The 54,998-nt window shown below is 64.0% G+C and carries 57 protein-coding genes and 1 pseudogene (2 of these 58 running past the window's edge); 30 read left to right on the top strand and 28 right to left on the bottom strand.

All coding sequences use genetic code 11. The features are described 5' to 3' along the window. The 4 genes in view from xylG to NKG59_RS02695 are tightly spaced (at most 47 nt apart) and all read left to right on the top strand, a layout consistent with a single transcriptional unit that may run on beyond the window. A protein-coding gene (xylG, locus tag NKG59_RS02710; RefSeq protein WP_253534996.1) for a D-xylose ABC transporter ATP-binding protein crosses the window boundary here: on the top strand, positions 1 to 825 show its 3' portion. Its footprint begins 735 nt before the window's first position; 825 of the gene's 1,560 nt are visible here — the last part of the coding sequence; its start codon lies beyond the left edge, outside the window; its stop codon occupies positions 823 to 825. Further along, complete coding sequence (locus NKG59_RS02705; RefSeq protein WP_253534993.1) at positions 822 to 2,024, top strand: sugar ABC transporter permease; 1,203 nt, start codon at positions 822 to 824, stop codon at positions 2,022 to 2,024. The genes xylG and NKG59_RS02705 overlap by 4 nt, the downstream gene beginning before the upstream one ends. A 47-nt stretch (positions 2,025 to 2,071) precedes the next feature. Continuing rightward, positions 2,072 to 2,839 carry a D-xylose 1-dehydrogenase gene (xylB, locus tag NKG59_RS02700; protein ID WP_045201906.1) on the top strand — a complete coding sequence of 256 codons (768 nt, stop codon included), beginning with the start codon at positions 2,072 to 2,074 and terminating at the stop codon, positions 2,837 to 2,839. Further along, the gene (locus tag NKG59_RS02695; protein WP_253534991.1) at positions 2,836 to 3,741 is read left to right on the top strand and encodes an SMP-30/gluconolactonase/LRE family protein; all 906 of its coding nucleotides are present in this window, start codon (positions 2,836 to 2,838) and stop codon (positions 3,739 to 3,741) included. Before xylB ends, NKG59_RS02695 begins: the two co-directional genes overlap by 4 nt. Here NKG59_RS02695 and NKG59_RS02690 read toward each other — a convergent pair. Continuing rightward, positions 3,732 to 4,916: a fumarylacetoacetate hydrolase family protein gene (locus NKG59_RS02690; protein WP_253534989.1), complete on the bottom strand. Its 1,185-nt coding sequence runs from the start codon at positions 4,914 to 4,916 to the stop codon at positions 3,732 to 3,734. The two genes, NKG59_RS02695 and NKG59_RS02690, sit on opposite strands and share 10 nt — an antisense overlap. A gap of 139 nt (positions 4,917 to 5,055) precedes the next feature. On the opposite strand from NKG59_RS02690, the gene NKG59_RS02685 reads away from it, so the two are divergent. Continuing rightward, positions 5,056 to 5,811 (top strand): IclR family transcriptional regulator, encoded by a 756-nt coding sequence (locus NKG59_RS02685; RefSeq protein WP_253535678.1) that lies wholly within the window; start codon positions 5,056 to 5,058, stop codon positions 5,809 to 5,811. 84 nt (positions 5,812 to 5,895) lie between these two features. After that, a complete protein-coding gene (locus NKG59_RS02680) occupies positions 5,896 to 6,912 on the top strand; it encodes a LacI family DNA-binding transcriptional regulator (protein WP_253534987.1) in 1,017 nt (338 codons plus the stop codon). A 16-nt stretch (positions 6,913 to 6,928) separates the two neighbouring features. Here NKG59_RS02680 and NKG59_RS02675 read toward each other — a convergent pair whose 3' ends face one another. After that, positions 6,929 to 8,713 (bottom strand): IlvD/Edd family dehydratase, encoded by a 1,785-nt coding sequence (locus NKG59_RS02675; RefSeq protein ID WP_253534985.1) that lies wholly within the window; start codon positions 8,711 to 8,713, stop codon positions 6,929 to 6,931. 352 nt (positions 8,714 to 9,065) lie between these two features. On the opposite strand from NKG59_RS02675, the gene NKG59_RS02670 reads away from it, so the two are divergent. Further along, complete coding sequence (locus NKG59_RS02670; RefSeq protein WP_253534982.1) at positions 9,066 to 9,614, top strand: hypothetical protein; 549 nt, start codon at positions 9,066 to 9,068, stop codon at positions 9,612 to 9,614. Between the two features lie 4 nt (positions 9,615 to 9,618). On the opposite strand, the gene NKG59_RS02665 is transcribed toward NKG59_RS02670, so the two are convergent. After that, positions 9,619 to 10,278 (bottom strand): cysteine hydrolase family protein, encoded by a 660-nt coding sequence (locus NKG59_RS02665; RefSeq protein ID WP_253534980.1) that lies wholly within the window; start codon positions 10,276 to 10,278, stop codon positions 9,619 to 9,621. Between the two features lie 134 nt (positions 10,279 to 10,412). On the opposite strand from NKG59_RS02665, the gene NKG59_RS02660 reads away from it, so the two are divergent. After that, entirely contained in the window at positions 10,413 to 11,390 is a 978-nt protein-coding gene (locus NKG59_RS02660; RefSeq protein WP_253534977.1) for a GlxA family transcriptional regulator, read from the top strand. A 39-nt stretch (positions 11,391 to 11,429) separates the two neighbouring features. Here NKG59_RS02660 and NKG59_RS02655 read toward each other — a convergent pair whose 3' ends face one another. Together NKG59_RS02655 and NKG59_RS02650 are read right to left on the bottom strand one after the other, a co-directional pair. Beyond that, on the bottom strand, positions 11,430 to 11,612 hold the full coding sequence (locus NKG59_RS02655; RefSeq protein WP_253534975.1) for a glycine zipper 2TM domain-containing protein: 183 nt from the start codon (positions 11,610 to 11,612) through the stop codon (positions 11,430 to 11,432). A gap of 72 nt (positions 11,613 to 11,684) precedes the next feature. Then, on the bottom strand, positions 11,685 to 12,245 hold the full coding sequence (locus tag NKG59_RS02650; RefSeq protein WP_253534972.1) for a YggT family protein: 561 nt from the start codon (positions 12,243 to 12,245) through the stop codon (positions 11,685 to 11,687). A gap of 176 nt (positions 12,246 to 12,421) precedes the next feature. On the opposite strand from NKG59_RS02650, the gene NKG59_RS02645 reads away from it, so the two are divergent. Then, on the top strand, positions 12,422 to 12,985 hold the full coding sequence (locus NKG59_RS02645; RefSeq protein ID WP_253534970.1) for a YbhB/YbcL family Raf kinase inhibitor-like protein: 564 nt from the start codon (positions 12,422 to 12,424) through the stop codon (positions 12,983 to 12,985). A gap of 24 nt (positions 12,986 to 13,009) precedes the next feature. Here NKG59_RS02645 and NKG59_RS02640 read toward each other — a convergent pair whose 3' ends face one another. From NKG59_RS02640 to NKG59_RS02610, 7 genes are all read right to left on the bottom strand, one after another. Next, positions 13,010 to 13,774: a molybdate ABC transporter substrate-binding protein gene (locus NKG59_RS02640; protein WP_253534966.1), complete on the bottom strand. Its 765-nt coding sequence runs from the start codon at positions 13,772 to 13,774 to the stop codon at positions 13,010 to 13,012. A gap of 66 nt (positions 13,775 to 13,840) precedes the next feature. After that, positions 13,841 to 14,827 (bottom strand): sulfonate ABC transporter substrate-binding protein, encoded by a 987-nt coding sequence (locus NKG59_RS02635; RefSeq protein WP_253534962.1) that lies wholly within the window; start codon positions 14,825 to 14,827, stop codon positions 13,841 to 13,843. A gap of 97 nt (positions 14,828 to 14,924) precedes the next feature. Next, positions 14,925 to 15,218, bottom strand: a complete 294-nt coding sequence (locus NKG59_RS02630; protein WP_253534959.1) for a DUF971 domain-containing protein — start codon at positions 15,216 to 15,218, stop codon at positions 14,925 to 14,927. Continuing rightward, on the bottom strand, positions 15,205 to 16,164 hold the full coding sequence (locus NKG59_RS02625) for a HEAT repeat domain-containing protein (RefSeq protein WP_253534955.1): 960 nt from the start codon (positions 16,162 to 16,164) through the stop codon (positions 15,205 to 15,207). Before NKG59_RS02625 ends, NKG59_RS02630 begins: the two co-directional genes overlap by 14 nt. 7 nt (positions 16,165 to 16,171) lie before the next feature. Next, entirely contained in the window at positions 16,172 to 16,438 is a 267-nt protein-coding gene (locus tag NKG59_RS02620) for a 4Fe-4S dicluster domain-containing protein (protein WP_004627681.1), read from the bottom strand. Positions 16,439 to 16,440: 2 nt separating this feature from the next. Continuing rightward, positions 16,441 to 18,165 (bottom strand): fumarate reductase/succinate dehydrogenase flavoprotein subunit, encoded by a 1,725-nt coding sequence (locus NKG59_RS02615; protein ID WP_253534953.1) that lies wholly within the window; start codon positions 18,163 to 18,165, stop codon positions 16,441 to 16,443. Then, positions 18,162 to 18,947 (bottom strand): GntR family transcriptional regulator, encoded by a 786-nt coding sequence (locus NKG59_RS02610; protein ID WP_253534950.1) that lies wholly within the window; start codon positions 18,945 to 18,947, stop codon positions 18,162 to 18,164. The genes NKG59_RS02615 and NKG59_RS02610 overlap by 4 nt, the downstream gene beginning before the upstream one ends. A 394-nt stretch (positions 18,948 to 19,341) precedes the next feature. Between NKG59_RS02610 and NKG59_RS02605 the strand changes: the two genes are divergently transcribed. From NKG59_RS02605 to NKG59_RS02575, 7 genes are all read left to right on the top strand, one after another. Next, a complete protein-coding gene (locus NKG59_RS02605; RefSeq protein ID WP_045201882.1) occupies positions 19,342 to 20,331 on the top strand; it encodes an ABC transporter substrate-binding protein in 990 nt (329 codons plus the stop codon). A gap of 98 nt (positions 20,332 to 20,429) precedes the next feature. Then, positions 20,430 to 22,019: a sugar ABC transporter ATP-binding protein gene (locus tag NKG59_RS02600; RefSeq protein WP_253534948.1), complete on the top strand. Its 1,590-nt coding sequence runs from the start codon at positions 20,430 to 20,432 to the stop codon at positions 22,017 to 22,019. Beyond that, the gene (locus tag NKG59_RS02595; RefSeq protein WP_253534945.1) at positions 22,016 to 23,065 is read left to right on the top strand and encodes an ABC transporter permease; all 1,050 of its coding nucleotides are present in this window, start codon (positions 22,016 to 22,018) and stop codon (positions 23,063 to 23,065) included. Before NKG59_RS02600 ends, NKG59_RS02595 begins: the two co-directional genes overlap by 4 nt. After that, a complete protein-coding gene (gene yjfF, locus NKG59_RS02590; RefSeq protein WP_253534942.1) occupies positions 23,062 to 24,135 on the top strand; it encodes a galactofuranose ABC transporter, permease protein YjfF in 1,074 nt (357 codons plus the stop codon). Before NKG59_RS02595 ends, yjfF begins: the two co-directional genes overlap by 4 nt. 225 nt (positions 24,136 to 24,360) lie before the next feature. After that, on the top strand, positions 24,361 to 25,935 hold the full coding sequence (locus NKG59_RS02585) for a methyl-accepting chemotaxis protein (RefSeq protein ID WP_253534939.1): 1,575 nt from the start codon (positions 24,361 to 24,363) through the stop codon (positions 25,933 to 25,935). A gap of 109 nt (positions 25,936 to 26,044) precedes the next feature. Beyond that, complete coding sequence (locus NKG59_RS02580) at positions 26,045 to 27,019, top strand: bifunctional helix-turn-helix transcriptional regulator/GNAT family N-acetyltransferase (protein WP_253534937.1); 975 nt, start codon at positions 26,045 to 26,047, stop codon at positions 27,017 to 27,019. 35 nt (positions 27,020 to 27,054) lie between these two features. After that, positions 27,055 to 27,864 (top strand): arylamine N-acetyltransferase family protein, encoded by an 810-nt coding sequence (locus tag NKG59_RS02575; protein WP_253534934.1) that lies wholly within the window; start codon positions 27,055 to 27,057, stop codon positions 27,862 to 27,864. 174 nt (positions 27,865 to 28,038) lie between these two features. Here the strand turns inward: NKG59_RS02575 and NKG59_RS02570 are convergent, their stop codons facing one another. Both NKG59_RS02570 and NKG59_RS02565 read right to left on the bottom strand, forming a co-directional pair. Next, positions 28,039 to 28,317 carry a hypothetical protein gene (locus tag NKG59_RS02570; protein ID WP_253534931.1) on the bottom strand — a complete coding sequence of 93 codons (279 nt, stop codon included), beginning with the start codon at positions 28,315 to 28,317 and terminating at the stop codon, positions 28,039 to 28,041. Between the two features lie 776 nt (positions 28,318 to 29,093). Continuing rightward, a complete protein-coding gene (locus NKG59_RS02565; protein WP_253534927.1) occupies positions 29,094 to 29,420 on the bottom strand; it encodes a hypothetical protein in 327 nt (108 codons plus the stop codon). Positions 29,421 to 29,592: 172 nt separating this feature from the next. On the opposite strand from NKG59_RS02565, the gene NKG59_RS02560 reads away from it, so the two are divergent. Beyond that, entirely contained in the window at positions 29,593 to 30,006 is a 414-nt protein-coding gene (locus NKG59_RS02560; protein WP_253534922.1) for a hypothetical protein, read from the top strand. A gap of 256 nt (positions 30,007 to 30,262) precedes the next feature. On the opposite strand, the gene NKG59_RS02555 is transcribed toward NKG59_RS02560, so the two are convergent. The 7 genes and pseudogenes from NKG59_RS02555 to NKG59_RS02525 all read right to left on the bottom strand — a co-directional run. Further along, positions 30,263 to 31,264 carry a transketolase family protein gene (locus tag NKG59_RS02555; RefSeq protein ID WP_253534920.1) on the bottom strand — a complete coding sequence of 334 codons (1,002 nt, stop codon included), beginning with the start codon at positions 31,262 to 31,264 and terminating at the stop codon, positions 30,263 to 30,265. After that, positions 31,261 to 32,112: a transketolase gene (locus tag NKG59_RS02550; protein WP_045201864.1), complete on the bottom strand. Its 852-nt coding sequence runs from the start codon at positions 32,110 to 32,112 to the stop codon at positions 31,261 to 31,263. Before NKG59_RS02550 ends, NKG59_RS02555 begins: the two co-directional genes overlap by 4 nt. A gap of 51 nt (positions 32,113 to 32,163) precedes the next feature. Further along, positions 32,164 to 33,489 (bottom strand): MFS transporter, encoded by a 1,326-nt coding sequence (locus NKG59_RS02545; protein WP_253534916.1) that lies wholly within the window; start codon positions 33,487 to 33,489, stop codon positions 32,164 to 32,166. 97 nt (positions 33,490 to 33,586) lie between these two features. After that, on the bottom strand, positions 33,587 to 34,336 hold the full coding sequence (locus NKG59_RS02540) for an SDR family NAD(P)-dependent oxidoreductase (protein WP_253534913.1): 750 nt from the start codon (positions 34,334 to 34,336) through the stop codon (positions 33,587 to 33,589). A 149-nt stretch (positions 34,337 to 34,485) separates the two neighbouring features. Beyond that, positions 34,486 to 35,379, bottom strand: coding sequence for a LysR substrate-binding domain-containing protein (locus NKG59_RS02535; protein WP_253534911.1), 894 nt, complete (start codon positions 35,377 to 35,379; stop codon positions 34,486 to 34,488). 99 nt (positions 35,380 to 35,478) lie between these two features. Further along, positions 35,479 to 35,802 carry a hypothetical protein gene (locus NKG59_RS02530; RefSeq protein ID WP_024978472.1) on the bottom strand — a complete coding sequence of 108 codons (324 nt, stop codon included), beginning with the start codon at positions 35,800 to 35,802 and terminating at the stop codon, positions 35,479 to 35,481. A gap of 109 nt (positions 35,803 to 35,911) precedes the next feature. Continuing rightward, positions 35,912 to 37,489: pseudogene (locus NKG59_RS02525) on the bottom strand (methyl-accepting chemotaxis protein); the annotation flags it as partial. Between the two features lie 741 nt (positions 37,490 to 38,230). Between NKG59_RS02525 and NKG59_RS02520 the strand changes: the two are divergent. After that, positions 38,231 to 39,274 (top strand): hypothetical protein, encoded by a 1,044-nt coding sequence (locus NKG59_RS02520; protein WP_253534907.1) that lies wholly within the window; start codon positions 38,231 to 38,233, stop codon positions 39,272 to 39,274. 82 nt (positions 39,275 to 39,356) lie between these two features. Here the strand turns inward: NKG59_RS02520 and NKG59_RS02515 are convergent, their stop codons facing one another. Beyond that, entirely contained in the window at positions 39,357 to 40,277 is a 921-nt protein-coding gene (locus tag NKG59_RS02515; protein WP_092972112.1) for a LysR family transcriptional regulator, read from the bottom strand. Between the two features lie 81 nt (positions 40,278 to 40,358). Here NKG59_RS02515 and NKG59_RS02510 point away from each other — a divergent pair, with 81 nt between their 5' ends. From NKG59_RS02510 to aroQ, 6 genes are read left to right on the top strand one after another with little or no spacing between them, the layout of a single operon-like run. Continuing rightward, entirely contained in the window at positions 40,359 to 41,309 is a 951-nt protein-coding gene (locus tag NKG59_RS02510; RefSeq protein WP_253534905.1) for a ketopantoate reductase family protein, read from the top strand. Then, the gene (locus NKG59_RS02505) at positions 41,306 to 41,698 is read left to right on the top strand and encodes a VOC family protein (protein ID WP_253534903.1); all 393 of its coding nucleotides are present in this window, start codon (positions 41,306 to 41,308) and stop codon (positions 41,696 to 41,698) included. Before NKG59_RS02510 ends, NKG59_RS02505 begins: the two co-directional genes overlap by 4 nt. A gap of 2 nt (positions 41,699 to 41,700) precedes the next feature. Further along, positions 41,701 to 42,159, top strand: a complete 459-nt coding sequence (locus tag NKG59_RS02500; protein WP_253534899.1) for a MaoC family dehydratase — start codon at positions 41,701 to 41,703, stop codon at positions 42,157 to 42,159. Next, complete coding sequence (locus NKG59_RS02495; RefSeq protein WP_253534897.1) at positions 42,159 to 43,379, top strand: CaiB/BaiF CoA transferase family protein; 1,221 nt, start codon at positions 42,159 to 42,161, stop codon at positions 43,377 to 43,379. Before NKG59_RS02500 ends, NKG59_RS02495 begins: the two co-directional genes overlap by 1 nt. After that, complete coding sequence (aroE, locus tag NKG59_RS02490; protein WP_253535677.1) at positions 43,379 to 44,212, top strand: shikimate dehydrogenase; 834 nt, start codon at positions 43,379 to 43,381, stop codon at positions 44,210 to 44,212. The genes NKG59_RS02495 and aroE overlap by 1 nt, the downstream gene beginning before the upstream one ends. Positions 44,213 to 44,237: 25 nt before the next feature. Next, entirely contained in the window at positions 44,238 to 44,681 is a 444-nt protein-coding gene (gene aroQ, locus NKG59_RS02485; RefSeq protein ID WP_253535676.1) for a type II 3-dehydroquinate dehydratase, read from the top strand. A gap of 14 nt (positions 44,682 to 44,695) precedes the next feature. Here the strand turns inward: aroQ and NKG59_RS02480 are convergent, their stop codons facing one another. From NKG59_RS02480 to NKG59_RS02470, 3 genes are read right to left on the bottom strand one after another with little or no spacing between them, the layout of a single operon-like run. After that, a complete protein-coding gene (locus NKG59_RS02480) occupies positions 44,696 to 45,265 on the bottom strand; it encodes a YdeI/OmpD-associated family protein (RefSeq protein ID WP_253534894.1) in 570 nt (189 codons plus the stop codon). A gap of 37 nt (positions 45,266 to 45,302) precedes the next feature. Then, positions 45,303 to 45,728: a lipocalin-like domain-containing protein gene (locus NKG59_RS02475; protein ID WP_045202234.1), complete on the bottom strand. Its 426-nt coding sequence runs from the start codon at positions 45,726 to 45,728 to the stop codon at positions 45,303 to 45,305. 22 nt (positions 45,729 to 45,750) lie between these two features. Continuing rightward, positions 45,751 to 46,413 (bottom strand): dihydrofolate reductase family protein, encoded by a 663-nt coding sequence (locus tag NKG59_RS02470; RefSeq protein WP_253534890.1) that lies wholly within the window; start codon positions 46,411 to 46,413, stop codon positions 45,751 to 45,753. A 174-nt stretch (positions 46,414 to 46,587) separates the two neighbouring features. Between NKG59_RS02470 and NKG59_RS02465 the strand changes: the two genes are divergently transcribed. Continuing rightward, positions 46,588 to 47,511, top strand: a complete 924-nt coding sequence (locus NKG59_RS02465) for a recombination-associated protein RdgC (RefSeq protein WP_253535675.1) — start codon at positions 46,588 to 46,590, stop codon at positions 47,509 to 47,511. A gap of 6 nt (positions 47,512 to 47,517) precedes the next feature. On the opposite strand, the gene NKG59_RS02460 is transcribed toward NKG59_RS02465, so the two are convergent. Next, positions 47,518 to 48,171, bottom strand: coding sequence for a glutathione S-transferase family protein (locus NKG59_RS02460; protein WP_253534886.1), 654 nt, complete (start codon positions 48,169 to 48,171; stop codon positions 47,518 to 47,520). A gap of 218 nt (positions 48,172 to 48,389) precedes the next feature. Here NKG59_RS02460 and NKG59_RS26485 point away from each other — a divergent pair, with 218 nt between their 5' ends. Then, positions 48,390 to 48,941: a YunG family protein gene (locus NKG59_RS26485; protein ID WP_420804012.1), complete on the top strand. Its 552-nt coding sequence runs from the start codon at positions 48,390 to 48,392 to the stop codon at positions 48,939 to 48,941. Between the two features lie 266 nt (positions 48,942 to 49,207). Continuing rightward, complete coding sequence (locus tag NKG59_RS02450; protein ID WP_253534881.1) at positions 49,208 to 50,392, top strand: GGDEF domain-containing protein; 1,185 nt, start codon at positions 49,208 to 49,210, stop codon at positions 50,390 to 50,392. A gap of 13 nt (positions 50,393 to 50,405) precedes the next feature. On the opposite strand, the gene NKG59_RS02445 is transcribed toward NKG59_RS02450, so the two are convergent. Continuing rightward, positions 50,406 to 51,263 (bottom strand): LysR family transcriptional regulator, encoded by an 858-nt coding sequence (locus tag NKG59_RS02445; protein ID WP_024978489.1) that lies wholly within the window; start codon positions 51,261 to 51,263, stop codon positions 50,406 to 50,408. A gap of 123 nt (positions 51,264 to 51,386) precedes the next feature. Here NKG59_RS02445 and mdtD point away from each other — a divergent pair, with 123 nt between their 5' ends. Further along, on the top strand, positions 51,387 to 52,805 hold the full coding sequence (gene mdtD, locus NKG59_RS02440; RefSeq protein WP_301288034.1) for a multidrug transporter subunit MdtD: 1,419 nt from the start codon (positions 51,387 to 51,389) through the stop codon (positions 52,803 to 52,805). 28 nt (positions 52,806 to 52,833) lie between these two features. Here the strand turns inward: mdtD and NKG59_RS02435 are convergent, their stop codons facing one another. Continuing rightward, positions 52,834 to 53,265, bottom strand: a complete 432-nt coding sequence (locus NKG59_RS02435; protein ID WP_253534877.1) for a hypothetical protein — start codon at positions 53,263 to 53,265, stop codon at positions 52,834 to 52,836. Positions 53,266 to 53,652: 387 nt separating this feature from the next. Between NKG59_RS02435 and NKG59_RS02430 the strand changes: the two genes are divergently transcribed. Together NKG59_RS02430 and NKG59_RS02425 are read left to right on the top strand one after the other, a co-directional pair. Beyond that, the gene (locus NKG59_RS02430) at positions 53,653 to 54,753 is read left to right on the top strand and encodes a branched-chain amino acid aminotransferase (protein ID WP_253534874.1); all 1,101 of its coding nucleotides are present in this window, start codon (positions 53,653 to 53,655) and stop codon (positions 54,751 to 54,753) included. Between the two features lie 7 nt (positions 54,754 to 54,760). After that, positions 54,761 to 54,998: the beginning of an alpha/beta fold hydrolase gene (locus NKG59_RS02425; protein WP_253534872.1), read on the top strand. 575 nt of this gene lie beyond the right edge of the window; the window shows 238 of its 813 coding nt (coding positions 1-238); its start codon is at positions 54,761 to 54,763; its stop codon lies beyond the right edge, outside the window.

The following is a 54,998-nucleotide window of genomic DNA, read 5'->3' as shown; positions in this document are numbered from 1 at the left end:
ATTACGCAACTGTTCCCGCGCGAACCCCATCCCATCGGGGAGGTTGTTTTCGAGGCGCGCAATGTGACGTGCTACGACGCGAACAACCCGACTCGCAAGCGGGTCGATGATGTGTCCTTCTCGGTGCGGCGGGGTGAAATTCTTGGCGTGGCGGGGCTGGTTGGGGCAGGGCGAACCGAGCTGATGCAGGCGGTTTTTGGCGCGTATGAAGGCGCCAGTGAGGTGGAACTCGTACTTGACGGAAAACCGTTGAAAGTCCGGGCGCCGCTTGACGCCATTCGTGCGGGCATTGCGATGGTGCCGGAAGACCGCAAACGTCACGGCATCGTCTCGCTGATGAGTGTCGGACACAACATCACGCTTGCCGTCCTCCAGCGTTTTTCGCGTCTCGGCCGCATTGACGGCGCGGCCGAACTCGACACGATCCGCAAGGAGATGCGCCGGCTTGCCGTACGTGCCGCGCATCCGATGCTGCCGATTGCCAGCCTGTCGGGCGGCAATCAGCAAAAGGCCGTCCTCACGCGAATGCTGCTCACCGAGCCGCGCGTCCTGATTCTGGACGAGCCGACGCGCGGCGTGGATGTCGGAGCAAAGTACGAGATCTACAAGCTCATCGGTGACCTGGCCAAACGCGGCATGGCCATCATCGTCATTTCATCGGAACTGCCCGAAGTGCTCGGCATTTCGGATCGCGTGCTGGTGATCGGCGAGGGCGAGCTGCGTGGCGACTTCGTGAACGACGGGCTGACGCAGGAACACATTCTGACCGCAGCCATTCAACCGGTGCGGCACGCATCCACTTTTCATCAGGTAGGCCACGCATGACTTCTCAGACGAGCCCACAAGCCGCCGGCGGGGTGGACCCTTCGCGTAGCACGCTCAAGGCAACCCAGCGCCTGAGGCAACTCTTCGCACGCTACAAGATCCTGGCGTTGCTGATCGCCGTGGCCGCGATCTGGCTGTTCTTTTCGATGCTGACCGACGGTGCGTTTACGTCGGCACGCAATCTCTCCAATCTGCTGCGGCAGATGTCGATCACGGGGATGCTGGCCTGTGGGATGGTGTTCGTCATCATCGCGGGCGAGATCGATCTCTCGGTCGGTTCGCTGTTGGGCTTGCTTGGCGGCGTGGCTGCCATCCTGGATCAAGGACTGGGTTGGCCAATTGTGGCGACGGTGCCTGTGGTGCTGTTGCTCGGCGTGGCCATGGGTTTGTTCAACGGATGGTGGTCAACCTACCGGGGCGTTCCGTCCTTCATCGTTGGTCTGGGCGGCATGCTCGCGTATCGCGGCATTCTGCTCGGCCTCACACATGGCTCGACGATTGCGCCGGTGTCGGACAGCTTCGTGCTGATCGGCCAGGGCTACCTGCCGCGCCGGGTGGGTGACCTGATGGCAGTGCTGATCTTCTGCCTGTTGATCTTCGTGGTGATCCGACAGCGGCGTGAGCACCGCCGCTATGAACTCGATGTCGCACCGCTATGGCAAGACGTCGCCAAGTTGATTGCGGCGGGCGCGGTCATCGTTGCGTTTGTCGCCACGCTCAACAGCTATGGCGGCATCCCGGTGCCGGTTCTCCTCGTTCTGGCGCTGCTGGGCATTTTTTCGTGGATTGCCAGCCAGACGGTATTCGGGCGCCGTATCTACTCCGTGGGTTCGAACCTGGAGGCCACGCGCCTGTCGGGCATCAATACCGATCGCGTGAAGCTGGCCATCTTCGGGCTCATGGGCCTGATGTGCGCGTTTGCCGGCATCGTCAATACGGCGCGGCTCGCTGCGGGCTCACCGTCCGCCGGGACGATGGGCGAGTTGGATGCTATCGCGGCCTGCTTTATCGGCGGCACGTCAATGCGCGGCGGCGCGGGCACGGTCTACGGTGCGCTGGTCGGCGCGCTGGTCATGGCCAGCCTCGACAACGGCATGTCCATGCTCGACGTCGACGCGTACTGGCAGATGATCGTCAAGGGCGGCATCCTCGTTCTGGCCGTCTGGGTGGACGTCATCTCGCGCTCCGGCCGTCGCTGAACCAGCGCTGCGGGCTTTATCTCTTTTTGCTGTAACTGGAATCTCCTATGTCTTATGCGATTTATCCGAGCCTTGTTAACAAGAACGTTGTGATTACCGGCGGCGGTAGCGGCATTGGTGCTGCCATCGTCGAAGGCTTTGCCAAACAGGGGGCGCGCGTTACGTTTCTGGATATTGCGCGTGCGGACTCAGAAGCGCTGGCGGCGTCGCTGGGCGAGTGCGTGCATCCGCCGGTCTTTCGCTACTGCGATCTGCGCGATGTCGATGCGCTGAACGCCACGTTCTCAGGCATTGAAGCCGAATCCGGCCCCATCGAAGTCCTGATCAACAACGCCGCAAATGATGACCGCCATCAGATCGGAACGGTGTCGCAAGCCTATTGGGACAACCGCATCGAGGTGAACCTGCGCCATCAGTTCTTCTGCGCGCAAGCCGTGCTGCCCGGCATGAAGAAGCTGGGGCGTGGTGTGATCCTGAACCTCGGGTCCATCTCGTGGCATCTTGCCCAACCGGACCTCGCTATCTACATGACGGCCAAGGCCGGCATTGAAGGCCTGACGCGTGGGCTCGCGCGCGACCTTGGCGGATTCGGCATTCGCGTCAATTGCATCGTGCCCGGCGCGGTCCGCACGCCTCGGCAGATGGCACTTTGGCAATCGCCCGAGAGCGAAGCCAAGCTGCTGGCCGAGCAATGCCTGCATGAGCGTGTCGAGCCGGAACACGTAGCCCGAATGGCGCTGTTTCTTGCATCGGACGATGCCGCGCGTTGCACGGCGCGTGAGTACTTTGTCGATGCCGGGTGGTACGGCGGATGACGGCACCGATCATTCCGGAATGCGTCTGGCGCGTAGGCGCAACGCTCGGTGAAGGCGCGGTGTGGCACGCGGCGTCGCGCTGCTTGGTCTTTGTCGATATCAAAGGCCGACGGCTCTACCGATATGACCCCGATACCGCTGTGCGCCGCAGCTGGATCGCACCCGGCCAGATCGGCTTTGCGCTGCCCAGCGTTGACGGCAATTGGATCTGTGGCGTGCAAGGTGGCCTCTACCGGTTCGCGTTTGCAACGGGCAGCTTCAGTCGCGTGTTGCCGGTCGAAACCGATCAGCCGGGAAACCGTCTGAACGACGGCTTTGTCGATCGCACCGGGGCACTGTGGTTTGGCTCGATGGACGATGGGGAATCCGAGCCCAGCGGGCAGCTCTACCGCGTCGGTCTGGATGGCCGGCTGAGCGTGCGCGACTCAGGCTACGTGATCACGAATGGCCCGACCACGAGCCCGGACGGCCGCACGTTGTATCACACCGATACCTTGCAGCGTGTGGTCTATGCCTTCGACCTTGGCGACGACGGCAGCCTGCAACGCAAGCGCGTCTTCACCTCGATTGAGGGCACCGGCCACCCGGACGGCATGGCCGTCGACGAGGAAGGGTGCGTGTGGGTCGCGCTGTTCGGCGGAGGACGGATCGAGCGGTTCTCGCCCGACGGCCGATGCATCGGGCGCGTCGACTTTCCGTGTTCCAACATCACCAAGCTCGCATTTGGCGGCGATGACTTGCAGACGGTCTATGCAACCACCGCCCGAAAGGGGCTGTCGGACGAGGCGTTGCAGAAGGAGTCGCTTGCCGGCGGATTGTTCGCGTTTCGCGCGCCGGTCAAGGGGCGGCCTTCCACGGACTCTGCCGTGAACTTTTCCGCTGCGATGACCGATCAATCCTGACGGACGAGCCCGCGTGCTGCCAGGTTGCGGTACAGGGCGCGGACACCGAACGTCCACGGCGCGATCTCTGTCGACAGGCGCACCGTGTTGACGAGCGCGCCGAGTGCAGGCGCGCTGATCGTTACGCGGTCGCCGAGGTGGTGCGTGAAGCCGGCACCCGGTGCGTCGCGATCCTTGATCGGCGAGAACATCGTGCCGAGGAACAGCATGAAGCCGTCCGGGTATTGATGATGCGGTCCGCAGGTCTGGGTGACGAGGTCGAGCGGGTCGCGGCTGATCTCGCTCATGTGGCTTAAGCCGTCGAGCGTGAAGCCGTCGTCGGCGCCTTCAACACGCAGCGATACCTGCGTCGCGCGAATCGTGTCGATCGTGAAGTGCTCGTCAAACAGGCGCACAAACGGGCCGATCGCGCAGGAGCCGTTGTTGTCCTTGCATTTGCCCAGCAGCAATGCGGAGCGCCCTTCGATGTCGCGTAGGTTCACGTCGTTGCCGAGCGCTGCCCCGACGACATGGCCGGCGCTGCTGACCGCAAGCACGATCTCCGGCTCCGGGTTGTTCCAGCGCGAGGCCGGATGCAAGCCCACGTCGGCGCCGAACCCGACTGCCGACATCGGCTGCGATTTGGAGAACACTTCCGCATCGGGGCCGATACCGACTTCAATGTATTGCGACCATGCGCCCCGTCGCTGCAGCTCTTCCTTGAGCCGCATGGCCGCTTCGGAGCCGGGCTTGATCTTGGAGAGGTCCGAGCCCACCACGCCGACGATCGACTCGCGCACGTCGCGGGCCTTGGCCGGATCCCCGCCAGCCTGTTCTTCGATCACGCGCTCGATCAGGCTGACCGCGAACGTCACACCGCAGGCCTTGATTGCCTGGAGGTCGTTCGGCGCAAGCAGGGTCGGCGCGTTGTTCGCACGATCAGCAGCCAGCGAGCGTTCGACAAGCGCTTCGACGCGGCCCAGGTTTTCCCCCGGAGCCTGCCGGGCCACGGCCAGTGCGTCAGGATGCTCGAACAGATCTGCCACCGTTGGCACGGCTTCCGTGATGTCGAACACGACACCGTTGCGCACCACCACGACAGATGGCCCCGCGCCGTTGGCGGTCGTACGCCAGACACGACCAACGAGCGTTGACTGCTCCAGATCGTGCGGCAAATAGTTGGCGATGGCGGTCATGTGCACTCCGTAAATTGGACACCCTTGTTGCCAAGGAACCCGCGTGATCGTAGAGATGGCGGTTCGGGGTGTCCAACACGGTGACGTAATTTCCAACTTGTTGGACAATCGAGCCAATCATGAGCGGAGTAGCTTTCCAGTGAAGACAGATTACGAGGTGCCAGCACTCAAGCGCATACATGACGTGCTGGAAATACTTTGCGCGGCGACGTCTCCCGTCCGGCCGGCCGCATTGGCGCAGGCGACGGGCATGTCCAGAAGCACGCTGTACCTGCTGCTGGAGTCGCTCGAAAAGCGCCGCTGGATCGAAAAGCGGGCCGATGGCTATCTGATCGGCTTGACCTTGTTTGAGCTGGGTAACGCCTATTTCCGCCATGACAGCTTGTTGGCAGCGTTCCGGCGCGAATCCGCCGCCTTCGTGGCCACACACAACGAAGTCGTCCAGCTTGCCGTGCTCGACGGCGCGGAAGTCGTGTACATCGCGCGGGAGGATGCGCCGCGGCCGGTTCGTCTGGTATCGGATGTCGGCCTGCGCTTGCCGGCGCATTGCTGCGCGCTGGGCAAGGCGCTTCTCGCCAGCCTGGATGACGAAGCGGTGCGCGCGCTCCTGCCTGCCCGTCTGGCCGCCATGACGGAGCGCACGACCACGCGCCGGGCCGATCTCCTCCACGAGCTCGAGAGCATTCGCGTGCGGGGGCTGGCGACGGAGCGTGAGGAGGTGGTGGCGGGGCTGGCCTGCTTTGCGGCGTTCGTCGGCGTCACGCCGCTGGGAAAGCACGTTGCCGTGAGTTCCAGCGTGCCCATCAGCCGGCTGGACGCGCGCAGGGAAAAGCGTCTCGTTGTTGGTGTTGCGGGGATGGCGGACCGCATCGGCCGCGCGCTGACGCAGGCGTAGCGCCCGGCTGCATCACGGCCGGTTCCGCTATGATCGCCACTCCTCTTTCTCTTTCCTCTTCCCCTTGCGCGTAGGCGTTTCCCAATGACCACCGGCACCACACCCCCTCGCATGGCCGATGTTGCGCGCGCGGCCGGCGTGTCGAAGATGACGGTATCGCGGGTGCTGGCAGGCGGAAGCGTGTCGCCCGAGACCCGCGCGCGCGTGCAGCAGGCGATCGACGCACTCGGTTACGTCGCTACGGCCGCGGCCGGGATGCTGTCGAGCGGCCGGTCGGAGTTCGTCGCCGCTCTGGTGCCTTCGCTGGCCAGTTCCAACTTTGCCGACACCGTGCGCGGGCTGACGGATGCGCTTGCGCCACATGGCCTGCAATTGCTGCTGGGTGACACCGATTACCACCTCGACCAGGAAGAGGCGCTGGTGAAGTCGCTTCTGCGCCATCAGCCGCGCGGCATTGCATTGACCGGGCGCCACCACAGTGCAGGCACGCGCGCGCTACTGGAGCGCGCCGGCATCCCCATTGTCGAGATGTGGGATCTGCCTGAGCGCCCGATCGATAGGGCGGTCGGGTTCTCGAACGCCAAGGCGTCGCTCGCGATGCTGCGCCACCTGCATGCGCGGGGCTACCGGCGCATCGGTTTCCTGTGCGGCGCAAGCGAGCTGGACCGGCGCGGTACCGACCGCATGCGTGGATACGTGAGCGGAATCAAGGCGCTTGGCCTTGGCGAGCCGCGCGTGATCCGCCTGGGCGACTCGCCCATCACCATGAGCCACGGCGGGCCCGCCATGGCCGCCTTGCTGGAAGCCTGGCCGGACACCGATGCCGTGATGTGCGTGAGCGACATGTCCGCATTCGGCGCCATCATGGAATGCCACCGGCGCGGCCTGACGGTGCCCGGCGACATCGCTGTTGCGGGCTTCGGCAATTTTGAAGTCGCGTGGTGTTGCCACCCGACCATCACGACGATCTCCGTCGATGCCTATGGCATTGGGCTGCGCACGGGCGAGGTCTTGCTCGATGCGCTCGGCGTGGGCGAGGCCACGAGCGCGCGCAAGCTCTCGCACATCGACTTCAGCGTTGTCGAGCGCGAGAGCGCATAGCCGGCAGCTTCCTGCCTCAATGCGAGTGCCGTGGATTGCCCCGCGTCTCGATGACATTCAGATACAGCGTTGCCGGCTCCAGGCATCCGCCCGTTGAAAGCTGCCCGACAAACTTCCGATAGATTTCCTGCCAAGGCGTTTGCGACTGCGGCACGCTGAACGTTGCGCTTTCACGGCGGCGTTCAAGCTCTTCCGCGTCGATCAGCACATCGACCTTGCGCGCATTGAGGTCCACACGGATGCGGTCGCCGGTGCGCAATAGTGCGAGGCCGCCACCCACAGCCGCCTCCGGAGACATGTTCAAGATGGATGGGCTTGCGGAGGTGCCGCTCTGCCGGCCATCGCCCATGCACGGCAGCGATTCGATTCCTTGCTTGACGAGCGCTGCCGGCGGCGCCATGTTGACGACCTCGGCGCTGCCCGGATAGCCGACCGTTCCGCAGCCACGGATGACGAGGATGCATCGCTCGTCAATGGCGAGGGCCGGATCGTTGATGCGGGCGTGATAGTCCTCCGGGCCATCGAAGACGATCGCTCGCGTCTCGAAGACGTTTTCCGCGCCGGGTTCGCTCAGGTAGGTCTGCCGGAATGCCTCGCCCACCACCGACATCTTCATGATGGCGCTGTCAAAGAAATTGCCCGACAGCACGATGAACCCTGCGCGGTGCTTGAGCGGTGCGTCCACAGGAAAAATCACATCGCGGTCGGCGTCGGGGGCGGCATCCGCAATCGCGCCGATCGCGCGGCCCGACACGGTGGGGCAATCGCGCCGCAGCAAGCCGCCCGCGCTGAGCTGGCGCAACACGGCCGGCACGCCGCCCGAGCGGTGGAAGCTCTCACCCAGGTATTCGCCTGCCGGCATGCAGTTCACCAGAAGCGGAACCGATTCTCCGTGGCGCTGCCAGTCTTCGAGGCTCAGTTCCAGGCCCATGTGGCGCGCAATGGCGATGAGGTGAGGCGGGCAATTGGTGGACGCGCCAAGCGCCGAGGCCACCATGATGGCGTTTTCAAACGCCGCGCGCGTCATGATCTTCGAGGGCCGGATGTCTTCGTGCACCAAGTCGACGATGCGCTTGCCGGTGGCGTAGGCCATCTGGCCACGCTCCCGATACGCCGCCGGAATGCTGGCGCACCCGGGCAGCGACATGCCCAGCGCTTCGGCCAGGCTGTTCATCGAAAGCGCGGTGCCCATCGTGTTGCAGTGGCCGATCGACGGTGACGATGCGGTGGTCAGCTCCATGAAGCCTTCGTAGTCGATGTCGCCGGCGGCCAGCCGGTTGCGCGCATGCCAGATGACGGTGCCGGAGCCGACCCGTTTGCCCTCGTGCCAGCCGTCCAGCATCGGCCCGCCAGACAGGACGATTGCCGGCAGGTCGACCGTGGCGGCGGCCATCAGGCAGGCGGGTGTGGTCTTGTCGCAACCGGTCGTCAGCACAACGCCGTCAAGCGGGAAGCCGTGCAGGATCTCGACCAGCCCGAGATAGGCGAGGTTGCGATCGAGCGCGGCGGTCGGGCGGCGGCTTTGCTCTGCAAGCGGGTGAACCGGAAACTCCATCGGGATGCCGCCCGCGTCGCGTATGCCGGCCTTCACACGCTGCGCCAGTTCCAGGTGGTGCCGGTTGCACGGCGCCAAGTCGTTACCCGTTTGGGCAATGCCGATGATCGGCCGGCCCGACTGCAGCTCTTCGCGCGTCAGGCCGTAGTTCATGAAGCGTTCGACATAGAGGGCAGTCATGTCGGCGTGGCTCGGATCGTCGAACCAAAGCTGGCTGCGCAGTCTGCGTGGAGGTTGGGCGGGCATGGTGTCTCGGTTGTTATGTGGGGCAGGGTTCCCTCTGCGGGGAATCGGCGGGGTGGTTTCCGGAAGTGTTCAGCTGGATTTTGGTACCGGTAACAACTAATAGTAGAGCTGGAAGAACGCGCAGGCAATAGCGGGCCGGCGATGCAGCGTCAGGCCATGCCGGCCCCGGCCGTATCAACGATGCGTGCGCGTTGTCAGCCCCACTTCAGGGGAGGGTGTCTGGATTTGCCGACATCCACCTGAGTGCAAGCGTTTGCCGTGTGCCATCGAGGGGAAGCCGCCCCGGTTTCACGATTCTGCAAACAAGCCGCCCTATGTTGTGCCGATCTTCGGGCGAGGATAGGGGGCTGCCATGCGGGCGTTATCTGCACGATTCGAAAAAACAGACGCGGGGCGCCGTGAAATTGCCACGCGCAACGGCGCGCTTAGTCGCTCAAGCCGAGCGCTGCTGATCATGGTGGATGGCCACGCCACGGGCGAGGACCTTGCCGTGCGTGCCGGTCAGCTAGGCCTGGAGGCGCAGGCCGTGTTCGAGCTGATGCAGGCTGGGCTCATTCAGAGCGCAACCGATGTTGCCGGCGAGCCCGTTTTCGTTCAGGTGGCCGAGCCGCAGCCCGAGGCATCTACTGCACCCAAGGCGGGTGCGCCTGCCGCACCGGCACGCAAGCGTTCGCTGGCGGCGGCGCGCATGTATCTCATGGACATTGCGGCGCGCACGTTCAGCTCGGCTGAGCACCCGATCCGCCAGCGCCTGGTCGAGGCCACCGACCGCGCCTCCGTGGAAAGCGCGTTCGATGCGTTGCTGGCGGCCCTGCGCGAAGCCACATCGGCGTCGATGGTGGAGCAGGTGGAAGTATCGTTCCGTGGGTTTTTGCCGGCCGAAGAGGGGGCGGCCGGCTGAACGGTCAGGCTGCCTGTTGCGCCACTTCATCCTTGAGCAGCCCGCGCGCCCGCTGATTCGACTTATAGATGTTGTCGCGCACCGGCACCGCGCCGGTCTTCACGCTGTGCACCCATTCCTGGGTCGACATCACCGCCGCAAAGCGCGATTGCAGCACCACGCTGAACACGCGGTGGATCTCTTCCGCACTCGCAAAGCCGGCTTGGTTCTGATACGGCACGGCGCCTGATGCATCGTGAAGGAACTCCACCGCCGTGCCGTTGTGCAGGGCATGGTTGATCGTGGACGCGTCGCAGTTGTGCGTCATGTAGCCGACCACGGCCAGCGTATCGATGCCGCGTGCTTCCAGCCATTGCGCCAGGTCCGTCTCCGGATAGGCGCTGGGCAGCAGCTTGCGCAGATAGTGATCGTGCGGGCGCGATGCCACCACCGGGTGCAGTTGCCAGCCATCGGTGTCGATGGCAAACAGCGGCGAGCTGGCCGGCGAGGTCTGCTGCACGACGATCACCGGAATGCCGGCCTCGCGTGCCGCATCCATGGCGGCGCCAACGTTGGCCACAGTCTGCTGGGGGTCCGGATACTCGATCGGCAGGCCGCCGGTGAAGTATTCGTTCTGCACATCGATGACGATCAGGGCGCGCTTCGGGGCATTGTTCGTGGACATGGCTGACTCCTCAAGGTCGGTTGGGTCACGCATTTGCGTGAGCCCGTGGACAGCATCTTCGCGAATGTCTATCCTTCCCGACAGTGGCCCGGAAGACGTTTATCGAAAGAATCGGGCCAAAGCGCGGAGCCCGTATGCAAACGCAGCAGCCTCAGGAAATCGCCGTTCTGGCCTTCAACGACATCAGCCCGTTTCACCTGTCTGTGCCGTGCCTTGTGTTTGAAGACCGCATCTGGGCGGGGCTGCCGTCTTACAACCTGCGCATCTGTGCGGGGGAGCCGGCCAGGAAGGGCGGCCTGCGCACCACAGCCGGGTTTGCCGTGCAGACCGATTTCACACTCGAAGACGCTGCCCGCGCCGACGTGCTGATCGTCCCGTCATGGCGCGATACGCAAGAGCGGCCGCCGGCGCCCATGGTGAATGCGGTGCGCGATGCCTACGCGCGCGGTGCCACGGTGGTCGGCCTGTGCCTGGGGGCGTTTGTGCTGGCTGAAGCTGGCGTGCTCGACGGCCGTGAGGCAACCACGCACTGGAGCGCCGCCGATGCGTTTTCACAGCGCTACCCGCGCGTGAAGCTTGTGCCGGATGTGCTGTATCTGGACGCTGCTGACGGCCGGCTGGTGACATCCGCAGGCACCGCCGCCGGGCTGGATTGCTGCTTGCACCTGGTGCGCCGCTGGCATGGCGCGGAGGTGGCCAACCGGATTGCACGGCGGCTGGTGGTGGCGCCTCACCGGCAGGGCGGCCAGGCGCAATACATCGAGCAACCGCTGCACGATGCGCCCGGCGGCGATCGCCTGTCGGACCTGTTGAACTGGACGGTGGCCAATCTGGCGGAGCCGCATTCGCTCGACTCGCTGGCGGAGCGCGCGGCGATGAGCCGCCGCAATTTCACGCGGCGCTTTCGTGAGTTGACGGGCACCACCGTCGGCCAATGGTTGCTGGGGCAGCGTCTGGCCTATGCGCAGCGCATGCTTGAGACCACACGCCAGCCGGTCGAAGCGATTGCGCAACTGGCCGGGTTCGGCAGTGCGGTATCGCTGCGGCAGCATTTCAGCCGGACGTATCACACGTCACCCAGCGCCTACCGCGCCTTGTTTGCGCAAACCTGAAAAAAAAGCGGCTGGTCGGCCGCTGTGTTGATTACTCGGTTACTTGCTCAGCTCGTGGCCGATGACGGCGCCGGCTGCGGCACCCCCGATCGTCCCGGCCGTGCTATGCGTGATTTCATGGCCGGCCACACCGCCTGCCACTGCGCCGCCTGCCGTACACGCCGTGAGCGTGGGAGCCAGCGCGGCAATCGCGCAGACCAGCGCTGTTTTCCATGCGTTCATGATGTCCTCCTGAGGTGCCGGCTAGATGCAGCGGCCGGCATATCCCTCAGTCGAGCAAGGCGCGTGCCGCGCTCACATGAACAATGGCGAGAGCGACAGATGCGACAGCGCGATCACGATCACCTGCGCAATCACCAGCAGGATCAGCGGAGACAGATCGAGCCGGCCACCCAGCGGCGGCACCACGCGGCGGATCGGGCGCAATAGCGGGTCGACCAGCGTGTTGAGCACCGCGCCCATGGGCGATGCCGGCCCCATCCATGACAGCACGGCCGACGCAATGGTCACCCACACCAGCACGTTGAACGCCCACTTGAGCACCGTAAAGAGCGCCGCCACAAAGCCCATCGGCACGAGCGCCATCGGGCTCACGCCCACCGATGCCAGCAGCAGGAACAGATACACAAGCGCGGTGGCATAGGCCGCCACCAGCGACGACCAATCGATATAGCCCGTGGCCGGAATCACGCGGCGCAGCGGGTGCACCAGCCAGCCGGTCAACTGGAAGATCGCCTGCGACAACGGATTGCGCGGCGACAGCCGCACCGCTTGCGTCCAGGCGCGCAACAGCAGTGCCGCGCCAAAGAGCGAGAAGATCGTGTCGAGCAGAAAACGCGTGATATTGCCGAACATGCGTCCGGTTCTCCTATGGTCAGGTCAGGCAAGAGCGCGCGGCAAACGCTGCGCTGGGGCGCGGTATTGTCGCACGGCAATCTGACGGCCATCTGTGCGGCGGCGCCTCTGCGCACGGGCGGCGCATTCGCGTATTGTGGTGCCCGTTCGCCGTCTTTCCTGCCAGGAGACCTGCCTTGAAGCCAACCCTGTTTCGCGCGTTGTTGTCGCTGGCGTGCCTGTCGGCCGTGCCGCATGTGTATGCGCAGGCTGACACCACGTTTACCGTCGAGTCCCCCGCGTTTGCCGACAACGGCGTCATGGACCGCAAATACGCCGGCAAGAACCCCGCCAACGCCAACTGCACGGGAGACAACATCTCGCCGCCGCTGCACTGGTCCAACGTGCCCACCGGCACCAACAGCCTCGTGCTGATCGCCTCCGACCCGCAGGGCGCGGGCGGCCTGGGCGTGAACCACTGGATGGCCTACGGCATCCCCATGACGCAGACGAGCCTGCCGGAAGGTGCCGGCACCGGCGGTGCCTTGCGCATGGGCCAGAACGCCATCGGCAAGCCGGCCTACCTCGGGCCGTGTCCGCCCAAGGGCACTGGCATGCATCACTACGTTTTCCTGCTGATCGCCACGGATCTGGCGCCCGACGCGCTGCCCAATGGGCTCACGCGTGCTGAACTGGATGCGGCCATCAAGGGGCATAGCAAGGGCGTCGCTGCCTGGATTGGCCGGTTCGGCAACTTTTGACGTGACGACGCTGGCCGCCTGCGTTTACTGCGGCGCGGCCGGCTCCATGCCTTTGCGCTCGAGCAAGGCGGAGGCGTCCTTGCCATGCAGCGCCTGGATCAGTTTCTGTGCGCCCGCAAGGTTCTTCACATGGGCACTCACGGCCGCCGTATACACGGTGTAGTTCTGAACGGCCGCGGGCAATGGCCCGACGTACTGGATGCGCGGCACCGCAAGCAGTTCGCTGATCTGGTGGATGGCCAGCGCGGCTTGCCCATCGACAAGCCGGGTGCCTACCAACCCGCCGTGAACGCGCACCGCCTTGGGCGCAATCGCCTGTGCAATGCCAAGTGTCTCGAAGAGTTTCGAGAGATACACGCCCGACGATCCACCTGCAGCCGGGTCCAGATACGCCACCGAAGGCGCCGCCAGCAAGGTCTGTCTGAACTGCTCGACCGTCGAGATATCGGGCCTGGGGGCGCCCTCGGGCACCGCCACGCCAATACCGACGCGCGCCACGTTGCTGAGCGGGGGCGCCAGATTGCCGGATGCGCTGAGCGTCATTGCCAGGCGCTCCGGCAGGATCGCCACGTCGAAGGCTTCGCCGTCTTGAATGCGCTTGAGCAGTTCGCCTGCGGTGCCGTTCGTAATGATCAGATGGACATCGGCTGTGCGTTCGATAGACGGCGCCAGCGCATCCAGCACGGGCCGGAATGCCCCGGCCGTGAGGACGCTGAGGTCTGCCGCGTGCGCCGGGCCGGCGATGCACAGCGCGAAGAGCGCCGCCAGAAACGGGATTCTCGAAATCACGATGCAGCTCCGTTCACGTGTCGGTGCCGCACCTTAGCACTGCATGACAACCGATGGCAGACGCGGTCACAGCCCCGCTACGGGAAAACTCGCCTGCCAGACAGCGCTTTGCACGTTCACCGGTTTCGGAATCAGCTTCTGCTGTAGGAACAGGTCTGCAATCTGCTGCTGAGAGGCGACGATCTGCGGCGTGACCGGCGTGACGCCATAGGGCACGCGCCGCAACCAGGTCTCCACAACGGGCTGTTCGATGCCGAGCTTGGGCGCCAGCAGGGCGGCGGTTTCCTGCGGATGCTGATTCACCCACAGCCCGGCCGTGCGCAACTGGGCCAGGATGGCGTTGACTGCGCGCGGATGCGTCTTCACGAATTCCGGCGTGGCTTCGTAAAAGTTGAACACCGGCAGCTCGCTGAAATCGCCCAGCGTGCGCGTCTTCAACGCCTTTTGTGCCAGCGCGTAATACGGATCCCACACGACCCACGCATCGACCGCGCCGCTCTCGAAAGCAGCCCGCGCCTCGGCAGGCGGCAAGTAGATCGGCTGAACATCTTGCACCGCGAGGTTGGCGCGCCGGAGCAGCTGCACCAGCAGGTAGTTGGAGCTGGAGCCCTTCTGCAGCGCGATGCGCTTGCCTTTCAAGTCAGCCACGCTGCGCGCGGGTGAGCTGTCCAGCACGAACAGCGCCTCGTTGGTCTTGCCGCCCGGCTCGGCCCCCACATAGACGAGGCGCGCGCCTGCGGCCTGCGCAAACACGGCCGGCGGCGCGCCGGTGTAGCCGAAGTCAATGCTGCCGGTGTTGAGTGCTTCCAGCAGTTGGGGCCCGGCTGGGAATTCCTTCCATTCCACCTTGTAACCAAGTTCGGCCAGCGGTTTGTCGAGCGCGCCTTGCGCTTTCAGCACCGCCAGCAGTCCGGCTTTCTGGAAGCCGATGCGCACCGTGCTCGGGTCGGCGGCCTGTGTCAGGCCAGTGCATAGGGCCATGCCGCCGGCAAGCAATGCGGCCAGCCAACGTCGGCGGCCAGATGGGGCGGTGTGGGGCGAATGGCTTTGCATGGTTCCTCCTGCGTCGTCTGTGTTGTGCAGCTGATGCTACGGACTGCGGACGTGCGAAGGAACGAACAAGATTGCATGTGGATAGACGACACCAATGTCAGCCCGCCGCTGCAGTTGCAGCAAGCGTCGCCAGATACGCCCACGGATAAATGCCGCGCGCATGCCCATCGTTGAACACCAGTTGCACGCCGTAACCAGCGGGTGCGACGGCGGTGATGCGCACGTCGGCCGGCACGTTGATCGGCGTGCCGTGATGGCGCTTGAACTGGCACTCCGCGCAGCGGCACGTCTCGCGCAATGCAGTGTGGTCGAGTGCGACAACCGCGTCCGCCCAGTGCAGGCGCAACCGGCCTTGTGCGATGTCGTTGTCGATGTGTTCAGGCGGCTGCACGGGCGCCCTCGATCTGTGCCAATGCGATCCGCACGGCCTTAACGACTTCCGGGTCGCTATCGCTTTCTGTGCTGCGCAAGGCGGGCAGGGCAGAGGCTTCGCCGGTCTCGCCCAATGCGAGCGCGGCTTCCTTGCGCAGATTGCTGATCGGGTGCGCGAGCAACGCGGCGAGCGCATCGACGGCATGCGTGGCGCGCCACCGGCCCAGCGCGCGGGCCGCCTGCAGGCGGACTTGCCAATACGCATCGGCCAGCGCCTCGACCAGCGCTTGCGTGACGTGCGGGTCAGGTGCGAGCGCCCGCAGCTTGCCCAGCGTGCTGGCGCTTTCCTCGCGCACGCGCCAGGCGGTGTCGCGCAGCGCGTCGAGCAGCGCGGGCAGCACGGCGGCATCGGTCGCAAGGCCGAGGGCGCCTACTGCGGCACGCCGCACTTCGACATCTGCGTCATGTCGCGCGCGTTCCGCCAACGCAGGCAGCGCCCCTACATGCTTGCGCCAGCCGAGCACCGCTACGGCTTCGCGCCGCACGGCGGCATCGACGTCTTGCAGGGCGTGCAGCGCGGGCGCTTCGCTCTCGGGCACGCGCAGCTCACGCAGCCCACGCAACGCGGCGGCGCGCACAAAGGCGCTCGCGTGGTTTACGTAAGGCAACAGCGCAGGCGCGGAGTCGGGCGATTTCAAATCTCCAAGGCCGAGTGCTGCTGCGTCGCGCACTGCGCCATCCACGTCTTCCAATGCGCGGGCGAGTGCTGCCACCGTATCCGGCTGTTCCCATGTCGCCAGGATGCGCGCGGCTTCCAGGCGGACCTCCGGCGCGGGGTCGTGCGCAAGCAGCGTAATCACGTTGGGCAGCGCATCGGCGTCTTCTTCATCCGCGATCTGTAGCAAGGCAACGCGGCGGGTTGCGGCATCCGCGTTGTGCAGGCGCGCCAGGAGGGTTGTCGTCATCGTCACCTCAGCGCAACAGATACGGGATGTCGACCTTCACCGCGCCGGTCGGGCAGTCCTGCTCGCACGGCATGCAGTACCAGCATTCGTCGAATTGCATGAAGGCCTTGCCCTTGGTCAGATCGATGGCGAGCAGGTCGAGCGGGCAGACGTCTACGCACACCGTGCAGCCTTTGTCGGCAATGCATTTGGCTTCGTCGATGGTGACGGGCGCGCTGCTGCGCGAGGTGATGTCGTGCGGCGTGTGGGTGAAATGAACGGTCGTCTGTTGCATGGTCATGCAGCCTTTGGAATGCGCAGGTGCGCGTAGGAATCGGTGCCGAGCACATCGACGGGGATGACGTACGGTTCAACCGCCTGCTTGCGGCTGGCCATGGCGCCATGCGCGTCCTTGTACAAGCGCGTGTGGCAGAACCAGTTGGCGTCGTCGCGCTCGGGGTAGTCCACGCGGTGGTGATACAGGCCCCAGCGGCTTTCGGTGCGGAACAGCGAGGCGCGTGCGGCCATCTCTGCGCAATCGCGGATGAAGCCGACTTCCATCGCGCGCATCAGCTCGTGCGGGTTGCGCGCGTGCAGGTGCGTGATGTCTTCGGCAATTTCGTCGAAGCGGCGCAGGCCGATCTCCATCTTGCGCGTGACCTTGGGTGGCTGCAGGTAGTCGTTGACCATGCGGCGCAGCTTGTATTCCACCTGCGCGGGGGCCAAGCCGTGTGCGCGTTGCAGTGGCGCAAAGATGCGCGCACGCTCGCGGGCGATCTGTTCGGCGTCGATGTGGGCCTCGCCTTGCAGGCCGGCGATGTAGTCCACCGCGTTCTGCCCCGCAAACCAGCCATACGTGAACGCGCCCAGCATGTAGTTGTGCGGCACGGCGGCCATGTCGCCGGCGGCGTAGAGTCCTGGCACGGTGGTTTCCGCGCGCGCATTCACGTGTACGCCCGACGCGCTGTGCCCGCTGCAGAAGCCGATTTCCGAGATGTGCATCTCCACCATCTGCGTGCGGTAATCGGTGCCGCGTCCGGCATGGAAGCGACCGCGGCTGGGGCGCTCGTTGGTGTGCAGGATGGTCTCGATGGTCTGGATGGTTTCTTCGGCCAAGTGGTCGAGCTTGAGAAATACCGGCCCCTTGCCGCCCTGCAGCTCCTGGTAGAACTCCCACATCATCTGGCCGCTCCAGTAGTCGCACTGGATGAAGCGCTCGCCGCGGGCGTTGGCCGTGTAGCCGCCCAGCGGGCCGGTCACATATGCGCAGGCGGGGCCGTTGTAATCCTTGATGAGCGGGTTGATCTGGAAGCATTCCAGGTTGGAAAGCTCTGCGCCCGCGTGATACGCCATCGCGTAGCCATCGCCGGCGTTCGTCGGGTTCTCGTACGTGCCCATCAGGTAGCCGGACGACGGCAGGCCAAGCCGCCCAGCCGCACCGCAACTCAGCACCACGGCCTTTGCACGCACCACGAGAAAATCTGCCGTGCGGCAATCGAAACCGAGCACGCCGCAGGCTGCGCCATCGGCATCCGTCAGCACACGCGTGACGACAATGCGGTTCGTGATCTCCACCCGTGCACGCTTGAGCTGCCGATACAGCACCTTCTTGATGTCGTGGCCCTCCGGCATCGGCAGCACGTAGCTGCCCATGTGATGGACCTTCTTGACGGCGTAGTCGCCGGTTTCGTCCTTCTCGAACTTCACGCCCCAGCGATCGAGCTGCTCGATGGTGGCAAAGCTGTGCTGCGCATAGGCATACACGGCCGATTGATCGACGATGCCATCGTTGGCCAGCGTGATTTCGCGCGTGTATTGCTCCGGCGTGGCATGCCCGGGAATGACGGCGTTGTTCAGCCCATCCATACCCATCGAGATGGCGCCGCTGCGTTTCACGTGCGCCTTGTCGATCAGCAGCACGCGCAGCGCGGGGTTGCGTTCTTTGGCTTTGATGGCCGCCATCGGGCCTGCCGTGCCGCCGCCCACGACGACGAGGTCGTAGTCCAGTTCCAACGTGTTCATACGGTGCCTTGCAAAGGGAGGATGGATTGCGCGTGCGCCGCCACTTGCCGATCCAGCCGAAGCCGGTATTGGAGGGCGTCGCCACGGAAGTAGAGGCGTTCAAAGTCGATGGGCGCGCCTTGTGTGTCATGCGTCAGGCGCTCCACGCGCAGCAGCGCTGCGCCCCCGCCCGTGTCGAGTGCGGCAGCGGTGGCGTGGTCAGCCAATGCCGCATCGATGGCAAGCGTTGCGTGGCCGAGCGCCACACCTGCGTCTTGCTCCAGCACAAGAAACACATCGCGCGCGGCAAGGTCCGCCCGGGCGACGATGCTGCCAAGTGCTTCCGGCAGCCACGTCACCTCAAACGACACCGGCAATTGATCCAGCAACCGCACGCGATGCAATTCGGTGACGGGTGAACCGGACGGCAGTTGCAGCGCCTGCGACACGTCGGTCGGCGCGGGCACCGTCCGCAGCTTCAACACGCGGTTGCGTATGGCATGACCTTGTGCCGACATCGCCTCGGCAAAGCCCTGCAGCGCCGTCACGTTCTGGAACGCCTTGGGCTGGCTGACAAACGTGCCTTTTCCGTGACGGCGGAAGATCAGCCCTTCGTTCTGCAGATCGGCCAACGCCTGACGCACGGTGATGCGGCTGGCGTTGAACTGCACGCCCAGCGCCGCTTCCGACGGCAGCAGCGACGCTGGCGCGTAGTGGCCACTGAGAATGCCCTCGCGCAGCGTGCCCTTGATCCGCTCATAGAGCGGTGGGGCCGGTTGGCGGTGCAGATTGGGAGTCGTCATCAGGCGCGGAACTCGTCATAACAAGTGCGCCCAGTGTATGAAGCAGCCGTATTCAGCGGAACGAAGCTTTTTCGATATGCATGCTCGGTTTTTGGCATGCGCCACCGCCACAGTTCTGGCTGAGCGGGCCGCACGGGTGCCGTTACCTTGCGCGATTTTGGTGCGCTGCACGATGTTCAACCGCCCTGTCTGATATCAAAAGCGATATCAGTTGGCCCCCAAAAAAACATTAGACGGTCATGTCAGGCAGTCAATACCATGGCTCACCACGAATCACCGGCAAGGGAAGACGGGCGCCACATGCCGGATTTGACTCGTGTACCGCGTTGCAAAGACGACGTGCGCAGCCCCGGGGGCAGTCACCGGCTGCGTCCCACCATAAAGGAGACAAACGATGGAAAAAACGAGCGCTGCGAGCGCCAGACGGACCGTGTTGACCTTCCTGGCCGCAGCCGGCGTGCTGCTGGTCACGGGCTTTACCACAGTGGCTCACGCGGCTGACAAGTCGTTCACCATGGGCTTTGCCCAGGTGGGTGCAGAGAGCGAATGGCGCACCGCCAATTCGGAATCCATCAAATCGACGGCCAAGGCGCAGGGTGTGAACCTCAAGTTCTCCGACGCGCAGCAGAAGCAGGAAAACCAGATCAAGGCGATCCGCTCGTATATCGCGCAGAAGGTCGACATCATTGCGTTCTCGCCAGTGGTGGAATCCGGTTGGGACACCGTGCTGCAAGAGGCCAAGGCCGCCAAGATTCCGGTCATCCTCACTGACCGGGGTATCGACAGCAAGGACCCCTCGCTCTACACCACCTTTATCGGTTCGGATTTCGTCGAGGAAGGCCGCAAGGCGGGCCGCTGGCTGCTGGAAAACGTCAAGCCCAAGGGCGGCGACGTGAACATCGTCGAGCTGCAAGGCACCGTCGGCTCTGCGCCCGCGATCGACCGCAAGCGTGGCTTTGAGGAAATCATCAAGGCCGATCCGCACTACAAGATCATCCGCTCGCAAACGGGCGACTTCACCCGCGCCAAGGGCAAGGAGGTGATGGAAGCCTTCCTCAAGGCCGAGGGCAAGAAGATCAACGTGCTGTTTGCGCACAACGACGACATGGCGATTGGCGCCATCCAGGCCATTGAAGAGGCCGGCCTCAAGCCGGGCAAGGACATCACCATCATCTCCATCGACGGCGTGAAGGGCGCGTTTGAAGCCATGATGGCCGGCAAGCTGAACGTCACGGTGGAATGCAGCCCGCTGCTCGGGCCGCAACTGATGGATACCGCGCGCGCCGTGCTGGCGGGCAAGACCGTGCCCAAGCGCATCGTCACCAAGGAAGGCATCTTCCCGATGGACGTGGCGGCCAAGGAGTTTCCGAACCGCAAGTACTGAGTACTGAGCTGCGTTCGCAAGCCCTTTGCTGAACCGGAGCATGCCGGCAGGGCGGGTGACTCCGCCTTGCCGGCATGCTCCATCAACAGGTGACATCCATGTCGGATCACGTTGATCATGCCGCCGCGTCAGATGCCCGTGGCGCGTTGCTGCACATGCGCGGCATCTCCAAGAACTTTCCTGGCGTGCAGGCGCTGGCCGGGGTCGATTTCCGCTTGTTTCCCGGTGAAGTGCATGCCTTGATGGGGCAGAACGGCGCCGGCAAGTCGACGCTTATCAAGGTGCTGACTGGCGTTGAGGCGCCCGATGCGGGCGAGATACTGCTCGGCGATCAGCCCATCGCTCCGGGCTCGCCGCTGGAGGCGCAAAAGCTCGGTATCAGCACGGTGTATCAGGAGGTCAATCTCTGCCCGAACCTGACCGTGGCAGAGAACATCCACATCGGCCGCTTCCCCATGCGCATGGGCAGCATCGACTGGCGTGCCACCAATCGCGCCGCGCAGGCGCTGCTGGCCGATCTGAACATCCACATCGACGTGACGCTGCCGCTGTCGCTCTATCCGGTGGCCATTCAGCAGATGGTGGCGATTGCCCGCGCGCTATCCACCGAAGCCCGCATCCTGATCCTGGACGAACCCACCTCCAGCCTGGACGACGACGAAGTGGCGCGCCTGTTTGCCGCCATCCGCACGCTCAAGGCGCGCGGCATGGCCGTGCTGTTCGTCACGCATTTTCTGGAGCAGACCTACGCCATTGCCGACCGCATTACCGTGCTGCGCAACGGCCGGCTGGAAGGCGAATACGCTGCGCGCGATCTGCCGCAACTGCAATTGATCAACAAGATGGTCGGGCGCGACATTGATGCAAGCCGCTTCGAGCGCACCGAAGTGCCGCCGGTGGATGACACCGCGCCAGCGTTCCTGAGCGCGCGCGGCATGGGTCGCCGTGGCGTCGTGCAGCCGCTCGATCTGGACGTGCGCCCCGGGCAGGTGCTGGGCCTGGGCGGCCTGCTGGGCTCGGGCCGCACCGAGACCGCGCGCCTGCTGTTTGGCGTGGATCGCAACGATGCGGGCTCGATCAACGTGGAGGGCCAGGCGCATCAGTTCAGTTCCCCCCGTGACGCCATCCGTCAGGGCATCGGCTTCTGCCCGGAAGACCGCAAGACCGAGGGCATCATTGCCGAGCTGTCGATTCGCGAGAACATCATCCTCGCGCTGCAGGCCAAGCGTGGGCTGTTCCGCTATCTGCCCAAGAAGCGCCAGCGCGAAATTGCCGACCAGTACATCGCCCAACTGGGCATCAAGACGCCCGACGCTGAAAAGCCCATCGGCCAACTCTCGGGCGGCAACCAGCAGAAAGCCGTGCTCGCACGCTGGCTGGCGACCGACCCGGCCATGCTGATCCTGGATGAGCCCACGCGCGGCATCGACATTGCCGCCAAGCTCGACATCATGGACTTGGTGACCGCGCAGTGCCGCAAGGGCATGGCCATCCTGTTCATCTCCAGTGAGTTGCCGGAAGTGCTGCGTGTGAGCCACCGGCTGGCGATCCTGCGCGATCGCAAGAAGGTAGGCGAGCTTGCCGGCGCCGATGTGACCGAAGACAACCTGTGCCACGTGATTGCCGGCGGCGACGTGCCCGCCGGCCAGTCCACCACCCAGTCCACCACCACCGGAGGCGCCGCATGAACTCCGCCAACCTGCGAGCACTCACCGGCCACCGATTGTTCTGGCCGTGCGTGACGCTCCTCCTGCTGTGTCTGCTCAACGCGTGGTTCAACCCGCATTTCTTTCACCTCGACATCCGCGGCGGACACCTCTACGGCAGCCTGATCGACATCCTCAACCGCGCCGCGCCGCTGATGCTCATATCCCTGGGCATGACGCTGGTGATTGCCGTGGGCGGCATCGATATTTCAGTGGGCGCGGTGGTGGCCATTTCCGGCGCGATTGCGGCATCGCTCATCGGCGGCACGCTGGTGGTGCAGAACGGCCTGCCCGTGTATGTGACCAAGGTGCCGCTGCTTCTGGCGCTGCTGGCTGCCGTGGGCGCAGCGCTGGTGTGCGGCCTGTGGAATGGCTTGCTGGTGGCGGGTGCAGGCATGCAGCCCATCATTGCCACGCTGATCCTGATGGTGGCCGGGCGCGGCGTGGCGCAGCTCATTACCGGCGGGCAGATCATCACCGTCTACTACGAGCCGTTCTTCTTTGTGGGCAACGGCTATCTGTTTGGGCTGCCGTTCGGGCTGTACATCGCGGCCGCTGTGCTGGGCCTGCTGCTGTTGTTGATGCATCGCACGGCGCTGGGCCTGTTTATCGAGGCCGTCGGCATCAACCCGGTGGCCGCGCGGCTTGCGGGGCTGAACACCAAGGCGCTGCTGTTTGGCATCTACGGATTCTGCGGTGCCATGGCCGGCATTGCCGGGCTCATCATCTGTTCGAACGTCAAGAGCGCGGACGGCAACAACGCGGGGCTGCTGCTGGAGCTTGATGCCATCCTGGCCGTTACGCTGGGCGGTACCTCGCTGGCGGGCGGCAAGTTCAGCCTGTGGGGCAGCGTGATCGGCGCGCTCATCATCCAGACGCTCACCTATGCGATCTACTCCATGGGCGTGCCGCCAGAGATCAACCTCGTGGTGAAAGCCGTGGTGGTGTTTGCCGTGTGCCTGGCGCAATCGGAAGCGTTTCGCGGCATGTTCTTTCAACGCCAAAGCCGTGCAGGGGCGCAGTCATGAGAGTCAATCCACGGCGCTTGCCGTTCTACGTCACGCTGTTCCTGTTTGCGCTGCTGTTCGGCTTTGGGTCTGTGACTTACACGGGCTTCTTCAGCGTGCAGGTGTTTCTCAATCTGCTGATCGACAACGCGTTCCTGATGGTCGTTGCCATTGGCATGACGTTCGTCATTCTGTCGGGCGGCATCGACCTGTCTGTGGGGGCGGTGGTGGCGCTGACCACCATGATTTCCGCCGCGCTGGTTGAACATCACGGCTGGTCGATTGGCGTGGTGGTGCCGCTGGTGCTCGCCGTCGGGTGCCTGTTCGGCTTGATGATGGGCGTGCTGATCCAGGTGTTCCGCATCCAGCCGTTTATCGTCACGCTGGGCGGCATGTTCCTCGCGCGGGGGCTGTGCTACCTCATCAGCATTGATTCGATCAGCATTACCGACCCGATCTACACCACGCTGTCGCAATACAAGATCCAGGTGGGCGGCGGCAACTACGTGTCGCCCAGCGTGGTGATTGCGCTGGTGGTGTTTGCCGCAGCGGCGTGGCTCGCGCATTGCAGCCGCTTCGGGCGCACGGTCTATGCGCTGGGCGGCAACGAACGCTCCGCCTTGCTGATGGGCTTGCCGGTGGCGCGCACACGCATCCTTGTCTATGTGCTCAGCGGTTTCTGCTCGGCACTGGGCGGTGTGCTGGTCACGTTCTACATGCTCTCCGGCTACGGGCTGCACGCACAAGGCATGGAGCTGGATGCCATTGCCGCCACGGTTGTCGGCGGCACGTTGCTCACCGGCGGCGTGGGCCTCATCAGCGGCAGCGTGGTGGGCGTGCTGTTGCTGGGCGTCATCCAGTCGTTGATCACCTTTGACGGCACGCTCAGCTCCTGGTGGGCGCGCATCGCCATTGGGGTGTTGCTGTGCGTGTTCTGCCTCATGCAGCGTTTTCTCGGGCGGGCGCAACGCGGGGTGTCGGTGCCGCCGTCAAGCCCGCACAAGCCTGTGCGGCGCCCGAATGAAACGACCAAGGACGCAGCGCCGTCGGCCATCGTCATGCGGTCGCACGCCATGCCGCCGTTCAACTAGGCACGCACGCTCGTGCTGCTCGCAGTCGGTCCGTCACGCGCACGGACCGACCCTCGAATGTCTCCCGCAACGCACCCGAATCGCCAATGCATGCACCAGTGCAGGGCGCGATGCGGGCGCTTTGACTCACGCACTTAAGGTATTTCGTGGCCTACCGATATGCAGATATAGAACATCCTTAAATCCGGGGCACGTGCCTCCGGATAAACAAGTCGGGGGGAAATCATGCCGTCTATCGTGCATTCGGTGCGCTTCAAGTTGCTCGGGGCGTTTGGTCTGTGTCTGGTGCTGCTGCTGGCCACCGGTGTGTTTGGGGTACGCGGCCTGATGCGCCTGAACGCCAACATTGGCGACGCATACACCAACAACACGCTGCCCATTGAGCAGCTTGCCGAGCTTCGGACGGCCCAGCTGGACATACGCCTGCAACTGCGTCGCGCGCAGGTCTTCACTGACGATGCCGCGCAAGTTGCAGCGGCCGTGCGCACCATCCGCACGGATCTGGACCAGATCAACGGCGCATGGAAGCAGTACTACCCCGCCAGCGTGACGAGCGATCAGGAACGCGATGTCGCCAGCAAGGTCAACGATGCCCTGCCGCAATTCAACACGGCCACGAACGAAGCGATTGAAGCGCTGCAGGCAGGCCAGCACGACGTGGCCGCGCAAATCATCAACCGCCACGCCCGTTCGGGACAAGCCGTGAGCGACCTGCTCGCAAAGGACATTGCCATCAACCTGCAGCAGGCCAAGTTGGCTGTCGATGACAGTGAAGCCACCTACCACTCCATCTTCACCATGGCTGTTGTGCTGGTGTGCGCTGGGTTTGCCGTGGGCGTGGGCATGTGCTGGTATCTGCTGCGCGCGATCTCTCGCCCGCTCAGCCGCGCGGTGGACGTTGCCAACCACATTGCCGGCGGGCGGTTGGAAAACAACATCGTGATCGACACGCAGGGCGAGTTTGGTGAGCTGCTAGCCGCACTGCGCTCGATGGATCGGCAATTGACCGAGACGGTGCGCGGCATCAAGGTATCGGCCGAATCCGTGACGGTGGCTTCCAAGGAAATTGCAGCCGGCAACATTGATTTGTCTGCACGCACGGAACAGCAGGCCGCATCGCTTGAGGAAACCGCGTCGAGCATGACGCAGTTGACCGAGACCGTGAAACAGAACGCCGAGAACGCCGCCCAGGCCGACAGCTTGGCCGCCAGCGCCAGCACCATCGCGCAGGCAGGCAACCAGGCGGTGCAGGCCATGGTCGGCACGATTGACCAGATCAGCACCAGCTCGGGCAAGATCTCCGAGATCACAGGGCTGATCGAAGGCATCGCCTTCCAGACCAACATCCTCGCGTTGAATGCCGCAGTGGAAGCGGCGCGCGCTGGCGAGCAGGGCAGGGGTTTTGCCGTCGTCGCCAGTGAGGTGCGCACGCTTGCGCAACGCTCCGCCTCTGCCGCCAAGGAGATCAAGGGGCTGATTGGCGACTCCGTTGCCGTGGTCCAGGCGGGCTCGCAACAGGCGGCTGCGGTGGGCGAGACCATGAGCGAAGTGAAGGATGCCATCCGCCGCGTATCGGAGATCGTGGCCGAGATTGCCGCCGCCTCTGCCGAGCAAAGCCGGGGCATCGAGCAGGTCAACCAGGCCGTCACGCAGATGGACGAAGTCACGCAGCAGAACGCCGCGTTGGTCGAGCAGGCTGCAGCGGCAGCGCAATCGCTGGAAGAACAGGCGACGACGCTGCGGCGCGCGGTGTCGGTATTCCGTCTGTCGGATGGAGCCGGTCGGCCTGCGTCTGCCTGAACACCGGTGACGAGTCTTCTAGGCACTGCCCGCTGAGGCACCGCCGAGCCTTGAAAAGGTTGTTTCGTGCAACTATATTGGTTGCGCGAAACAACTAATCGAGGCCGGTATGGATTTCATTGAAGCGCCCGCGCAATCACGCGAGCAGACCATCCGCGAACTGCGGGAGATCTCGCGCAAGCTCGTTCGCGAACTCGGCTTCATGCGCAACACGCTGGCTGAGAGCGACCTGCCGCCGTCTGCGGTGCACGCGATCCTGGAGATTGCCGGCACGCCCGGCATCCAGGCACGCGACTTGGCCGAACGCCTGCGGCTGGACAAATCCAGCACCAGCCGCCAGGTCACCCGGCTGGAATCCGCCGGGCTGGTCGAGCGCCGCACCTGCGCCGACGACGCCCGATCTTCCGAACTGCACCTCACCAAAGACGGCCAGCAACTGCGGCGCAAGATCGACGCCTTTGCCGCCGGCCAAGTCTCCAATGCGCTGCGTCACCTGACGCCCGCAGACCAGCAACGGCTGGTTGCATCGCTGTCGCAATACGTCAGCGCGCTGGCTGATGACAACGACCACAAGCCCGCGCAAGCCCCCGCCGATGACGGCCCCCAGATCGTGCAAGGCTACGTGCCCGGCTGCATTGGCGACATCGCCAGCCTGCATGGCCGGTTCTACGCGCAGCATTGGGGGTTTGGCGTGTTCTTCGAGCGCCGCGTCGCCAAGGAACTGGCCGACTTTGCGCAATCCCTGCCCGACGCCAACAAGGCACTCTGGCTGTGCGTGGAAAACGGCCGCAGCCTTGCATCCCTCGCCATTGACGGCGACCCGGACACGCGCGTTGCACACCTGCGCTGGTTCATCGTGGATGATTCACTACGCGGCACCGGCGTTGGCCGTAAGCTCATGTCGCAAGCCATGCGCTTTGTCGATGAGCGCTTTGACGAGACGTACCTCAACACCTTCAAGGGCCTGGATGCTGCCCGCCACCTGTACGAATCGTTCGGCTTTCAACTTACGCATGAAGAAGCCGGCACGCAGTGGGGCAGCACCGTAACCGAGCAGCAATTCCGACGCCGCAAACAGGGCTGACGTTGCGTCGCCCCCGGCGCACAAGGAGACAGCACGTGACATCGCAACTCAATCTGGATGCCTACTTCAACCGCATCCAGTGGGGCGGCAGCACCCGCCCCAGCTACGACACGCTCGCGCAGTTGGTGCACGCGCACATGCGGCACATTCCGTTCGAAAACCTCGACGTGCTGCTCGGGCGCGGCATCCGGATCGACCTGGAAAGCCTGCAGAACAAGCTCGTTCACGCACGCCGCGGTGGCTACTGCTTTGAGCACGCCACCTTGTTTGCCGCCGTGCTGGAGCAGCTTGGCTTTCAGCCCACGCGCCACTCGTCGCGCGTGATCATCCAGACGCCGCGCCCCGAGGCGCCCCGCACCCACATGTTCCTGACGGTGCCGCTGCCCGAGGGCACCTTTGTCATCGATCCGGGTTTCGGCGGGCTGGCGCCTCGCGTGCCTGTGCCGCTGGACGGCACGCAAGCCAATATCGATGGCGAACTGCACTGGATGGCGCGCGATGAAGATCGCTGGATACTCCGCGCACAGGTGCGCAGCGACACGCCCGTCGACGCTTGGGTCACCACGATGGAGCAGGACTACCCGATCGATTTCGAAATGGCGAACCACTACACGAGCACGTATCCTGCGTCGCCGTTCATGAACCGCATCCTCATGCGGGCATTGACCGACGAAGGACGCGTGACGGTGATGAACCGGGACGCCACGATCTGGCGCGGGAATACGCCGCACAGGTTTGAACTGGAAGACCGGCGCGCGTTGCGGGGGCTGTTGGCCGAGTACTTCGGGATTGACTTGCCGGAGGTGGAGGGGATGCGGGTGCCGGGAGTGGAGGGGTGGGATTGAAACTGCATTGGCATCCGGATTTCCCGCCGCAGTGATGGCTTGTTGGCGTCTGACGTCAACAGCCTAAGCGGCTGCCGCTACCCATGAAAAAGTACGGTCAGTTCAACACATAACGAGATACGGTCTCTGCAAGCGTCCCCGCCCGTCGCGGGTTCGCTTTTACTGCTGTTTTTATTATTTCAGCTTGTTCGCGCGCTGAAGCACGCTCAGAACTTCCCACCGGTACAAGTCCACTGTCACACCATCCAGCGACGTCAGCATGAAAGCGCCAATCGCATCGAGAAACCCGGCCTGATACTCAACGGCCTTGTTCTGGACGCGAAGCTGGTATTCCAAGCGCAATGTCTCGGGGATGAACTGCCGCTGCATCTTCATGTTCATTTGAGCGCGCCGCAGATAATCCCGCCCGTTCAGGGCGCCTTGTGCATACAGGAGATTGTCTTCAATGCTCATCGGGCACCTCCGGACGGAGGACGTTGCGCGATGCTGGTGAAGTGACAGTTTGCGGGGCGATGCCCGCGTGGGATGGGTACAGCTTGGGTCGGTTGATCCATTGTCTTGCCTCTGGTTGATTGAGGAGCCACCCACCTGGGAGGGTGGGCGGGCACACGACAAGGTCTGCAATGCCGATCAAGACAAATCCAAAAATCGGCAGGGCCGAAGCCCTCCCTGCCGGGCCCGCCCATATAGGCGAACGACGGCACGCAAGGGCCTAACGGCACTCGCGGATTTGTCTTGAATTCGGGATTGCAGTCCCGGCTGCGCTTGGTTTGCGCGAGCGGGGATGAGTTTATGGGCGGCGAGCCGCGGCGGCAAGTTGCGGTTTGTCTCGGCGGCCAAATCAGAGCGCATTCGCGAGGTCCAGAACGTCGCGCGTCGGGCTCCGGACTCGGGGCGCCGAGTTCCGAAGCGCAAACGCCAAGCAAAAAGCCCCACACGCCGGGCTCCGAGCCTCAACGGTCGAGTCCAGAACCCCGATCGCCGAGGTCAGACGCTCGACCGTGCTCAAAAAAGCAGCATGTGTTGCTGAAAAAAGCAGCAAGCGCGAGGCAAAAAGAGTCGTTCTCCGAGTTCAGAGCCCCACGCGTGGAGTTCGGAGCGCCATGCGTCGAGGTAAAAGGTCCGACCCATTGCTGCAAAAAGCAGCAGCGGCGGAACAAAAAGCCCCACGGTTGGGGCTTGGAGGGCCGTAAGCGGGGGTTGAGGGGCGGCAGTCGGGCGTTTAAGGCTCAAGCGCCGAGCTTGAGGCTCCGAATTCGCTCCGCCTGCCATGCCGCCAACGCAGTGCTCGCTTCGGCTTCCTCTTCCTTGGTCGCCTTCCGGGTTTTATACGGCGACGAACTGGCAACCAAAATCGGCGCGGAGTTATGTATGTCCTGAGCGAGCCAGTTCAGGTAATCCCGACCTTCATCGCGATACTTTTGAACTTCCGCCGTGGTCAGCCGAATCATGAAGCTGTAGCCGACTGCCCCGTGGTTGCAATTGGCATCGAGATACAGCTCGCCATCCGCTTCAAATAAAAACCAGCTTTGCGGTTCGTGGTCCAGGACGTGCATCAACGCCTCCGAGCGCGTAGTTGATGGTGTGAGTGGTTGGCGGCCGATTGCTCGACATGCCATGGCGCATGTGGAGCGGCTTCGCGTTTGCGATTGCGTTTTCGCATGATTGTGCTGGACGCTGCAATGGGCCGCCTAGCATGCAAGCGTTCTTGCCCCATTTCTGCCCGCCATGCCGATTCCATCGAAGATCAGCGGACCGAGCGTCCACACACACATCAGCAGCAACGACGCGCCAGGCTCGTCGCCGGTAAAGCCGTCGCAACCTCAGACACCTCAGCGCACGGCACGTACGTCGCAAGGGGAGCTGGGAGCGTTGTCTGCGCGCGGCAAGAAGCGCGCACGCGAGTCCGGCGGTGATGATGCGGCTGCACAGCCCCAAGCCAAGCACCGCCGCTCGGAGCTTCCCCGCTCGGAACTCCCCAGCGCACACGGTGACGCAGATTCGCGCATGGAGCGGATCATGCAGATGCAGGCCGAGACCATGATCCGTAGTGCGGAGCTGCAGAACGTGCTGAACCGGGCCAACGCGCAAGCCAAGCTGATGGAAGAGGGCAGCAAGGCCGCGAAGGATCTGATCAACTAGCGCCTGCGTGCCAGCGTGGCGTGCCCGCGCCGTGGCGGTAGCATCGGCACGGCGCCGGTACCGGTGCGCGTGCTTCCTATGGGGGCCGAACTGATCGGCGCGCATACGATGTCGCTCAAATCCAGCCATATGTCGCTGGTTTCACACCCTGTGGCGGTGGCCGATTTCATCGAACGGGCAGCCAAGCAAGCCCAGCGCTAACTGCCTAGGTCGGCGAAATCTCTGCCTCCGCCATTGCGGGCGGAGGCTCACTCTGTCAATCCAGCCAGCCACGAATCGTCGATGCCATGACGTTTGTGGAAATCCCATAGCGGTCGTGCAGGGTGGGGAGTGCGCCGGCATCGAGAAATGCGTCCGGCAGCCCAACCTGGCGGAATGGCACGCTCACCCCGGCGCGCATCAGGGTGCCTGCAACCGCCTCGCCCAAGCCGCCGATCACGGTGTGGTTCTCTGCCACCACCACGAGCCGGCCCGAGCGCCGTGCCTCACGCAGGATCGTCTCGGTATCAAGCGGCTTGATCGTCGGCACGTGCAGCACGCCCACGCCAATGCCGTCGCCTTCCAGCGCCTTGGCCACTTCCAGCGCGCGCATGGTCATGATGCCCGACGAGATGACGAGCACTTCGGCGCCGTCGCGCAGCAGCTTGGCCTTGCCCAGCTCGAACTGATAGCCGTATTCGTCAAGCACCACCGGCACGTTGCCGCGCAGCAGGCGCGCATAGACAGGCCCGGCATGCGCTGCAATGGCCGGCACCATCTGCTCGATCTCCAGCGCGTCGCACGGGTCGATGACGGTCATGTTGGGCATGGCGCGCATCAGCGCCAGGTCTTCTGCGGCTTGGTGGCTCGGCCCGTAGCCGGTGGTCAGGCCGGGCAGCGCGCAGACGATCTTCACATCGAGGTTGTCTTCGGCAATCGTCTGGTGCATGAAGTCGTAGGCACGACGGGTGGCGAAGACGGCATAGGTGGTCACGAACGGTTGCGCACCTTCGTTGGCCAGGCCGGCGGCAGCGCCCATGAGCAGTTGCTCGGCCATGCCCATCTGGTAGTAGCGGTCGGGGCATTCCTTGGCGAAGATGTGCAGGTCGGTGTACTTGCCCAGGTCTGCCGTCATGCCGACGACGTTCGGCTTCACGCGCGCCAGCTCGGCCAGTGCGTGGCCGAACGGCGCCGGGCGTGTTGCCTGGCCCTCGCCCGCAATGGAGGCAATCATCGCGGAGGTCTTCAGCTTGGGCTTGTTGATGACGGTGCTGCTCATGCGGTCCTCCCGGCTTCCAGTGCTTGCAGCGCGAGCTGCCATTCGTGCGCGTCAACGCGGATGAAGTGATTCTTTTCGCGCTGCTCCAGGAACGGAACACCGCAACCCATGCGGGTATCGCAGATGATCATGCGCGGCTGCGCACCCTTGTGTGCGCGCGCTGCGTCAAACGCGGCCTTCACCGCGTCGATGTCGTTGCCATCCACGCGCTGCGTGAACCAGCCGAACGCTTCCAGCTTGGGCAGCAGCGGCTCGAACGCCATGATCTGCGTCGACGGGCCGTCGGCCTGCTGATTGTTCACGTCCACCACGGCGATGAGGTTGTCCAGCTTCCAGTGCGCGGCGGACAGCAGCCCCTCCCACACGGCCCCTTCATCCAGCTCGCCATCTGAGAACAGCGTGTAGACAAACGCGTCGGAGCCCTTGCGTTTGAGCCCGAGGCAGCGGCCGACGGCAATCGTGAGCCCCTGGCCGAGCGAGCCGCCGGACATCTCCATGCCGGGCGTATAGCTGGCCATGCCAGACATCGGCAGGCGGCTGTCGTCACTGCCGTACGTCTCCAGTTCTTCGGCGGGCAGGATGCCGGCTTCGAGCAACGCGGCGTAGAGCGCGATCGCATAGTGGCCGTTGGAGAGCAGGAAGCGGTCGCGGCCTTCCCAGTCGGGGTCTTCGGGCCGATAACGCATGGCGCCGAAGTAGGCGACGGCCAGCACGTCGGCAATGTCGAGCGCTTGCCCGATATAGCCCTGGCCCTGCACTTCGCCCATCAGCAGGGCGTTGCGGCGGATCCGGTAAGCGCGCTCGGCCAGAGGCAGAGCGTCGGTTGGGGGCAATGATGTGGAAGTCATGATGGTTCCTGTGATGAAGCGGGAAGCACGGAGGCAGAGACAGTCAGCGCCTCAACGGTTGACGGTCTTTGCGGGCACGAAGAACACCAGCACGGCGCCAAGCACGATGGCCGAGGAGATGAAGATCAGGCCAGCCGTTGATTTACCCGTCAGGTCGTTGAGCCACCCGACGATGGCCGGCGAGAAGAACCCGGCAAGGTTGGCGAAGCAGTTGACCGCGGCGATGCCCGCAGCGGCTGACATGCCGCCCAGCATGGCGGTGGGCAACGACCAGAACTGCGATGAAGAAGACAGGATCCCGGCGGCAGCGATGCTCAGGCACACCAGCGCAGCGCCCACGTTGCCAATCAGCGGCAGTGCGGCGAATCCGGCGGCGGCAACCAGCATCGGCACGGCAAGGTGCAGACGGCGCTCGCGGCGGCGGTCTGCGCTCATGCCAATCAACGGCAGCGCGACGATGGCGCAGATATACGGCACGGCGGTGAACACGCCCACCCACAGCGGATCAGCCACGCCAGCCTTGCGGATCAGGGTCGGCAGCCAGAACGTGAGCCCGTATTGGCCAAGCACCACGCAGAAGTAGATGGCGGCCAGCAGCCACAGGCGGCGGTCTGCGATGAAGGCGCCCACCGAGCCGTGTGCGGTCTTCTGTGCGTTGTCTCCGGCGACGTTGCGCTCAAGCAGCGCCTTTTCTGCGTCGGTCAGCCACTTGGCCTGGGCGATGCCGTTGTCCAGATAGAACAGGATGGCCACGCCCAGCAGCAGCGACGGCAAAGCCTCGATCAGGAACAGCCACTTCCAGCCGGACAGCCCCGCCACATCGTGAAAGGTGTGCAGGATGTAGCCCGACAGTGGCCCCCCCACGATGCCCGCAAGCGGAATCGCCATGAAGAAAATCGACAATGCCTTGGCCCGGCGCTGCGACGGGAACCAGTACGTCATGTACAGGATGACGCCCGGCGCGAAGCCGGCTTCGGCCACCCCGAGCAGGAAGCGCAGCACGTAGAACGACGTCGGTGTGTTCACGAAGGCAAAAGCTGCAGAGATGACTGCCCACGTCAACATGATGCGTGCGAGCCAGTTGCGCGCGCCGACCTTGTGCAGGATCACATTGCTCGGTACTTCAAACAGGAAGTAGCCAAGAAAGAAGATGCCGGCACCCAGGCCGTAGATCGTCTCGCTGAAACGCAGGTCGTTGAGCATCTGCAGCTTGGCGAACCCCACGTTGACGCGATCAAGGTAGGCGCCCAGATAGCAGATCATCAGGAATGGAATGAGCCGGCGCGCGACCTTGGCATACGTGCGGGCTTCAAACGTGGCGGCATCGGCGTGCGCCATCTCGTCGCCCGGCAGGGGCGATGCAAACTTCGTGGTCATGGTGTCTCCTACCATGTGCCCCGGGTGGGCCCGGGTGCATGTGTCTCGAAGAAGTCCACGGCCGGTGTACGTGCCGTGGCGGTGTAGGTTGGATCGTTCAGTGAATCAGCATGCCGCCGTTCACGTCGAGCGTGATGCCGGTCAGGTAGGCAGACAGATCGCTCACCAGGAACAGGCACGCGTTGGCAACGTCGGCCGCATCGCCGAGCCGGCCAAGCGGGATGCCCTTGATGATTTCGGCGCGCATGTCGGGCGTGAGCTTGTCGCCGGTGATGTCGGTCTGGATGAGCCCAGGCGTGATGGAGTTGACGCGGACATTGTCGCCGCCGAATTCGCGGGCCATGGCCTTGGCAAGGCCCAGCACGCCTGCCTTGGCAGCGCTGTAGTGGGGCCCGCCGAAGATGCCGCCGCCGCGTTGCGCAGACACCGACGACATGCAGACAATGCTGCCGCGCTTGCGCGCTTTCATATGCGGCAGGACAGCTTGCGACATGTACAGCGTGCCGCGCAGGTTGACGTCGACCACCGCATCGAAATTGCCCGCCTGGATGTCCAGCGTGCGCAGCGGCTGGGTGATGCCTGCGTTGTTGATGAGACCGTCAATGCGGTCGTATTTGGCCAGCGTGGCCTGCGCAGCCGCATCGCAAGCAGCCCGAACGGTCACATCACAGGCCAGGCCCAGATGGCCTTCACCGAGTTCGCGCGCCGCCTGTTCGGCATCGTCGCGCCGCAGGTCGAGTACGACCACATGCGCGCCTTGTGCGGCAAGTGCCTTTGCGGTGGCCCGCCCAATACCGCGCGGCGAAGCGGCACCGGTCACGATCACGACCCTGTTCTCAAGCAACATCGTTGTCTCCTGGCTGTTGGAATCTTGTTGGCTGCAGTGTTGTGCCAGCAGATGATTCGATCAACGCAGTTGGATTCAACTATGGCTGAGAAATTTTCAGATGACGCCGAGCATGCCTCTGGTGCAGCGCACCATCCCGCCCTGGCAGGCTAGGCGCCCGGTGATGTTTTGAGCTGCCGGTCGACCCAGGCGAGAAAGCGTGCCACGCGGGGCAGTTCGGCATTCTGCGGCGGGAACACGATATGGTGGCCCGCCACTTCCAGCGCGTGGTCCTTGCCAAATACCGGCACCAGGCGGCCCTGGTCGATCAGAACCGATGCGAGCAACGTGCTCTCCAACGCCACGCCCAGGCCGAGCGCCGCAGTCTCGAGCGACATGTACGAACGGTCGAAGGCGAAGTCGAACGACACGTGCATGTGCTCGACGCCAACGCGTGCAAACCACTGCTGCCACTGCACGATCGGCGTCTCCGACCGAATGAGCCGATGCGCGAGCAAGTCTTGCGGCGATTGCACGGGGTGCCGCTCGAGGTATGCCGGTGAAGCCAGCGGAGCGATGTGCTCGGTGCGCAGCGTCCTGATCTGCACGTCGCGCCAATGCGCGTGTCCGTAGCGGATGTCGAGGTCGTAGAACCCGCTGGTGAACGACACGTCTTCATACGAACACGACACGTTCAACCGAATGTCGCTGTGATCCTCCTGGAATGCCGCGAGCCGGGGCAACAGCCACATCAGGCCGAAGCTGGGGCTGGAATGCACGCGAAGGATCTCGACGTCGGTACGGCTGGAGGCACGTTCGGTGGCGCGGTTGAGCTCGGCCAGCGCCCCTGTCACGTCGCGCAGGTATTGCTCACCAACGGGCGTCAGGACCAGACCGCGGCCTTGCCGGAAAAAGAGCGGCTGGCCGATCGCCGCCTCCAGGTTGCTGATCTGATGACTGACGGCAGAGGCCGTCAGCCCCAGCTCTTCGGAGGCACGATTCACGCTCTTGGTCCGCGCGACGGACTCGAACGCGATGATCGCCTTCATTGGAGGAATACGCATCTTTTGCGTGGCAGAGGTTGATCGGCGGTTGATGAGGCACGGAAGCTATCTTATCGCCCGAACTCTGTGACGCGTACCGCCGCCGCATCCACCACCGGTTCACGCTTGCCACACGGCATAGCCTTCCTCGCGCAATCCGATCGCCAGCTCCACTTCCATCTCCCGCGCTGCCTCATAAGGCATCGGGTTGAAACACTCATACAGCTCCGGCATCAGACGCAACCCATACTCGCGCACAAACCGGTTCGATTTCAGCCCCGCCTTGTGTTTGTCAAACCGCACGTCCGGCGACTGACCTGTCATGCCCACATAAACGCAAGGTTTGTCGCCAAAGTAATCCGGATTGGCTTTCACAAAGCGCGCTTCGCCCAGCACTTGCCGTGACAGCTCGACGACGTAGACATGATGGTGATGACGTGGCATTGGGGAGCGCTCCACCAGCGAAGCAGCGAAGCAGAGAAGAAGCGGACGGTGGGCATGGATCGTAGCGCCCCCGCGCTTCTTCTGCCAGTGCGCGGCTGCATCAGGCCACCGCTGCCGCCCCTTGCAGCCGGAAGAACGCCACCGCATGGCTCAGTTGCTGCCCCTGACCTTCCAATGATGTGGATGCGGCCGCTGCCTGCTCGACCAGCGCGGCGTTCTGCTGGGTGACTTCGTCCATCTGCGTAATGGCCATGTTGATCTGCTCGATGCCACGGCTCTGCTCGACGGAGGCGGCGGCAATCTCGCCCATGATGTCGGTCACGCGTGCTACGGCCTGGGTGACTTCGTTCATGGTCTTACCGGCAGTCTCCACCAGCGAGGAGCCGTCCTGGATCTTCTGCACCGAGGTGCTGATGAGTTCCTTGATCTCCTTGGCGGCGCTGGATGAACGCTGCGCGAGGCTGCGCACTTCACTGGCCACCACGGCAAAGCCGCGGCCTTGCTCGCCGGCGCGTGCGGCTTCCACCGCGGCGTTGAGCGCGAGGATGTTGGTCTGGAACGCAATGCCTTCAATCAGGCCAATGATGTCTGCCACCTTGGCAGAGCTGGTGCGGATGTCGGTCATGGTGTCGACCACGTTGCCGACCACGGTGCTGCCGCGTTGCGCAATCTCTGAGGCGTCGGATGCGAGCACGCTGGCCTGCTGGGCGTTGTCGGCGTTCTGCTTCACGGTGGAGGTCAGCTCTTCCATGCTGGAAGCCGTCTCTTGCAAAGACGAAGCCTGCTGCTCTGTGCGCGACGACAGATCCTGGTTGCCGCTGGCAATCTGGCCCACATCGCTGGCAATGCCGTGCGCGGCCTGACGAACCTGGTCGATCAGCTTCACAAGGCTGGCCTGCATTTCCGACATGGAGGCGAGGATGCTGCCGCGCGGTGCGGCTGCGCCGCCGAGCACGGGGCTCAGGTCTCCGGAGGCTACACGGCGCGTGATGTCGCTCAGGGCATCGGGCTCGGCGCCCAGCGCGCGGGTCAGGCCACGGGTGATGAGAATGCCGGCAGCCAAGGCGCCCAGCACGGTGGCAAGGCAAATGCCGATGAGCAGCGTGCGCTGGAATGCGTAGCGCTCGGCCGACTGCTGCTCCATCTCGTGCGCGCGCTCGCGGGCGTGTTCGCTGTAGGCGTTGGTTGCCTTGATGAGGGCGGCCAGGAGCGGGCGGCACTGCTCGTTCATCATCGTGATGGATTCTTCATGCTTGCCAGTCAGCGCCGCGTTGACAATGGCGAGCGCCACCGGGCCGTACTTGACCTCAATGCTGTCGATGTCGGCAACCAAGGCCCGTGCGCGGTCATCGGTGTCTCCGGTTTGCGCAGTCAACTCCTTGAGTTTGCCCAGGCGGCTCTGCACGTCTTCGTGCGCCTGCGTGACAGCGGCTTTTTCCAGGTCGATGTCTGACTGCTTCGTGACGAGCACGAGGTTGCGTGCCGCAATGGCGCGGCGGTCCACGGCGGTGCGCACACGTTCGGACAGCACGGCCCGGGCGTTCACGCCGTTCACGTACTTGGAAAAACGCGCGTTCGACTCGCTCAGCGCCTGCACTGCAAGCGCAGACACCAGCAACACCAGCCCCGCCAAAAAGCCAAACGCCAAGGTGAGCTTGGCGCGCACCGTCAAATTGTTGATGCTCATTGTGATTTCCCCGTTCGGCCTTTTAACCGCGCCGTTTGTTGGTGGCAGGCCCCGATGGCGCTGCTCGAAACTTGCAACGGCAAGGAAACTTGATGCTGTAGCGACCAAGTGGGGGTAATCCTCTCTATGTGAGCAATTTTGAGAATTGGCGCGACCAACGCGAGCGTCACGGGCCGGCGCGATCTCAGTCCAGCACGAAGACGAAATGCCGTGATGGGGCACGTTGCCTGGGCAAGTGGTTGTGGCGGGGCAGGCGGTGATTAGTTTTTTTGGAGGGGGCGATTTGTGCCCGCTTGAGGAGGGGTGAACGGTTTCAATTTCCCACGCGGTCCGGCAACTTCGCTGGATGCACCGGCGTTTCGTGGCGGCGGCAGCACGTGGCGGGTGCCGCTCTAACATGGTCGTCGACGCTACGCGGTTGCGCAGGGCACCGGCTCGTCGTCTTTCTCCTTCCGAATCTTGGGAATGAAGTCTATGGGCAACCATCGCATTGGCTCGGCATCCACCACGCTGCCACATCACAGCACCTTGGCGAACAAGGAAAACGTAGCACCGCAGCAGCAGCCCAGTGGCAAGCAGGTTCGGTCTCGGCAGGGGGTCTTGGCGTCGCTTGCGGCGAGCCCGCGTCGTGCAGGGCGCGCGCTGCAGCGGATGCTGCATATCAATCGGCCCGCCGAGCCGGTCAAACCACAAGTTGCCCGACCGGCTGCGCAGGTGCGGCCACCCGTCCAGCAGCCCCCCTTGGCCAACGCCCCCGTGCGGCGCGAAGTTGCGGGGCCACCCAGATCGGTGCGTACGCCAGGCCATGGAGTGTCTGGCGGCAATACCTCGGTCCAGCATCATCGTGCGCGCGTGTTGAGCCAGATCGAGCATCTGCCCACCGAGCACGGCAAGCAGGCTTGGCGCAAGCCGATCGAGGCGATGGAAACACTCGATCGACACGTTGCTCACTTGCCGCCCGCGCAATCCGTCAAGTTGCTGCAGCAGATGCAGGTCATCCTCAGCATCAAGGACAGCCATACGCGCAATCTGAACCTGGATCACTTTGTCGCCTCGCTCAAACCGGCAGCCGTACACGCGCGCCCATCGGGAGGAATGTCTTCTCCGGCACCGCGTCCATCCGCTCCTCGCCCGGTTGCAGCCACGCCGAACCGCCCGGCAGCCACGCCGACCAAGCTGAGCTTCAAGGATCTTGAGGATTTCGCGAGCCAAAGGCCGCATCCGGCCGCGCAGGCCCAAAGCACGCCCGCACGGCGCCCGCAGGCTGGCCGACCGGCGAGCGCACCTGCCACGCCCGCACGTGCGCATACCGCCCCGACCCGAACGCTGGCCGACTTCGAGCGCGACGCAGAGGAAGCCGCCGCCTATCACGGCCACGCGCATGCGGACTACAGTGCCGCTCGCGCGGAGTACGCCAGCTATCTCGCGCGCAGCAATCCGGCGCCAGAACGCCGCTCGCAGTCTGCACCGCCGCGCCTGCAACGCGCTGCGCCTTCCAAGCTGGACCATGTGCAGCGCGCCCAGATTGCGCGTGCCGAAGACGAGCGCGCCCGCTACCACGGCGAAATGCCGAACTATCAGCAGGCCTATGCAGACCATGCCGCTCGCCAACCGACGCCCGCCGCCGTTGGGCTCAGGCGTGCGGCGCGCCCGGCGCCTCGTCAGTTGAGCGCCAGCGAGCTGCAGTCGATCCATCAAGCTGAAGACCAACGCGCGGAGTACCACAGCGAAAGCCCCGACTATGCAGGCGCGGAAGCCGCATACCGGGCGCAACACGGGCTGTGAGGGGTTTGTGCCGGGTTTGAATCAGCGACGGGGCGGGACACGCGGAGCATCCTCGCGCACGAGGATGGATTGCCACACCCGGCTAGCGCGAACCACCAAAGAGTTGACTGACCACACCGCGCAACCAGCGGTTGCCGGCTTCGTGGTGATACCGGGCATGCCAGTGCTGCCGAACGGCAAAACCCTCCACAGGGAACGGACACGCGCGCACGGCAAGGTCATTGGCCTGCGCGAGGGTTTCGCCGATGTGGCGGGGCAACGTGGTAATCAAGTCCGTCGTTTGGACAATCGCGCCCAGTCCGAGGAACCCCGGTAGTTCCAGCACGACCTGGCGCTCGATGCGCTCGCGCGTCAGTGCTTGCTGGAGGAGTTGCGCCCCCGTGCCTGCTGTGACGGCGATGTGCCCCTCCGCACAGTATTGCTTGACTCCAAACCGGGTGCGGATCCGGGGATGGTGGCGGTTGGCGAGGCACACCCAATCCTGCTCGTACAACTGCTGCTGGTAGATGCTGCCGCTCAGCCAGGGCACGTAGCCAATCGCGAGGTCGGCCTCGCCCGATTCCAAGGTGCGTTCTGTATTGCCGTCAATCCGGGCAGCTTCCAGGCGAACACCGGGCGCCTGCGCGCGAACGTGTGCCAGCAGGCGCGGCAGCAGGGTGATGTGGCTCGCATCGGTCATGCAGATGCGAAAGCGCCGCTGCGCCGTTGCTGGGTCGAACGCAATCTCCCATGCAGTAAAGCGCCTCAGCGATTCGAGAATTTCCCGACACGGCCCGATCAGCGCGTCGGCCTGTGGCGTCGGTGCCATGCCGCCTGGCGTGCGGATGAACAGGGGATCCCGCACGTAGTCCCGCAGGCGCCCGAGCCAGATGCTGACGGTCGGCTGGCTCTGTCCGAGCTGTTCGGCAACCCGGCTGACGTTGCGCACGTCGTAGAGGAGGTCGAACAGCTGCAGAAGCTTCAGGTCGGGCAGATCGGCCAGCGACGCCGCACTATTGTCCATGGCAATAACGGTATTTGGATCATTGTATTGTCAGTATAAGTGCCGCCTTCTATCGTGCAACCACACGACAAGGAGACGCCATTGAAGATTGCGATTCTGGGCGCCGGCGCGCTGGGCTGCGCCATCGGTGCCGCGCTCACGGAAGGCGGCCATGAGACCTGGCTGATCAGCCGCTCACCGGCCCACGTCAACGCCATGCGCAGCGAGGGCCTGCGGGTTGACGACGCGCAGGGCACCCGACGCATCCAGGTGCTGGCAGCGGCACACGCTGCAGAGGTCGGCATAGCAGAACTGGTGATCGTGCTCGTCAAATCCTTCCAGACCGACGCGGCCATGCGCGGCGCGGCCGCTTTAGTTGGGCCCGATACGCTGGTGCTGTCGTTGCAGAACGGCTTGGGGCATGAAGAGATCCTGGCGGACATCGTCGGCCGCGAACGGGTGCTGGCAGGCAAGACCTACGTGGGCGGGGTGTTGCGTGGCCCCGGCCATATTCAGTCCGGCGTGGTTGGCAAGGCAACGTACATCGGCGAACTCGACGGCCGCGTGACACCGCGTGTGCAGGCCATCGCAGACGCATTCAACGCAGCGGGGCTGGCGACCACCGTCAGCGAGAACATTGTCGGCACGATGTGGGACAAGCTCCTGGTGAACGTCGCCACAGGCGCGCTGACCGGCATCACACGCCTGACCTACGGCCAGCTCTATGACGATGCGCTGCTCAAGGCCACCTCACTTGCGGCGGTGGCCGAGGCGATTGCGGCGGCGCAGTCCGCAGGCGTGAAGCTATCGATGACGGACCCGGAGCAGGCCTGGACGCTTGCCGCCGAGGGCCTTCCCGCGGCGTTCAAGACATCGATGCTGCAAAGCCTGGAGAAAGGGTCGATCACCGAGATCGATTTCATCAACGGTTCAGTCGTGCGCTACGGGCAGCAGCACGGCGTGCCGACACCGGTCAATGCCACGCTGGTCGCCTGCATCAAAGGCATCGAGCGCGAGATGGCTGATCGTCAACGCCAGGAGACCACCGCATGAGCGCCCCCAAGGCCTATCTGGAACACGTCGCCATCTGGGTGAAAGACATCCATTGGCACATCCGTTTCTTCGAAGAGGTGCTCGGCATGACGCTGCGCGAGATCGATGGCACGCGTGAAGCGCCTCGGCAGTACTGGACCCTCGGTGGACTGCAGTTCATCCATGCCCCGGAGTTCGAGGGCCCCGAGGGCCGGCTCGCTCACCTTGGGGTGATGTGCGAAGACCTCGAAGTCGCGCTGTCCCTGGCACACGGTTTCGGCGTCAGCGAAATGCCGCAGGGCCGCAATTGGCTGCGCTTGCCGGATGGCCTGGCGGTCGAACTCATCCAGGCCAAGCCTGCGTCTTGCGTAGCGCAGGCGCTGGCCATCAACCCACGTGCGCAGGCATAAATATGACCATCGTCGAAAAATATTGGGATGACGCACGCGAGGGCGACACCTGCGTGAGCCCGAGCTACACGGTAACGAAGGAACGCATCCTCGCTTACGCCGACCTCACCGGTGACCACACACCGGTGCATGTTGATGAGGCCTATGCCGATGCCAGTCATTTCGGTTGCATCGTCGCGCATGGGCTGTTTGGGCTGTCGATTGCCGATGGCCTGAAAACGCAGAGCGACTACCGCTTCCTGCCCGGCATGTCGCTCGGCTGGACCTGGGATTTCCTGCTGCCGATCAAGGTCAACGACGTGCTGCACGTGAAGTTCCGCGTCGGGGAGATGCGGGCAAGCAAGAGCCGGCCGGGCTGGGGCATCGTCGTGTTGCCATCGGAGCTGATCAACCAGGACGGTCAGGTGGTGCAACGCGGCGAGCATCGTCTGATGGTGCCGCGCCGGCCGGGAGCGTTCTGATGCAAGCTCGCCCTCTTGAAGGTATCCGCGTTGTCGACTACAGCCACTTCCTTGCAGGCCCCTACGTCGGTCGATGCCTGGCCGCGCTCGGCGCCGAAGTGATCAAGGTCGAGCGCCCCGGCACCGGCGACGCCGGCCGCCAGCACGCCACCGTGCTCGACGATGAGCAAAGCGGCTATTTCCTGCAGCTCAACATGGGCAAGCGCGGTGTGAGCGTCAACATGAAGGACCCGCGCGGCAAGGCGTTCATGCTGCGGCTGTGCGATTCGGCAGACGTGTTCATCGAGAACTACCGACCCGGTGCGCTGGACAAGCTGGGACTGGGCTATGCCGAGCTGTCGGCGCGCAATCCTGGCCTGGTCTATTGCTCCATCTCGGCTTACGGACATACCGGGCCGGACGCACATCGCGCCGGTTTCGGACTGATTGCCGAAGCCAAGAGCGGCATCATGCAAATGGTCGGCACGCCGGGTGAGCGGCCGCCGCTGCTGCGCATCTCGCTCGGTGACATGTATACGGGCATACACGCCGTCGCCGCCATCAACGCGGCCTTGTTGGGACGCGTGAAGAGCCATCGAGGGCAACACATCGACATGGCGCTGTACGACACGCTGGTGTCGATGCACGAATACGCGGTGCAGTGCTACACCCTGCAGGGCGTACTGCCCGAGCAGACTGGACATGACATGCCGACCTCCACCCTCTATGGCGTCTTCCGCGCGGCTGACGGCGATCTGGTGATCGCCGCGCAGGTGGACGACGCCTGGAAGCGCTTCGCTGCGCTGGTCGAGGCGAATGGTGGCCCGGCGGGCTTCGGCACCGACACGCGGTTTCATGCGGGCGCTGGGCGCAACGCGTGCCGCACGGAAATCCTCTCTGTGGTCGAGCCCTGGGTGGCAGCACGTTCCGTGGCATCGGTGCTGGAGCTGCTGGATGGCATCGATGTGCCATGCGCCAAGGTGCAGCGCATCGACGAGGTGCTGGCCGATCCGCAAATTCAGGCGCGGGGGATGGTGGTCGAGCAACAGCACCCACGCTATGGCACGTTGCGCCTGCCGAACCTGCCGTTCAAGTTCTCCGATTGCGATACGACGGTCCGCGATGTCGCGCCCGACCTGGGCGAGCACAACGCCGAAGTGGCGCGCGCCCTGGGTTTCGACTCAGACGAGATTCACGCGATGCAGGTTGATGGCGTCCTCTATTCGAAGCGAGCTCAATGATGACTGACCACTACGCGGTGATCGGCAATCCAATCTCTCATACCAAATCGCCGCTCATTCACGGGCTATTTGCGCAGGAGACGCGACAGGACATGCAATACACGGCCATCGAAGGGCCGGTCGAACCGGAGGCGGCGTTCGCGGATGTCGTTCGCAGGTTCGCCGCAGGCGGGGGCAAGGGCATGAATGTCACGGCGCCGTTCAAGCTCAAGGCCTTTGCGATGGCCGACGAGCGCAGCGAGCGTGCAACGTTGGCCGGCGCGGCGAACGCACTGAAGTTTGAGGATGGCCGCATCCTGGCCGAAAACTTCGACGGCATTGGGCTGGTTCGCGACATCGAAGCCAACCTGGGGCTCCCGATGTCTGGCAAGCGCGTGCTGATGCTCGGTGCCGGCGGCGCGGCGCGCGGCGCTCTGCTGCCGTTCCTGCAGGCGATGCCGGCGGAGATGGTCATCGCGAACCGCGACGTCGCAAAAGCGCAGGCGCTGGCGGCACAGGTTGCGGAGCGCGGCCCAGTTGCTGCGTGCGGGTATGCCGATCTGGAGTCGATGGGGCGCTTCGATCTGGTGGTCAATGCCACCTCAGCGAGTCTGACAGGCGATTTGCCACCTGTTCCACCGAGCATCTTCCGCCCCGAAGGGATGGCCTATGAACTGGCCTACGGCAAGGGGTTGACGCCGTTCCTGCGGCTCGCCCGCAACGCGGGTGTGCGCAACATCGCAGACGGTGTCGGCATGCTGGTCGAACAGGCCGCTGAAGCGTTCGCGTGGTGGCGCGGCGTGCGTCCGGAGACACGGCCGGTGATCGATCGGCTCACCGTTCCCCTTGATTGAGTCCAGCACGGAGGCCCGAATGAAGCTGAAGCGCATCTTGATGCTGCACGGCGTCAATCACAACATGTTCGGCGAGCGCGATCCTGTGCAATACGGGACGATCACGCTGGCCGAGATCGACGCCAGATTGCAGGCGTTGGGCGCCGAACTTGGCGTGCAGGTGGAGTCCTTCCAAACAAACAGCGAAGGGGCGATGTGCGAGCGCATTCACCGTGCATTTGAGGACGGCCAGGACGCCGTGCTGATCAACGCGGGTGCGTGGACGCATTACAGCTACGGCATTCGCGACGCACTGGCGATCCTGACTTGTCCGGTGGTGGAATTGCATATGTCCAATATCCACGCACGCGAGCCGTTCCGGCATCACTCGGTGTTTGCAGACATCGTCACCGGGCAGATCTGTGGGTTCGGAGTACAGAGTTACCTTCTGGCCCTGAGGGCTGCGGTCTCGGCACTCGATCCAGCTTAGCGGGCGGGCAAATGCTATGGATGAAGCTTCTCGCCCTTGTTCAGCATGTCGATGAACTGAGCGATCTTCCTTGCGCGCGTCTCGGCCTTCTTCACGTTTTGGATTCTGAACAGAATCGCATAGCGGTTCTGGCTATTCAGGGTCGAGAAGAATTGCCCGGCCTTCGGGTTGGCGTCGAGAGCCAGCTGCAGGTCATCGGGCACCGTTGACGTACTTGCCGATGCATAGGCAGCCTCCCAACGCCCGTCGCGCTTGGCCAGATCGATTGCACGAAGCCCGCTTGGGCGCATCCTTCCGTCGGAGATCAACGCTTCTGCCTTGGCTTTGTTGATCTTCGACCAGATGCTTTTCGTGGTTCTCGGCGTAAATCGCTGTAGCCAGTAGTGCTCGTTCTCAGCCTTTTTTTGGCCATCGATCCATCCGTAGCAGAGCGCGCTCTCCAGCGCCTGTGCGTAAGACACGGTCGATTGGTCGGCCGACCGCTTTGCGATGCGGAGCCAGACACCGGTCACGGCCTCTGCGTGGGTGTCGAGCCAGGCTTCCCAGGCATTCTGAGTGGTGAACGTAAGTTGTTCGTTCGACATCTCGCTAGATCACTCACCGTCAAGTTGCCAGGGGAGGTTATTCGCGCTTGAAACGCAGCACACCTCTTCCCATTGGATTTTCGGAAACCAGCGGGTTCGGCATCCACGCTGTGTGGACCTCAAGTGTGTCTGCGTCGAGCGTGTAGAACCGTTCCTGCTCCGTGCCAGTCCAGGCTTCATTCCAGGATGCATCCACCTTTGTGATGAACCGGTCCCCCTCGACCCGATACCGCCCCGTATAGGCCATCACCGTACGGAATAGCGCGAGCAGTTTCTCGTCTGTATTGCCGGGCTCCCGCACCTTTGCGGTGAGAAGCACCATGAGGCGCCCATCCGCACCGAAGATCAGCGACCCTTTGGGATCCGCGCCCCAGGGCTGCGTGCGCTCCTTTGTCTCTTGCATCTCGGTCTCGAAAGACACCAATCGCCAGCTACCGTGCAGTTTTGCGTCGTGCTCAGTCATGGTTCGTCCTGTCATCGTCCGTTCAGATGTTCGTACGGGGCGGGCGCCGCAGAACAACATGCGTCGCGTTTTCCGACGCTACGGATTCAACACACGTATAGCCCTGCGCTCGCAAATCAATGCCTTCGAAGAGAGGTTCCCCACGGCCGAGCAAGATCGGCGAGATCGCAATGTGCAGTTCATCGATGAGGCCCTCGCGAAGGTACTGTCGGATGGTGCCTGCCCCACCGCCGATGCGTACATCTTTCCCGCCGGCCGCCTCGCGGGCACGGTCGAGCGCTTCCTGGGCGCCGCCTGTGATGAAGTGGAAGGTCGTGCCGCCCTCCATCTCGATGGGCGCACGCGCGTAGTGGGTCAACACGAATACGGGAACGTGATACGGCGGGTTGTCGCCCCACCAGCCTTTCCAGTTGTCGTCGGGCCAGTCCCCGCGAATGGGGCCGAACATGTTTCGCCCGAGAATCCACGCCCCAACGTTCTGAAAACTGCGGGCGGCAAAATCATTGTCAACGCCGGTGGTGCCGCCGTCCTTGCCAAGCAGGGCGTGCTGGAACGTGCGCGTCGTGACGAGCCACGTGTGCAGTTCTGTCCCGCCAATGCCGAGTGGATTGTTGATGTCCTGATCCGGACCTGCGCCGTATCCGTCAAGCGAGATGGTGAAGCCCGCAACGCGAACGCGTGTCATCGTTTGTCTCCAGCTCGAATGCGACGCCCGAACGGTCATCAACGGATGCCGGCGTCAAGACCTGCATATTAGTACCGGCGCCAGCCGAACGTGCCGCGCGCGCCGGGCCGGACATCGGCCATTGGGAGGAGGGGGCCGCCATCATTTAGAATCGCGCACTTTGCCCGTACTCCCATGTGGTTCAAAAACCTTCAGCTTCATCGCCTGCCGGCACCTTGGGCCGTTACCCCTGAACAGCTTGAAAAGTGGCTGGCACCTCACGCGTTTCAACCGGGCAACAGTGTAGAAAAGCAGACCTCCGGCTGGGCATCGCCACGTGATGACGGCGCGCTCGTGTATTCGAACAACGGCCAGATGCTGCTGACCTTTCGCGCGGAAAAGAAGCTGCTGCCGGCGTCCGTCATCAATCAGGTGACCAAAGCCCGCGCGCTTGAGGTTGAGGAGCAGCAGGGCTTCAAGCCCGGCCGAAAGCAACTGCGCGAACTCAAGGAGCAGGTGACCGACGAACTACTGCCGCGCGCGTTCAGCATTCGGCGCGATACCCGGGTTTGGATCGATACCGCAAACGGCTGGCTCGTGATCGATGCGGCCTCGCAGGCGGTTGCCGACGACGTGCGCGGCCTGCTCGTGAAGTCGATCGATCAATTGCCGCTCACCAACGTGCACGTGGCGCATTCGCCGGTTGCGGCAATGACGGAGTGGCTGCTCTCTGGAGAGGCGCCCGGCGGTTTTACCGTAGACCAGGACGCGGAGCTGCGCTCGACGGGCGAGGGCGGTGCCACCGTGCGATACGTCGGCCACGCGCTCGAAGCGGAAGACATGCGCCGGCATATCGAAGCCGGCAAACAATGCATGCGCCTTGCCATGACCTGGGACGACCGGGTCTCCTTCGTGCTGACGCCGTCGCTCCTGATCAAGCGCGTGACGCCGCTTGACGTGATCAAGGAAGCCGAAGACCCCACCGCCCAAAACGATGATGAACGCTTCGACTCCGATGTCGCGCTGATGACCGGCGAGCTGGCGCGGATGCTGACCGACCTGGTCGACAGTCTTGGCGGCGATCAGCTCGACGCTGTGCAACAGGCCAAAGCGGCCTGAGCTTCGTCAGCCGGCTGGCGGTGTGCCGGTAAACACCGCCAGTTGCGCCTCGAACGCGCGCTGGTAAGCGGGCCGCGCTTCACCGCGCGCGACGTAGGCGGCCAGGCTCGGGAATTCGTCCAGAAGGCCCGACGGCCGCAGCCGGAGCAGTACGGACACCATCAACAAGTCCCCAGCGCTGAATGCACCATCGAGCCAATCCGCATCGCCCAGGCGCGCAGAAAGTTGATCCAGCCGACGGCGGATGCGATCCATGATCAGCGGCAAGCGCTCAGCGGTCCACGGCTTGTCGCCCTCCTGGAACTTTGCAGTAACGAGTTCAAGAATCGGCGGTTCGACGGTGTTGAGCGCCGCAAACATCCACGTGATCGCCCGCGCCCTGGCATTGTTATCGTTTGGTAATAAATCCGTATGCCGCTCGGCGATATGGAAGACGATTGCGCCTGTCTCGAACAGGGCGAGGTCGCCTTCTTCGTAGGTAGGAATCTGGCCGAACGGATGCAGGCTCAGGTGCGGAGGCGCTTTCATCGCCTGGAACGAAACCAGCCGGACGTTGTAGGGCCGGCCTGCTTCTTCTAGCGCCCAGCGGACACGTGTGTCGCGCGCCAGTCCCTTGCCGCCATTGGGCGAGCGTTCAAAAGCGGTAATGGTAGGGATCATGCGTGCGCTCCGGTGCGTGCCTGGAGCCACCCGTGGAGGCCGCGGCACCGGCGGTTGGTTTTCAGTAGAACGGAAGACTCCACCACGTTGCGTGCCAAGCATGTGCACGCCGGCGTCAAAGGTCAACCGACATTCGTTGACGCGACTCACGCCGGAAGGCACACTCGTCCCCATGCAAACCCACACGTCCCTCACCATTGCGATCCAGCATCACGCGCATGCCCATTGGGGATGGCCGCTGGGGACGTGCACGCATTAGCAATCCGCAACACCATGCGCACCGAAGCCCCGCCGACATCGACGGGGCTTTTTGTTTTTTGCGCGTTCCATCCGCTGTCGCATCAACCGGGGTATCCAACCTCGATTCAACCGCCGCTTCCCTATCGATGAAACAGGAAGATCAAATGCCAGCCGTGTCGCCCCCTTTCGCAATGCCCCTCGATCTGTACCGAGCGCTCTCGAACGTGTGGTCCGCAGATACATCGAGCCCGACCAATGCGTGGTCACCGTCAAATCCGGCGCAGAATCATTGCAGCGTGACTTCGCTTGTCGTGCAGGACTATTTCGGTGGAGACATCCTCACGACGCAGACGCCAGGCGGCACGCACTTCTACAACCGGATCGACGGCAAGATGTGGGATCTGACAGTGAGCCAGTTTGCCGAGCCGGTGCCGTATGACGACACGCCGTCCACGCGCGAAGCCGCGTTGGCTGATACCTCACCGGAAAAATATGCACTGCTCGTGTCGAGGCTGAAGGCGAGCAGATAGCGCTTTCCGCTCGGTATCCCGCAGCATCCGGCCAGCCTGGCGCGAATTGACGGTGCCTGTTCGATGCTGCGTCGTGCTTGTGCGTGCTCGACGGGGCGCGGGCAGGAGGCACCCCGGCTTTTGGGCGCCATTTCTGGTGTTTCGCTGCCAGTGATACCGCGCTCACCCCCGTAGGGAGGGGGCTGCCGCGCCCGATGCGCGACGATGTTCCCACGTAAAATCCGGAGCGCGCGCCGCCATGCTCGGCGCCCTGTTTTGATATCCGGATGTACGTCGATCTTCTTACCCTTTATCTCCTTGCCGTCGGAATCCTGCTCGCCAGCGCTGGAATGCTGTTCTGGGAGCATCGGACCAACCCCCGGCGCAGCAAGGCGTTGCGCCTGCTGGCGGCCGGGTTTGCGACGCTCTCGCTCGGGTGCACGGCCGTGCTGTTCCGCCACGTAGTGCCGGGCGCGACGGGCGCTGCACTCTGCAACCTCATCATGCTGTGCGGCTATCTGCTCGTGCTGTCGGGCGTGGCGGCGCTGAACGGGCGGCAGTATCGCGGCGCCGCAGCCGGCGTGCTCATCGGCATGGCCCTGGTCTGGGCGATCTGGAGTGCGCAGTGGCAAGGCATCCTCTGGAACTACGTCAGCGCGATTCCGATTGCGTTGGTCAGTGCGATGACGGCCCGGGAAATGTGGCGATGCGACACCATGAAGCCGCTGCGCCCGCGACAACTCGTGGTGATGGTGACGATCCTGCATGCCGCGCTCTACCTTGCCCGCGGGCTCGCGCTACCTTGGCTGGTGTCCGCATTCGGGCCGGCCATGCAGCCATTGGCCAGCAAGTTGACGATGATCGAGGGCGTCTTGTACGCGATGGTGTTGCCGATGACGTTGCTGAAGCTCATTCGGGACGAAGCCCACGGCCAGCTTCTGAGCGAGTCGCAGACGGACTACCTGACCCGCCTTGGCAATCGCCGCTGGTTCTTCGAGCGGGGTGAACGCCTGATCGAAGGCATCGGCAGCAACCGGCCCGTCGCCATGCTCGTGTTTGATCTGGACCGGTTCAAGGCCATCAACGACCGCTACGGACACCAGGCTGGCGACACCGTTCTCAAGGTGTTTGCGGAAATCGCGCAGGGCGTGCTTGGCCCCGACGTAATGCTTGCGCGCATTGGCGGCGAGGAATTCGCCGCGCTGCTGTCGGGCGACGACGCCCGCCATGCCAGAACGCGGGGCGAGGCCGTGGCCAAGTGTTTTGCGGAGGCGGTGCAACGCCGCAGTGACAGCGCCGGCATTCTGGCGACAGTCAGCATTGGCATGGCTCAGTTCGACGCCGATCTGCCGTCGCTGGCGGATGGTCTGGCTGCTGCAGACAAGGCGCTCTACCGTGCCAAATCGCTGGGCGGCAATCGGCTTGAAGTCGCGCAGCCTGCCGGGCAAGTCGACGAGGCTGTGTTCTCGTAACGGTGAACGTTGTTCAGTCCGTCCGCCCGGCGCGCAGGTCGCTCTTGCGGATGAGCTGCAAGAGCGTCTCCGCAGGCTTGCTCAAGCGCCGCGCAGACAACGTAATGAATTCGATTGCCGGCAGCGGCGGCAGGACATCGCCATTGACGGGCGGCACCAGCCCGCCGCCGGCCAGGTTCTGCGCACGCACGGTAATCCCCAGGCCGCCGCGTGCGGCCGCAATACACCCGGAATGACTGCTGCTGGTGCAGACCACGCGCCACAGCCAACCGGCCGCGGCCAGCGTGTCCAGCACGATTGCGCGGGTTACGCTCGGCTCGTTGACAAGGATGAGCGGCAGCGGCTGACTCACATCGACCACGGTACCGGGCCGCGCCAGCCATTCGAGCTGCCCTCGGAATAGCGGGACACCACGTCGGCCGCCTTCGCGGCGCTTGCCGACAATCAGGTCAAGCGAGCCGTCTTCGATGCCTTCATACAGCTTGCTGGTCATCCCCATCGTGATTTCAAGCTCCACATCCGGGTGCGTGGCCCGGAAAGCGGCAAGCAGATTGGGCAGCGGCCCCTGCGCCAAGTCTTCCGAAGAGCCCAGCCGGACACGGCCCTGCAGCCGGGGCGCACTGAACTGCAACTCGGCGCGCGCCAGGGATTCGAGGATCAACTTCGCGTGAACGAGCAGCGCCTCGCCGTCGGGTGTGAGCGAGACCGAATGGGTGTCGCGCACAAATAACCGCCGGTTCACGCTTTGCTCCAGCCGGCGGATGTGATCGCTGACCGACGATTGCGACAGGTCAAGCTGGCGCCCGGCCTCCGTAAAGCTATGGGCGGCGGCCACCGTGGCGAAGGTTTGAATCCAGACAGGATTGAGCATGCTGGCATTGTCATCGGGTTTTCCGATAACAGTCAACGTCTCTAGAGGGGTTCCCGATTGGCTATCCATCGGTAGCATTGCGGGTGATGTCCGGCGCTTTCCGGACAGCATTCCAGGATTCACATGCACACCGCTTCAACTTCCGCCGCCCCACAGAGCGCCTCGCAGAAGGCCATGCTGTGGATTGTCTTTGCCGGCTTCTTCATGCAGGCGCTGGACACAACGATCGTCAATACTGCGCTGCCATCGATGGCACGCAGCCTCGGTGAAAAGCCGCTCGACTTGAAATCGGTGGTGGTGGCCTACACGCTGACCATGGCCATGCTGACGCCAGCATCAGGGTGGCTGGCGGACAAGTTCGGTACGCGGCGCGTCTATTTCACCGCGATCCTGATTTTTGTTCTCGGTTCGGTGTTCTGTGCAACGGCACACACGCTGCCGCAACTGGTGATCGCACGTGTGCTGCAGGGGATTGGCGGATCGATGCTGTTGCCGATCGGCCGGCTGGCGGTGCTGCGCAACATTCCGGGCGAGCAGTACATCGCAGCGTTGGCCTTCGTGTCGGTGGCGGGGCAGGTTGGTCCGCTCCTGGGGCCCGCCCTGGGCGGTTGGCTCGTGCAGGATGTCTCGTGGCACTGGATTTTCCTGATCAACGTGCCGGTGGGTTTCGTCGGTCTGTTTGCGGTACGGCGCTATCTGCCGCAAGACGCCGTGCGCGCCGTGGCGCCATTCGATTGGCTTGGCTGCGGGCTGCTGTCGTTGTGCATGGTGGCCTTCTCGCTGGCGCTCGAAAACGGTGCACGTAGCCCCTGGAGCGTGGCGCTGATCGCCGTGAGCATCGTCAGCGCGCTGCTTTATATTCCGCACGCAAGGCGGCGTGTGGCACCGCTGTTCCAGCTTGTGCTCTTTCGCGAACCGAACTTCAGCATTGGGCTGGTCGGCAACCTGTTTTGCCGCATCGGTTCCGGCGCCGTGCCATTCCTGTTACCGCTGCTGTTCCAGTTGCAGCTTGGGTATTCGCCGTTCCATTCGGGGTTGCTGCTATTGCCGATTGCCATTGCCGGCATGCTCGCCAAGCGTTGGGTCGTCCCGCTCGTGAACCGGTTCGGATACGACGTGTTTCTTCAGGTCAACACGTGGGTCGTCGGTGTCTCGATTGCCTCGTTTGCGGCCATGGCGCCGGGCTGGCCGCTGGCGCTATCGATCGTGCAACTGTCGGTGTTTGGATGGGCGAATTCGATGCAGTTTGCGGCCATGAACAGCATCACGCTCAAAGGCTTGTCGCATCAGGATGCGGGCAGCGGCAACAGCTTGTTCTCAATGGTGCAGATGTTAGCAATCGGCCTGGGCGTATCGATCGGGGGCGGGCTTGTGAGCCTTTTCTCGGTCAAGCTAGGTGTGGCCGCGCCGGCGTATCGGCTGGCGTTCTTCACCATGGGCGTCGTGACCGTGTTTTCTGCGTGGATTTTTCGCAGGCTCGATGCCAAGCCCGCGCCGCTCCATGCCAAGAACGTAGAAGCGAAGGCTGTTCAGGCGCGCTAACGATTGCAGGCGCTGCGTGGGTCGGGCCTCATCCGCGCATGCGCAGAAGATCGGCGTAAGAGACCAATTTGCGCTTTCCCGTCCCGAGCGTCTTGCGCTTTGACGTTGACCTGCCTGGCTTGCTGCGCTCGAACTTGGCCGCAGCACGTGCGTCTTCCTTGGCATGCACGCTGGCGGATTTCGTTTCCGCCTTGATGCGTTCGGCATCCAGCCGCGCGGCCACCCGCTCTTCGCGCGCAACTTCCTGTGCGGCCGAGAGGATTTCTGCCTTGAGTAGATCGCGTCGCTGTTTGGCGGCAACGCGGGCGGCCTGCAGTTGTTCCTTCCGTTGCCGAAGCCAGTCTTTTCGGCTCACTGGCGCGGGCCGTGCCTCTGCCGGCACGCTCAGGCGCAAAGCCCGGCTGGCGGCGACTTTTTCGGCGTGGATCTGGCGACGCGGATCGCGTTTCGCATCACTCATGGTGCGCAACGCTCCCTGGCGGCACCGTTGTGCCGCCATGCACCAGCAGGGGATGGCGGGTCATGACATTCATTCCGTCAACCGTACCATAGGGTTTCAAGTCCCGCAGGGGTGATGCCCGCCCATCAAGCCTTCTCGCGCCCGTTCCGGCAGGCGCGCGAATGCCCCGGCGACGGCGCTATTCCAGTGCGGTATTCCCCCTCAGTCAGGCGGCGTCTCGGCCATGGAGCTACGGCGGTTGATGCCCGTGGGCGGCTCGTCCAACCGCATTGTTTTTCCGCCGCCGGCAATACCGTATGTGCGTGAATACGCAACCAAATTGCATCGCCGTTGGCGCAAAATAGCGGTTTGGGCATTTTTGTGCCCCCCTGCACCCTTGGAGACGGTATGAACAACGTTGTCGAATCGGCCATTTCGATCGAGAAGCGCCCGGACACTGTTCCGGCGGAAGAGCGCGCACGCCTGCTGGAAAACCCCGCTTTCGGCCGCGTCTTCACAGATCACATGGCCACCATCCGCTACACCGAGGGCAAGGGCTGGCACGACGCCAAAATCGGCGCGCATGGCCCGATCCAGTGCGATCCGTCCACGCTGGTGCTGCACTACGCGCAGGAAATCTTCGAGGGCATGAAGGCCTACCGCCTGCCGGATGGCGGCGGTGCGCTGTTCCGCCCGGAGGCGAACGCGCGCCGCTTCCAGAATTCGGCCAAGCGCCTGGCAATGCCCGCGCTGCCGGAAGATCTCTTCCTGCAGGCCGTGCGCGAGCTGGTCAAGCTCGATCGCGACTGGATTCCGTCGGGCCAGGGCTCGTCGCTGTACCTGCGCCCCTTCATGATCGCCACCGAAGTGGTGCTGGGCGTGAAGCCGTCGGCCGAATACCTGTTCTGCGTGATTGCCTGCCCGGTGGGCGCGTACTTCAAGGGCGACGCATCGTCAGGCGTCACCATCTGGGTGTCGGACAACTACACGCGCGCCGCGCCCGGCGGTACGGGCGAGGCCAAGTGCGGCGGCAACTACGCTGCCAGCCTGGTCGCCCAGGCCGAAGCCACCCGCGAGGGCTGCGACCAGGTCGTCTTCCTCGACGCGGTGGAGCGCAAGTGGATTGAAGAGCTGGGCGGCATGAACGTGTTCTTCGTCTTCGATGACGGTTCGCTGCAGACGCCGCCGCTTACCGGCACGATCCTGCCCGGCATCACGCGCGATTCGCTGATCACGCTGGCGCGCGGCATGGGCCTGACCGTGCGTGAAGAGCCGTACTCCATCGACCAATGGCAGGCCGACGCGCAAAGCGGCCGCCTGCGCGAAGCCTTTGCATGCGGTACCGCAGCGGTCGTCACGCCCATCGGCAAGGTCAAGGGCCACAAGCACAACTTCACCATCGGCGATGGCAAGGCGGGCGAGCTGACGACCAAGCTGAAGGCGGCGCTGGTCGATCTGCAGAACGGTCGCGCACCGGACCCGCACGGCTGGCTCGACCGCCTGTTCTGAGACCGGGATGGCTGAGTCGCTTTCTGCGGTTTCGGCGGATGGCGCCGAGGCATGGATCACCACACCCGATGGCCGTCTCCATGCCAGGCAGTGGGGCGGCCCGTTAGACGATGCCGCCAAACCGCCCATCGTGCTGCTGCACGATTCGCTCGGCTGTGTAGCGCTGTGGCGCGATTTTCCGCAGCGGCTGGCGCAGTCGACCGGGCACGCGGTCATCGCCTACGACCGGCTTGGCTTCGGCCAAT

It is taken from the genome of Ralstonia chuxiongensis, from assembly GCF_024158925.1.
In the GTDB taxonomy this organism is placed as follows: Bacteria; Pseudomonadota; Gammaproteobacteria; order Burkholderiales; family Burkholderiaceae; genus Ralstonia; species Ralstonia chuxiongensis.
Note: the sequence above shows the minus strand (reverse complement) of the source record. Positions and strands in the feature narration are given on the sequence as shown.

Excerpts from the sequence above, each read along its gene's own strand:
- NKG59_RS02660 (WP_253534977.1), top strand. The coding sequence starts at position 10,413 with ATGCAAACGCAGCAGCCTCAGGAAATCGCCGTTCTGGCCTTCAACGAC.
- NKG59_RS02450 (WP_253534881.1), top strand. The coding sequence starts at position 49,208 with ATGTACGTCGATCTTCTTACCCTTTATCTCCTTGCCGTCGGAATCCTG.
- NKG59_RS02650 (WP_253534972.1), bottom strand. The coding sequence starts at position 12,245 with ATGTTCGGCAATATCACGCGTTTTCTGCTCGACACGATCTTCTCGCTC.
- NKG59_RS02680 (WP_253534987.1), top strand. The coding sequence starts at position 5,896 with ATGACCACCGGCACCACACCCCCTCGCATGGCCGATGTTGCGCGCGCG.
- NKG59_RS02565 (WP_253534927.1), bottom strand. The coding sequence starts at position 29,420 with ATGCACGTCCTGGACCACGAACCGCAAAGCTGGTTTTTATTTGAAGCG.
- NKG59_RS02495 (WP_253534897.1), top strand. The coding sequence starts at position 42,159 with ATGCAAGCTCGCCCTCTTGAAGGTATCCGCGTTGTCGACTACAGCCAC.
- NKG59_RS02505 (WP_253534903.1), top strand. The coding sequence starts at position 41,306 with ATGAGCGCCCCCAAGGCCTATCTGGAACACGTCGCCATCTGGGTGAAA.
- NKG59_RS02500 (WP_253534899.1), top strand. The coding sequence starts at position 41,701 with ATGACCATCGTCGAAAAATATTGGGATGACGCACGCGAGGGCGACACC.
- yjfF (WP_253534942.1), top strand. The coding sequence starts at position 23,062 with ATGAGAGTCAATCCACGGCGCTTGCCGTTCTACGTCACGCTGTTCCTG.
- NKG59_RS02675 (WP_253534985.1), bottom strand. The coding sequence starts at position 8,713 with ATGCCCGCCCAACCTCCACGCAGACTGCGCAGCCAGCTTTGGTTCGAC.
- NKG59_RS02655 (WP_253534975.1), bottom strand. The coding sequence starts at position 11,612 with ATGAACGCATGGAAAACAGCGCTGGTCTGCGCGATTGCCGCGCTGGCT.
- NKG59_RS02705 (WP_253534993.1), top strand. The coding sequence starts at position 822 with ATGACTTCTCAGACGAGCCCACAAGCCGCCGGCGGGGTGGACCCTTCG.
- NKG59_RS02595 (WP_253534945.1), top strand. The coding sequence starts at position 22,016 with ATGAACTCCGCCAACCTGCGAGCACTCACCGGCCACCGATTGTTCTGG.
- NKG59_RS02445 (WP_024978489.1), bottom strand. The coding sequence starts at position 51,263 with ATGCTCAATCCTGTCTGGATTCAAACCTTCGCCACGGTGGCCGCCGCC.
- NKG59_RS02515 (WP_092972112.1), bottom strand. The coding sequence starts at position 40,277 with ATGGACAATAGTGCGGCGTCGCTGGCCGATCTGCCCGACCTGAAGCTT.
- NKG59_RS02475 (WP_045202234.1), bottom strand. The coding sequence starts at position 45,728 with ATGACTGAGCACGACGCAAAACTGCACGGTAGCTGGCGATTGGTGTCT.
- NKG59_RS02560 (WP_253534922.1), top strand. The coding sequence starts at position 29,593 with ATGCCGATTCCATCGAAGATCAGCGGACCGAGCGTCCACACACACATC.
- NKG59_RS02585 (WP_253534939.1), top strand. The coding sequence starts at position 24,361 with ATGCCGTCTATCGTGCATTCGGTGCGCTTCAAGTTGCTCGGGGCGTTT.
- NKG59_RS02695 (WP_253534991.1), top strand. The coding sequence starts at position 2,836 with ATGACGGCACCGATCATTCCGGAATGCGTCTGGCGCGTAGGCGCAACG.
- NKG59_RS02690 (WP_253534989.1), bottom strand. The coding sequence starts at position 4,916 with ATGACCGCCATCGCCAACTATTTGCCGCACGATCTGGAGCAGTCAACG.
- NKG59_RS26485 (WP_420804012.1), top strand. The coding sequence starts at position 48,390 with ATGCCCATTGGGGATGGCCGCTGGGGACGTGCACGCATTAGCAATCCG.
- NKG59_RS02435 (WP_253534877.1), bottom strand. The coding sequence starts at position 53,265 with ATGAGTGATGCGAAACGCGATCCGCGTCGCCAGATCCACGCCGAAAAA.
- NKG59_RS02625 (WP_253534955.1), bottom strand. The coding sequence starts at position 16,164 with ATGACGACAACCCTCCTGGCGCGCCTGCACAACGCGGATGCCGCAACC.
- NKG59_RS02665 (WP_253534980.1), bottom strand. The coding sequence starts at position 10,278 with ATGTCCACGAACAATGCCCCGAAGCGCGCCCTGATCGTCATCGATGTG.
- NKG59_RS02480 (WP_253534894.1), bottom strand. The coding sequence starts at position 45,265 with ATGTCGAACGAACAACTTACGTTCACCACTCAGAATGCCTGGGAAGCC.
- NKG59_RS02535 (WP_253534911.1), bottom strand. The coding sequence starts at position 35,379 with ATGCGTATTCCTCCAATGAAGGCGATCATCGCGTTCGAGTCCGTCGCG.
- NKG59_RS02570 (WP_253534931.1), bottom strand. The coding sequence starts at position 28,317 with ATGAGCATTGAAGACAATCTCCTGTATGCACAAGGCGCCCTGAACGGG.
- NKG59_RS02635 (WP_253534962.1), bottom strand. The coding sequence starts at position 14,827 with ATGCAAAGCCATTCGCCCCACACCGCCCCATCTGGCCGCCGACGTTGG.
- NKG59_RS02465 (WP_253535675.1), top strand. The coding sequence starts at position 46,588 with ATGTGGTTCAAAAACCTTCAGCTTCATCGCCTGCCGGCACCTTGGGCC.
- mdtD (WP_301288034.1), top strand. The coding sequence starts at position 51,387 with ATGCACACCGCTTCAACTTCCGCCGCCCCACAGAGCGCCTCGCAGAAG.
- NKG59_RS02540 (WP_253534913.1), bottom strand. The coding sequence starts at position 34,336 with ATGTTGCTTGAGAACAGGGTCGTGATCGTGACCGGTGCCGCTTCGCCG.
- aroE (WP_253535677.1), top strand. The coding sequence starts at position 43,379 with ATGACTGACCACTACGCGGTGATCGGCAATCCAATCTCTCATACCAAA.
- NKG59_RS02530 (WP_024978472.1), bottom strand. The coding sequence starts at position 35,802 with ATGCCACGTCATCACCATCATGTCTACGTCGTCGAGCTGTCACGGCAA.
- NKG59_RS02605 (WP_045201882.1), top strand. The coding sequence starts at position 19,342 with ATGGAAAAAACGAGCGCTGCGAGCGCCAGACGGACCGTGTTGACCTTC.
- NKG59_RS02545 (WP_253534916.1), bottom strand. The coding sequence starts at position 33,489 with ATGACCACGAAGTTTGCATCGCCCCTGCCGGGCGACGAGATGGCGCAC.
- NKG59_RS02610 (WP_253534950.1), bottom strand. The coding sequence starts at position 18,947 with ATGACGACTCCCAATCTGCACCGCCAACCGGCCCCACCGCTCTATGAG.
- NKG59_RS02600 (WP_253534948.1), top strand. The coding sequence starts at position 20,430 with ATGTCGGATCACGTTGATCATGCCGCCGCGTCAGATGCCCGTGGCGCG.
- NKG59_RS02615 (WP_253534953.1), bottom strand. The coding sequence starts at position 18,165 with ATGAACACGTTGGAACTGGACTACGACCTCGTCGTCGTGGGCGGCGGC.
- NKG59_RS02430 (WP_253534874.1), top strand. The coding sequence starts at position 53,653 with ATGAACAACGTTGTCGAATCGGCCATTTCGATCGAGAAGCGCCCGGAC.
- NKG59_RS02555 (WP_253534920.1), bottom strand. The coding sequence starts at position 31,264 with ATGAGCAGCACCGTCATCAACAAGCCCAAGCTGAAGACCTCCGCGATG.
- NKG59_RS02460 (WP_253534886.1), bottom strand. The coding sequence starts at position 48,171 with ATGATCCCTACCATTACCGCTTTTGAACGCTCGCCCAATGGCGGCAAG.
- NKG59_RS02470 (WP_253534890.1), bottom strand. The coding sequence starts at position 46,413 with ATGACACGCGTTCGCGTTGCGGGCTTCACCATCTCGCTTGACGGATAC.
- NKG59_RS02580 (WP_253534937.1), top strand. The coding sequence starts at position 26,045 with ATGGATTTCATTGAAGCGCCCGCGCAATCACGCGAGCAGACCATCCGC.
- NKG59_RS02550 (WP_045201864.1), bottom strand. The coding sequence starts at position 32,112 with ATGACTTCCACATCATTGCCCCCAACCGACGCTCTGCCTCTGGCCGAG.
- xylB (WP_045201906.1), top strand. The coding sequence starts at position 2,072 with ATGTCTTATGCGATTTATCCGAGCCTTGTTAACAAGAACGTTGTGATT.
- NKG59_RS02620 (WP_004627681.1), bottom strand. The coding sequence starts at position 16,438 with ATGCAACAGACGACCGTTCATTTCACCCACACGCCGCACGACATCACC.
- NKG59_RS02670 (WP_253534982.1), top strand. The coding sequence starts at position 9,066 with ATGCGGGCGTTATCTGCACGATTCGAAAAAACAGACGCGGGGCGCCGT.